Raw genomic sequence first — 43,025 nt, forward strand, 5'->3', positions numbered from 1 at the left:
ACAAGGTCGCCTTCACCGGGTCGACCGCCGTCGGCCGGCGGATCCAGCGCGAGCTGGCGGGGACCGGCCGCCGGATCACCCTCGAGCTCGGCGGCAAGGGCGCGAACATCGTGTTCGAGGACGCGGCCCAGGACCAGGCGATCGAGGGCATCGTCAACGGGATCTTCTTCAACCAGGGCCAGGTCTGCTGCGCCGGTTCCCGGCTGCTGGTCCAGGAGGCGATCGCCGACGAGTTCGTGGCCCGGCTGACCGACCGGGTGGAGACGCTGCGGGTCGGCGACCCGCTGGACAAGAACACCGACATCGGCGCGATCAACTCCGCCGAGCAGCTCGCCCGCATCACCGAACTCGCCGACAGCGGCGAGGCCGAGGGCGCCACGCGCTGGGCGCCCGCGTGCGAACTGCCCGAGCGGGGCTGGTGGTTCGCGCCCACCGTCTTCACGAACGTCACCCAGGCCCACCGGATCGCCCGCGAGGAGATCTTCGGCCCCGTGCTGTCGGTGCTGACCTTCCGCACCCCCGACGAGGCCGTGGCCAAGGCCAACAACACGCCGTACGGCCTGTCGGCGGGCGTGTGGACGGAGAAGGGGTCGCGCATCCTGGCGATGGCCGACCGGCTCCGGGCCGGCGTGGTGTGGGCCAACACGTTCAACAAGTTCGACCCGACCTCGCCCTTCGGCGGCTACAAGGAGTCGGGCTTCGGCCGCGAGGGCGGCCGTCACGGTCTGGAGGCGTACCTCGATGTCTGAGATGTCCGGCAGGTCCGGCGCGGGCGCCGCGCATGCGCGGCTGAGCGTCCTCAAGACCTACAAGCTGTTCGTCGGGGGGAAGTTCCCCCGGTCCGAGAGCGGGCGGGTGTACGAGGTGACCGACTCAGAGGGCAACTGGCTGGCGAACGCACCGCTCGCCTCCCGCAAGGACGCCCGGGACGCGGTGGTCGCGGCCCGCAAGGCGTTCGGCGGCTGGTCCGGGGCGACCGCGTACAACCGCGGCCAGATCCTCTACCGGATCGCCGAGATGCTGGAGGGCCGCCGCGACCAGTTCGCCGCCGAGGTCGCCGCCGCCGAGGGGCTGCCCGGGCCCGAGGCCGCCGCCCAGGTGGACGCCGCCGTGGACCGCTGGGTGTGGTACGCGGGCTGGTCGGACAAGGTGGCCCAGGTCGCGGGCGGCGCCAACCCCGTCGCGGGCCCGTACTTCAACCTCTCCACCCCCGAACCCACCGGTGTGGTCGCCGTCCTGGCCCCGCGGGAGTCGTCCTTCCTCGGCCTGGTCTCGGTGCTCGCCCCGGTGATCGTCACCGGCAACACGGCCGTGGTCGTGGCGAGCGAGCGGGCGCCCCTGCCCGCCCTCTCCCTGGCCGAGGTGCTGGCCACCTCCGACCTGCCGGGCGGCGTGGTCAACATCCTCTCCGGCCGCACCGCCGAGATCGCCGCCCCGCTCGCCGCCCACCAGGACGTCAACGCGATCGACCTGACGGGCGCGGACGCGGAGCTGGCGAAGGAGCTGGAGGCGTCCGCCGCGGAGAACCTCAAGCGGGTGCTGCGGCCGGCGGCCGGCGGCTCCGGGGCCGCCGACTGGACCGCCGACCCCGGCACGAGGCGGCTGCTGGCGTTCCTGGAGACCAAGACCGTCTGGCACCCCATCGGCGTCTGACGCCCGCCGACACGAGCGCCGTCACGGGCCCTGGCGTACGGCCGCGCACCAACCGCCTCAGCCGGGCAGCAGCCCCGCCACCGGGGCCGTGGCGGGCAGGGTGCGCACCGTGCCGCCCTTGGAGAGCGGCGCCGTGACCGGCTCGGTGGACACCGGCCGGAAGTCGGCGACCTGGGTGCCCACCGAGTTGTTCAGCGGGTCCACGCTCGTGTTGGCCAGCGGGTTGAGCGGCTGGTCCTTGGCCGGGCCCAGCGCGCCGGCCGTCCCCCGCTCCGCCGCCCCCACCGCGCCCACCGTGCCCTGCACGGCCTCCACCGGTCCCGGCGGCGCGGTGGACGCCGCGACGTCCGGCGACGGGACGGGCGCCTCGATCCCCGTCGGCAGCGCGGCCGCCGCGCCCGCCGCCGTCGCCCCCGAGACCATCGCGGCCCCGGCCGCGGAGACGGCCAGCCCGGCCCGCAGCAGGATGCCCGCGGCACCGTTCCTTCCCGTGCGCGCTTGCCTCGTCCGTACGTGACGGCGGCGCTGAGGGGTCATGGGACACCTACCAGGGAGACTCGTTGTGCGTAACGGTACGGTGACGCAGCGTATACGACCTCGCCGGTCCGTGCACACCCGTACCGGCCTCTCCGGGGATGTCCGACAATGGTGTTCCGTGACCTCACCCGACACCGCCCGCGTGATCCTGCTGACCGGGCCCTCCGGCTCCGGCAAGTCCTCGCTCGCCGCCCGCACCGGGCTGCCCGTGCTGCGCCTGGACGACTTCTACAAGGAGGCCGGCGACCCGTCCCTGCCCCGCCTCCCCGGCAGCGGCCTGGTGGACTGGGACGACCCGGCCTCCTGGGACGCGCGGGCCGCGGTGGCGGCGATCACCGCCCTGTGCGAGCACGGCCGCGCCACCGTGCCGGTGTACGACATCTCCGCGAGCGCCCGGGCCGGCGAGGAGACGCTCGACCTGCGCGGCGCGCGCCTGTTCGTCGCCGAGGGGATATTCGCCGCCGAGCTCGCCGGGCGGTGCCGCGAACTGGGGCTGCTGGCCGACACCTTGTGCCTGCGCGGGCGTCCCGTCACCACCTTCCGGCGGCGGCTGCTGCGCGACGTGCGCGAGGGCCGCAAGTCGCTGCCCGTGCTGGTGCGCCGCGGCTGGACCCTGATGCGCAACGAGGGCGCGATCGTCGCGCACCACGTCTCCCTGGGCGCGCACGCCTGCGACCGCGACGAGGCGCTGGCCAGGATCGCGGCGCTCGGCGCGGCCGCCCCGGCCGTGCGCACGCCGGCCGTGCGCGCATGACGGAGCGGGTCCGGTCGGACCCCCCGGCCGACCGGACCCGCTCGCATTCCCCCGTGTTCCCCCGTTGCCCCCCGCTTCTCCCCCGTCTCCCCCGTCCCCGGGCCGGTCCGTCAGGCGACCAGCTCGCCGAAGCTCTCCTCCAGGTCCCGGCCGAGGCTGAGCGCCTCGTCGTCGCGCAGGCGGCGCAGGGAGCGCCAGATGCTGCTCTTGACCGTGCCGACGCTGATGTTCAGGATGTCGGCGATCTCCGGATCGGTGCGGCCCTCGTAGTAGCGCAGCACCAGCATGGTGCGCTGGAGTTCGGGGAGCCGCGCCAGCGCCTGCCACAGCACCGCGCGCAGCTCCGTGCCGCGCATCGCGTCGCTCTCCCCCGCGGCCTCGGGCAGCTCCTCGGTCGGGTACTCGTTGAGCCGGCGGCGGCGCCAGGCGCTGATGTGGAGGTTGGTCATGGTGCGGCGGAGGTATCCGCCGACCGCCGCCTTGTCGCTGATCCGGTCCCAGGCGCGGTACGTGGAGAACAGCGCGCTCTGCAGCAGGTCCTCGGCCTCGTGGCGGTCCCCCGTCAGGTGGTACGCGGTGGCGTACAGGGAGGCGCGGCGCTCGCGGACGTAGGCGGTGAACTCCGCCTCCGACACGCCTCGGCGCCGCTCCCCCGGAGCCTCCCCGTACGCGTCCTCCCCCCGGTGGCCGTCCCCCACGGCCGCCTCCTCCACCGCCGCGATGTGCGCCGGCCGCTGCCGCCCGGTGCCGCGGGCGCATCCGCCCCCCCGCTTCGCCGGGGAGACCCCCGGCCCGCCCGTGGCACCGGACCTCTCCGCGCCCCGGTCGGGAACCACGGGGGTGTGCAGACGCGTGTGGACGACCGCGCTGGTGATGGTGCGGTGCAGTGTGTTCATCTCGCGCCCCCCTCATGGAGCCAACCGTGCGCTTGCTCGTGGCGAATACACTGCCGCGGCAGTTTCATGGCGGAGTCCTCCCTCTGTCACAGGGGTGTCACAGGGGACGGCGCGGCCGTGACCCGACACGGAACCGACTTCCGTGTACATGCCCGTCGAAGTCGGGGCACGCGATGCGCCAGAATGACGCCGTGCCTTTCCTGTTGCTGATCGAGGACGACGAGGCCGTCCGCACGGCCCTGGAGATGGGCCTGACCCGGCAGGGCCACCGCGTGGTGACCGCTGCCTCGGGTGAGGACGGTCTGAAGCTGCTGCGCGAGCAACGGCCCGATCTGATCGTGCTGGACGTGATGCTGCCCGGCATCGACGGCTTCGAGGTGTGCCGCCGCATCCGGCGCACGGACCAACTGCCGATCATCCTGCTGACCGCGCGCAGCGACGACATCGACGTCGTGGTCGGTCTGGAGTCGGGCGCGGACGACTACGTCGTCAAGCCGGTGCAGGGACGGGTGCTGGACGCCCGCATCCGCGCGGTGATGCGGCGCGGCGAGCGCGAGGCGAACGACTCGGCGACCTTCGGGGCGCTGGTCATCGACCGCTCGGCGATGACCGTGACCAAGAACGGGAAGGACCTGCAGCTCACCCCGACCGAACTGCGGCTGCTGCTGGAGCTGAGCCGCCGCCCCGGGCAGGCGCTGTCGCGGCAGCAACTGCTGCGGCTGGTGTGGGAGCACGACTACCTCGGCGACTCCCGCCTGGTCGACGCGTGCGTCCAGCGGCTGCGCGCGAAGGTCGAGGACGTCCCTTCCTCACCCACGCTGATCCGTACGGTGCGGGGGGTCGGGTACCGGCTGGATCCTCCCGCGTGAGGGGGGCGCACGAGGCCCTGATATCCGCGGTGTCCGCGGTGTCAGCGCTGTCCGGGACATCCGCGGCACCGCCCGCGCACGCGCCGGGCGGACGGGAAGGCACACGGGGAGGGGCACGGTGAGCGGGACCCCCGGCAGGATCGCGGGGGCGCTGCGGCTGACGAGCCTGCGGATGCGGCTGGTGGTGGTCTTCGCCCTGGTCGCGCTGATCGCCGCGGCGGCCGCCTCCGGCATCGCGTACTGGATCAACCGGGACGCCGTCCTCACCCGGGCGCAGAACGCCGCGCTCAACGACTTCCGCGAGTCGCTGGGCGACAACGCCGGCTCCCTGCCCCGCCGGCCGCGGTGCGACGCGGTGCGGGACGCGGCCGAGGCCATGGCCAACAGCACCCAGCGCTACGAGGTGGTGCTGACCGGCCGCCAGGGCGGCGGCTCGCGGTGCACGGTGGCGTCCGACGCGGACTTCACCCTGGACGACGTGCCCGGCGCGCTGCGCACCGCGGTGCACAAGGAGCGTCCGGTCGACGCCTCCAACTCCGCCCCGTACCACCTGTACTGGCAGCGGATCACCCTGGGGGGCGAGCCCTACCTGGTGGGCGGCGCGACCGTGATCGGCGGCGGGACGACGGGCTACATGTTCAAGTCGCTCGCGCCCGAGCGGGACGACCTCAACTCCCTGGCCTGGTCGCTGGGGATCGCCACCGCGCTGGCCCTGGTCGGCTCCGCCCTGCTGGCGCAGGCCGCCGCCACGACGGTGCTGCGGCCCGTGCAGCGGCTGGGCGACGCGGCGCGCCGGCTGGGCGAGGGCAAGCTGGACACCCGGCTCCAGGTGTCGGGGACGGACGAACTGGCCGAGCTGTCCCGGACGTTCAACAGCACCGCCGAGGCGCTGGAGAAGCGGGTGGCGGAGCTGAGCGCCCGCGAGGAGTCCAGCCGCCGCTTCGTGGCGGACATGTCGCACGAGCTGCGGACGCCGCTGACCGCGATCACCGCGGTGACGGAGGTGCTGGAGGAGGAGGTCGACTCGCTCGACCCGATGATCGCGCCCGCGGTCACGCTGGTGGTCAGCGAGACCCGGCGGCTGAACGACCTGGTGGAGAACCTGATGGAGGTCACCCGCTTCGACGCGGGTACGGCCAAGCTGGTGCTGGACGACGTGGACGTCGCGGACCAGGTGACGGCCTGCATCGACGCCCGCGCCTGGCTGGACGCGGTCGAGCTCGACGCCGACCGCGGCATCATGGCGCGGCTCGATCCGCGGCGCCTGGACGTGATCCTGGCCAACCTGATCGGCAACGCGCTCAAGCACGGCGGCTCCCCGGTCCGGGTGTCGGTGCGCACCGGGACGTCGGCCACCGGCGAGGACGAGCTGACGATCCGGGTCGCCGACAACGGCCCGGGCATCCCCGAGGACGTGCTGCCCCACGTCTTCGACCGCTTCTACAAGGCGAGCGCGTCCCGGCCCCGCTCCGAGGGCAGCGGGCTGGGGCTGTCGATCGCCCGGGAGAACGCGCACATCCACGGCGGCGAGATCACCGCCGAGAACGCGCCCGGGGGCGGCGCGGTCTTCACCCTGCGGCTGCCGCGCGACGCGAGCCGGCTCGCCCCGGAGCAGAGCCGGGACGGGGACGGCGGCGGTGTCCACGGCGGTGCGGGTACGGGCACCGGCACCGGTGAGGGGAGCGGACGGTGACCGCCGCGACCACCGCACGCCGTACGGCCCGTACCGTCGCCGCCGCCCTGGCCGCGCTCGCGCTCGCCGGGTGCGGCATCCGGTCCACGCCCGTGCCGGTGGACGCCGGCCCCGCGCCGTCCCGGGCCTCGTGCGCGGCGCCCGGGGACGGGGAGGAGGGGCGGCCCGGGGACGGGGCCGTCCCGGCGGACGTCTTCCTGGTCTGCGGCGGCGGTGTCACCGCGGTGGAGCGCGCCGTGTCCCCGGAGAACGGGAAGCCCGGCCGGGCCACCCGGTTGGGGACGGCCCGCGCGCTGCTGGACGAGTTGCAGGAGAGCCCGTCCCGGGCCGAGGACGAGGCGGGCTTCAGCAGCGCCGTCCCGGAGTCCCTGGAGGTGTCCGGGCCGCAGCGGGGCGACCCCGGGGAGACCCTGCGGCTGAGCGAGGAGCCGGGCGGGCTGCCGCCCTTCGCGCTGGCCCAGATCGTGTGCACGTTCGCGGGCACGGCCGCCGCCGGCCGGGACGACTCGGTGGTGCTCGGCGGCCCGGCCGAGGGCGGGAAGGGCGGACCGCCGCGGGCCTACGCGTGCACCGGCGCGCTGCGCGGCGACCCGGAGGCGGGGAGGACGGCGGGCACCCCGCTCTCCGGGTGACCCGCCTACCGACCGGTACGGAGGCGGAACCGCGGCCCGCGCCGCGTGCGTCTTCGCCGCCGTGCAGCGCCAACACCGCGGCGGCTCCGCCGTCCACCGCATCCGTACAGCGGGCCTCCTGCTCCTGTGCTGCCACCTGCTGTTCGTCGGCTGGCTGACGCTGCGGCCCCTGTCCGTGCCCTGGGTCGCCCCCGCGAACCTGCGGCCCTTCGCCTCGATCCACGCCGATCTGGTCAGCGGCCCCCAGGCGGCCCTGGAGGGGATAGGGGGCGGTCTGGCGCTGCTCGCCCCGCTGGGGGTGCTGCTGCCGATGGCGGGGGGCCGGCCGGCGTCGCGGGTGGGCTCGTGGGCCCGTACGGTCTTCGCCGCGGCGATGATCTCGCTCGGCATCGAGCTGGTGCAGCCCGTCGTGCCCGGGCAGGTCGCGAACGTGGACGCGCTGCTGCTCAACACCGCCGGAGCGGCCCTGGTCCACCTGCTGTGCTACCCGGCGCTGCGCGCCCGGCTGCGCTCGGCGGTCCGTGCCGGGGACGCGGAGGCCGCGGTGGGCGGGGAGGGCGGGGCAAGTGGGAGGGCCCCCGGGCCGGCCGCCCGGACGACGGGGATCAGGGTGTGACCCCGAGGGGTCCCGGGGTCGGAATCGCCCCGTGGACCGACGTTCTGTCCGGATCGGTCCCCTACGGTGGAATCACAGCCATCGAACAGCAGTGTTCCGGGCAGAACGAAGGAGTCTCCCATGGCCGCACTTGTCCGCCCCAGCGACAACCGGATGATCGGTGGTGTGTGCGCCGGGCTGGCCCGTCGCTTCGGCACCTCCGCCACCACGATGCGGGTGATCTTCCTGGTCTCCTGCGTGCTGCCGGGGCCGCAGTTCCTGCTCTACATAGCGCTGTGGGTCCTGCTGCCGGACGAGCGGAAGGCGCACGCCGGCTGGTGACCCACCGCCGCCCCGCGGACGGGACGACACACGGACCGGCCCACGGACGACGACGGGCCGCGCACCGGACGAATCCGGTGCGCGGCCCGTCGCGCCTCCCCGGCGCGCAGGAGCCGGGGAGGGCGGGAGGAAGAGGGAGGGGAGGATCAGCTCGGGAGTCCTCCGGTCGGCAGGCCGCCCGTGACCTTGCCGGTCGGGAGGTTGAGCAGGGTCTCGCCGGCGCCGCCGGCCGGCAGGCCGCCCAGCAGGCCCCGCACCGGGTCCTTCTTCTTGGCGGGCTTGGCGGCGGACTTGGCCGGCTTGGCCTTGGTGCCGGCCTCGGCGGGCAGCGTCTTCGCCGGGACTCCCGCGGGGGCGGGCAGCGTCTTGGCGGCCTCCTGCACGGGCAGGGTCTTCAGCGCGCTGCCGGCGGCCTGCTCCAGGCCCAGCGGGGCCGCCGCGGCGGCTCCGGCCCCGGCGGCGGCGAAGGCGGCACCGAGCACGGCGACGCCGAGCGTCTTCATCGTTCGCTGCTTCATCAGCTACTACGTCCTCATGTGGATGGGTTGCGCGGCTTCGCGAACGTAGCCAGGGCGTCGCACGGCCCGCAAACATCCGGAAACGGCCGGGCACCCGCACGCCCGGCCGCTCCGGCGCTCCCCGCCCCCGGCACCGGCGGGCGCGGAACCGCTGGTCACAGTCCCCTGGCGGCGCTCCCCCGGAACAGCCACTCGGACTTCAGTTCGGCGTACCCGGGCTTGATCACGTCATTGATCATGGCCAGACGTTCATCGAAAGGGATGAACGCCGACTTCATCGCATTGACGGTGAACCACTGCAGGTCGTCGAGGGTGTAGCCGAACGTCTCCACCAGGTGCTCGAACTCCCGGCTCATGCTGGTGCCGCTCATCAGGCGGTTGTCGGTGTTGACCGTGGCACGGAAGTGCAGCTTCCGCAGCAGCCCGATGGGGTGCTCGGCGTACGAGGCCGCCGCCCCGGTCTGGAGGTTGGAGGTGGGGCACAGCTCCAGCGGGATGCGCTTGTCCCGCACGTACGCCGCGAGCCGGCCGAGCTTCACGGTGCCGTCCCCGGCGACGTGGATGTCGTCGATGATGCGCACCCCGTGGCCGAGCCGGTCGGCGCCGCACCACTGGAGGGCCTGCCAGATGGAGGGCAGGCCGAACGCCTCGCCGGCGTGGATGGTGAAGTGGTTGTTCTCGCGCTTGAGGTACTCGAAGGCGTCCAGGTGGCGGGTGGGCGGATGGCCCGCCTCGGCGCCCGCGATGTCGAAGCCGACGACGCCCGCGTCGCGGTAGCGGTTGGCGAGTTCGGCGATCTCCAGGGAGCGGGCGGCGTGCCGCATGGCGGTGAGCAGCGCGCCGACGCGGATGCGCCGGCCCTGCTCGCGGGCCCGGCGCTCGCCCTCGCGGAAGCCCTCGTTGACGGCCTCGACGACCTCTTCGAGACTCAGTCCCCCCTCCAGGTGCTGCTCGGGGGCGTACCGCACCTCGGCGTAGACCACGCCGTCGGCCGCCAGGTCCTCGGCGCACTCGGCGGCGACCCGCACCAGGGCGTCGCGGGTCTGCATCACCGCGCAGGTGTGGGCGAAGGTCTCCAGGTAGCGCTCCAGCGAGCCGGAGTCGGCGGCCGCGCGGAACCAGGTGCCCAGCGCCTCGGGGTCGGTCTCGGGCAGGCCGTCGTACCCGGTCTCACGGGCGAGGTCGACGACGGTGGCCGGGCGGAGGCCGCCGTCGAGGTGGTCGTGCAGCAGCACCTTGGGGGCGCGGCGGATCTGGTCCGCGGTGGGGACGGTGGTGACAGTCTCGCTCGTCATTGCGGCACTCTAGCTCCTACGCGCGTAGACAGCATCCCGGGGCCGGATGCGCGCCCTGCCGGTCACCCCGTCGGCGACCTTCGATATCCAATGGTGACCGCACGACACCGCCGGTACACCCCGGCTTCTGCCATCGTTCTGCCATGGCTCAACAGGCGTTGCCGCGACGGGATGCGCGGTTGGGGCGGGCGTTGGGTACCGACCGGTCGGTGCAGGGAGTGGTCCTGCTGCTGCCCGGAGGACAGGCGGCGAGCACGCGCCGCCGCTCCTCCAGGGCCGCGGCGGCGGTGCTGCCGCTGGCGCGGCGGCTGGTACGGGCCGGGGCCGAGGACGCCCTGGTGGCGCACGTCGTCCACTACCGCTACCGCGGCTGGAACGGTGCCGAGGCCCACCCGGTGCGGGACGCGGAGTGGGCACTGGAGCAGGTCGTGCACCGCTACGGCGACGTGCCGGTGTGCCTGGCGGGCTGGGACATGGGCGCGCGGGCGGCGCTGCGGGCCGCGGGCCACCCGGCCGTGGTCTCCGTACTGGCGCTGTCCCCCTGGCTGCCGGACGCCGGCGGGGAGGACGGGCCGGAACCGGTGCGGCAGCTCACCGGACGGCGGGTGCTGCTGGTGCACGGCACCGACGACGAGCACACCGCCCCCGAGCTGTCGTACCGCCTGGCGGTGCGCGCCAAGAAGATCAACCCGGACGTCTGCCGCTTCGAGGTCCACACCGACGGCCACGCGCTGCGGCAGCACCGCACCGAAGTCCTCGCCCTGGCCCAGGACTTCGTCCTGGGAACGCTGTGCGACCGGGACTTCGCCCGCCCGATCACCGACGCGCTGGCGGCCCCGCCCCCGCTGGGCCTGCGGATGCCGCTGGCGGCGGGCTTCGGCCGCTCCCTGCGCCACTGAGGCACGCCGCCGCGTCACCGGGCGCGCCGTACGGCCGCCCCCTCGGTGCCGTACGGCCGCCCCCTCACGCCAGCAGCCGGCCGCGGCGGCTGAGCAGGAACTTGCGGAAGGCCGCCACCGGCGGGGTCTCCGGGCGGCCGTCCACCCAGGCCACCCCGATCTCCCGCACCGCGCGCGGCTCGGTGACCGTCAGCTCCCGCACCCCCGGCCGGGGCACGGCCGGGGGCGGCAGCAGCGCCACGCCCAGCCCCGCGGCGACCAGGCCGCGCAGCGTTTCGGCCTCCTCCCCCTCGAAGGCGATCCGGGGCCGGAACCCCGCCTCGGCACAGAGCGCGTCGAAGATGCGGCGCATCCCGTAGCCCGGCTCCAGGGTGATGAACGGCTCCTCGGCCGCCTCCACCAGCCGCACCCGCCGGCGCCGGGCGAGGGGGTGCTCCTCGGGGACGACCAGGCGCAGCCGCTGCTCGTCCAGGCGGCGGGCGGCCAGGTCCGGGGCGTCGGGGACCGGGGAGGTCAGGCACAGGTCCAGGTCCCCGGCGCGCAGCCGCTCGATCATCGCCTCGCCGTACGTCTGGATCAGGGAGAAGCGCACCCGCGGGTGGTCGGCGCGGAAGGAGCGGATGAGGCCGGGGACGGTCTCGGAGCCGAGGGTGTGGAGGAAGCCGAACGCCACCTTCCCGGCGGCCGGGTCGGCGTCGGCGCGCACCGCCTCCGCGGCCTGCTCCACCGAGGCCAGGGCGCGTTCGACCGAGGCCAGGAACGTACGGCCCGCGGGGGTGAGGGAGACGGTCCGGCCGCGCCGGGCGAACAGGTCCACCCCCAGGTCGTCCTCCAGCCGGGCCATCGCACGGCTGAGCGTGGACTGCGGCACGGCCAGCTCGCCGGCGGCGCGGGTGACGTGCTCGTGGCGGGCGACGGCCACGAACTGCGCCAGCCGCGGGGTGAGCGTGGCCGCCCAGGAGTCGGGGGCGACATCGGGGACGGACTCGGCGCCCCGGGTGGCGCGGCGGGATGTGTCGGACGTAACCGAGATGTCTTTTCTGTTGCCAGCCGGTGACACGATGCCCTCTCACCTCGGCTTATGCGCTGGTGGATCGTTTTCCACAAGTCTGTGCATTGGACGCATCAGGTTGATGATCGTACGTTCGAGACATGCCTTCCGTCGATACCGGGGCACCTGCCCGCGCAGGTGCCTTCCCCGACCGTTCCCTCCCCTCCAACCGCCGCGTCAGCCTGGCCCTCTTCGCCGTGGGCCTGGCGACCTTCACCCTGCTGTACGCCACCCAGCCCCTGCTGCCCGCCCTCTCCGCCGACTTCGGCGTGACGCCGGGGCGGGCGAGCTGGACCGTCTCCGCCGCCACCATCGCGCTCGCGGTGGCCGTGCTGCCGCTGTCCGTCCTCTCCGAGCGCTTCGGACGGCGCACGGTGATGACGGGCTCGCTGGCCCTCGCGGTCGCCGTCGCGCTGGTGCTGCCCTTCGCGCCGAGCCTGGAGGCCCTGGTCGCGCTGCGCGTGGTGCAGGGCGCGGCGATCGCCGGCATCCCGGCCTCGGCGATGGCGTACCTGGCGGAGGAGGTGCACCCCCGCGCGCTGGTGGGTGCCATCGGCCTGTTCGTGGCGGGCAACAGCGTCGGCGGCATGACCGGCCGCGTCCTCACCGGCTGGGTGGCCGAGGGCTGGGGCTGGCGCGCCGGCCTGGTGTCGGTGGGCGTGCTCTCCCTGCTCTGCGCGGTCCTCTACCGGCTGCTGATCCCCCGGGCCCGCAACTTCACCCCGGCCTCGCTGCGGCCCGCCGAGGTGCTGCGGGTCGTCCGCGGCCACCTGTCCGACGGGCTGCTGGTGCGGCTGTACTCGCTCGGCCTGCTCTTCATGACGGTCTTCGGCGCGGTCTACACGGTGATCGGCTACCGGCTGGTGGCCGAGCCCTTCGGGCTCTCCCAGGGTCTGGTCGGCTCCCTCTTCGCGATCTACCTGGTCGGCACGGTCTCCTCGGCCGCCGCCGGGCGCCTGGTCGGACGGCTGGGCCGGCGCGGCGCGCTCTACCTGGCGATCGGCACGACCGCCGCGGGCCTGCTGGTGAGCCTGGGCGAGAGCCTCGCGGCCGTACTGGCCGGCCTGGTGCTGATCACGGCGGGCTTCTTCGCCGGGCACGCGGTGGCCTCCGGCGCGGTGAGCCGTACCGCCGAGGAGGGCAGGGCGCAGGCGTCCGGGCTGTACCAGATGGCGTACTACCTGGGCAGTTCGCTGGGCGCCTCGCTGGGGGCGATCGCCTACCACGCGGCGGGCTGGAGCGCGACGGTCGCCCTCACGCTGGGTGCGCTGGTGCTGGCGGCCGGGATCACGCTCTACGCCACGCGCCGTGCGGTGGTCCAGCGGCGGCTGGAGGTCGCGCGGGGCTGCTGAGCCGCGCGCCGCGGCGGCGGTGCGTCCGGGCGCGGCGCCGGGCGGGGGCGGGAAACCGGACAACTCCTGGAAGCCCGCGTTCCGGGTGTTGTCGGCCCGTACGGCCGCTCTTATCGTGGGACCGCTCCCATAGCCGGTTCCCTGCCCCCGGTGCCCGGTCCGCCTCCACCATCGGGGTCAGCATGCCCTCCTCCCGTCCGCGCGCTCGCGGTGGCCGCCCGCCGGCAGGGTCCGCCCGGCGGCGCCTCCGTGCCCCGCCCGCCGCCGACGCCGTAGAACCGCCCGGTCCGCCCGTCCGGGCCGCGGAACGGCACCCGGACCACCGCTCCCGCCGGCGAGCCCCTGCCGGGCAGGCCGGTGCCGCGGGCCCGGACGCCACACCCCGGACGACGCATCCCGGACAACGCATCCCGGAACGTCACCCGTCCGAACAGCCCCGCCGCGATCCCTCCGGAGCATCCCCGGCGGCGACGCGCGAGCCGCACGTCCCGGCCCGGCCGGGAGGAGAGGAACACCCCGTGACGAGAACGAGACGCCTGCTCACCGGCCTGATCACCCTCGTGGCGCTCATCGCGGCCACGGCCACCACCACCGGCACCGCCCGCGCCGAACCCGGCGACACGGTGCGGATCATGCCGCTCGGCGACTCGATCACCGACGGCCTGAACGTGCCGGGCGGGTACCGCATCGACCTGTGGCAGAAGTTCGTGGCCGGGGGTCACCGGGTCGACTTCGTCGGCTCCCTGTCCAACGGTCCCAGCAGCCTCGGCGACCGCGACCACGAGGGCCACTCGGGCTGGACGATCTCCCAGATCGACAGCAACGTCGTCAACTGGCTGCGCACCCACGACCCCGACACCATCCTGCTGCACATCGGCACCAACGACATGTACCGCGAGAACCCCGGCGGGGCACCGTCGCGGCTCTCCGCCCTGATCGACCGCATCACCGCCCAGTCCCCGGACGCGGAACTCTTCGTGGCGACGATCGTCCCCCTGAGCTTCGCCGACTCGGCCGTACGGGCCTACAACGCGGCGATCCCCGGGATCGTGCGGAGCAAGGCCGACGCCGGCAAGCGCGTGCACCTGGTCGACATGTACAGCGCGCTGACGACCGCCGACCTGGCCGACGGCGTGCACCCCAACGCCCGCGGCTACGGCAAGATGGCCACCGCCTGGTACGACGCCCTCCTGTCGGTGCCGGGCAGCACCGGCAGGGGGCCGGACCCGCTGCCCGGACGGACCGGGACGTCACCGGGCGTCCTGGAGCGGTCGGCGTAGCACCGCGCACGGCGGCGCGGCCGGCGCCTGTCGGCACCTGTCGGCGCCCGGCCGCGCCTCGCCCGCCGAACCGCCTCAGCCGGGCGCGCGGTCGTAGGCGCGCAGGGTGAGGAGCGCGGCGAGGGTCACCGAGGGCCGGGCCTCCACCTCGGTGGTGGGCGACCACTTCGCCCAGCGGACGGGCCAGCCGCCGTCCTCCTGCTGCCCGGCGGCCAGGTGCCGCAGGCCGCGGTTCAGCTCGGTGTCGGTGAACCAGGCGCGGGCGAGGCTGTCCGGGTGCGGGGCGAAGTCGTGCGGCAGGTGGTGCTCGCCCGGCGCGTAGCCGGGGGCGAGGCGCGCCTCCTGCGGACGGGCGGGGTCGAGGAGGACGATGCGCTGCTCCCGCACCGTCTCGCCCAGCCGTACGGCCTGCCGGATCGCCCACGTCCGGTCCGGGGCCGCGTCGAGGAAGGCGACGGCGGCCTCGGCCTCGTAGGGGTGGGTCCGCCGCAGGCCCTCGACGGCGTGCCGGCAGAAGTCCACCGCCCGCTCCAGCCAGGGGTGTTCCACCCCGGCGCGGAGCAGGGGAGCGACGATCGCGCCGGTGGGGAGCAGCTCCCCCACCGGCTCGTCCGGGATGGGAACCCAGGACGGGTGCGGGTAGGGGCGCAGGCTGGGCAGCACGGCGGGCACTCCGCCGTCCGCCGCCGTGTGCTCCGCCAGCCAGTCGCAGATCGGCCCGGCCCGGCCGGGCAGCGCGCCCGTCTCCTCCAGGACCCGGAGGGCGGCGATCATCGAGACCGGCTGGCTCGCGGGGCCCCGTACGTCCGGTTCCAGGCCGTAGGCGTACCCCCCGTCCGGGGCGCGGTAGGCGTCCAGGGCGGTGAGGACGCCCGCCGGCGCGGTCTCGTCGCCGAAGAGGAACGCGAAGCGGCGCTGCTCCAGTACGCGCCCGGACGCCCACAGGAAGCGCCCGGCCTTCTCGATCGTGCTGTCGTCGGCCCACACCATGCCCCGACCGTAGGCCCCTTCCCGCCACCGGCCCCGGACGAACCGGACGTCCCGCGGCACACGTACCCCGGACGGAGGTACGGGCACCCGGCCCGTCGCGCCCGTCGCGGAAGCCGCCGGACCGGCCGAGCGCCTTTCCACCGGCCCCGGCGGTCACCGAAGCGCTCGCCGTGCCACCCCGGTTCGCGGCGGACCGGCGTCCGGGGCCTTCCCGCGCTCGCCACCGCACCCTCCTCCGCTGGAGGCCGGGCGGGGGAGCCTGCCGGGGCCCGACGCCTTCACGGCAAGGCGCTCGGGAAATTCCCCGGGCATGGGCGATGCGCGGGAGCGCCATGCGGTAATTCCGGAGAAGGAGTCCGGAGGTACGGCGGCCGGGAGCCGGACGCGACCGGAGCGGCACCAGGTGACGGCGGGATCGACTCCGCTTGGAACCGCGGCCGGGCGGGTCCAAAGTGACCACGGCGGAAACGGGGAATTCAATCAAACTTAACGGGAGACAGCGGAGCCGGTCATACCGCGCCGCTTCCCGGGAAATCCACACCACCGCCGGGAATCGCCTGCCGTAGGGAACCTTCCTCCGTTACGCTGTGGCCGCTTCGGCAGGGTGGTCCGGGCAGCCGCGGCAGGTATCCGGACCGCGCCGTACGGAGCACCGCGGCATCCGCGGACGCGCCGGAGGGGAAGGCGTCGACCGCGGTTTTCACAGGGGGGCACGGGGAGATACATGAAACGATTCCGGAGCGTGGTGCGCGGACATCGTCACCGCGGCACGGAATTCCCGGAAAGGCGGCCGGAATTCCCCTGCCGCCGCCCCCGCCATCCATTCGACGAAGGCGAGGACGACCCGTGCGACGCATGACTTCCCTCCTCCTGACCCTGAGCGCCCTGGTGACGGCTTCCGCGCTGGCCGCACCGGCGGCCGGAGCCGCCCCGCAGACCGGCCGCCAGGCCGCCGTGCCGGCCGGGTGGGAGGCGGTGGACGGCGACGAACTGGCGGCGATGGGCGGCGAGCGCTCCTCCGCCGCGGCGAACGGCGCGCCGTCAGCCGCGGACGAGCCGTCCCTCATCGCGATGCAGTCCGTCCGCAACGGCAACTACGTCGCCGCCGAGGTGAGTTACGCGGCTCCCCACACCGGTGTGCTCCGCGCCCGCTCCGCCGACGTCGGCGGCTGGGAGAGCTTCGCCTTCGAGTGGGACGAGACCACCCAGACCTACGCCCTGAGGTCCGCGGCCAACGGCCGGTACGTGGCGGTGGAGAAGAACTTCACCGGCAGCGCCCGGAACGTGCTGCGCGCCCGCTCCACCGGCGTCGGCGGCTGGGAGCGGTTCGTCCTGTACCACCACGAGGGGCTCGACCGCTGGGCCCTCCAGTCCACGCTGAACGGCCTCTTCGTCACGATGGAGAACGACTACACCGGCACCCTCCGGTACGTGCTGCGCGCCCGTTCCGCCGACATCACCGGCTCCTGGGAGGAGTTCAACCTCTACGGCCTCGACGCCTAGGGCCGCCGGAGGAACCCGGTGACGGCCGGAGAGACGGAGGAGACCGTCACTTCCAGGTCACCCCGGGCGGCGGGGTGCCCCGGGCGATGAGGTGGCGGACGATCCGGAACGCCTCCGCGAGGGGCACCGTGTCCTCGTCGGGGTAGGAGTCGACCTGCCCGTTCGCCAGGACGAAGCCGTCGCTCACGCCCCCGGCCCCGGGGTCCGCCGCGCACACACCCGGATCGCCGTCACCGTCGAGCAGCATCACCATCGCCCGCTCGGTGTTGGTCACCACGGCGAGCAGCCGGCCGGACGAACTGGTCAGCCACGATTCGAGTTCGCCGCCGGCGATCCTCCCGCGGAGTTCCGCGATCGCCTCGTCGGCCGTCACCGGCGCGGTGCGGCCGTCGAACGCCCAGGTCTCGACCATGATCCGACTTTCCCACACGGGCGCCGGCGTCCGCCGTCCGGCAGGCCCCGCTCGTACGCCGCTGTCGGCCACACCAAGCGCCCCGGGAGACGCACCCCGCGCATCCGGCACGGCGGGATTCCGTTCCCCGGGGCGCCGTCGGCCGTCCGCACCCGGAGGCGTCGCCGCGCACATTCCCGCGGCATATGGAGGCACGGCCCTGACGAGGGAGTTCCGGAATTCCGTGCGGAATGGGCATGCACGAGCGGGTCACCGCGGTCCCTCCACCCCGCTGCGAAACGCGACACAGCCCGCACGGGAATCCTTGTCCGATATGACACCCGTCCGGACCCTGTCCGCCGTTCGACCTCGCTGCTACGCTGAAATCCAGGACTTCCGTCCACAGTGACGGTCTGCGGCACGCGGACCGGAAAAGAGATCAGATGAAGCTGACCAGATTATTCAAGGACCAGGGTTCCGGTGGCACCGGCTGCCCCACCGTGTACCTGGCCGAGAACGGCGACTTCGTGATCCAGGGGAATATCCTCGACAGCGACACAACGGCCGAGCTGGAGAACGTTCTTCCAGGCGAGAGCGCCGTACGGATCTCCGTGGACGTCGTGCTCGGCGCGGTCGAACGCTATACGGCCGCACGGGAGGGATGACATCCGGGTGGGCGGGACGTACTTCTCCCTGAGCGATCCCGAATTCATGCGCCACTTCTCCGATTTCCGGCGCACGGCATACCGTCTTGAGACGCTGCAGTTCTACGACGTCTCCTACGAGAGGGCCGAGTTCGACCGTTTCCTCTCCGGCGAGCCGCGTGGCGTGTTCCCAGGGATCGACGAGTGGGGCGCCCTGGTCCGGAGCGGAGTACGGGAGGGGAAGGAATTCCAGCGGGTCCACCTCGTGACCGAGCCCCTTTCCGACTATGTGCGCTTCGAATGCGCCTGGGCCTATCGGCACAACGTCGCCGCCGGTGAGGACGTACGCATCGTCCCGCTTCGGCAGGGCGAGTGGCCCGAGGACCTGCCGCGGCAGGACTACTGGCTGTTCGACTCCGCCCTGCTGCTGCTGATGAACTACGACCCGGACGGCTCCTTCGTGTCGGCGGAAGCCGTGGACGACGAACTCCGGGTCGCCGACGCCGACCGCCTGCGCGCCAGGGCCGTCGAGCGTTCGATCGCCTTCCCCGACTACGCGCGGGAGTTTGACGACCTCATGCGCAGGCGCCGCGATTGAACCGAATCCGGCGAGAGCCCCCGGTGCCGTCGGACTCCGCTGCCGGCGGCACCGCCGTATCCGCTTTCCCCTCGGGAGATCACAGTGCTCGACGGGTCTGAGGCCGAGAGCGTCCGCAATGAACTGAGCGGGGAGTCGGGGAACGCCGTGCAGGCCGGCGTGGTGTACGGAGGCATCCGCTTCGGCGGTGCGGACGGACGGCCCGCCCCCGTCCCCCGCCAGCTCCCCATGGACGTCCCGGCCTTCGTCGACAGAGCGCCGTACCTGAACATGCTGGATTCCCTGCTCGACCGCGGCACGGGCGGCGGAGGCGATCACGGAGTGGTGATATCGGCCATCGCCGGGCCCCCGGGAGTCGGCAAGACCGCGCTCGCCCTGCACTGGGCCCACCGGGTCAGGCACCGGTACGCGGACGGCGACCTGTACGTCGACATGCGCGGACACGGATCGGGCAACCGGCTCGACGCGGGTCAGGTGCTGGACGGGTTCCTCCGGGCGCTCGACGTGCCCCCGCAGCGGATTCCCGCCGACACGGAGGGCCGCTCGGCGCTGTTCCGCTCCCTGCTCAGCGGGAGGCGCATGCTCATCGTGATAGACGACGCGGCCGGGTCCGGCCAGGTGAGGCCGTTGCTTCCGTCCTCGCCCCGCTGTCTGGTGATCGTCACGAGCCGGAACGTCCTCTCCGGTCTCATCGCACGGGACGGAGCAACTCGCATGGTGCTGGACATCCTTCCGCCGGAGGAGTCGGTCGAACTGCTGAAGCGGATCGTCGGGGCCGAGCGCATCGCGGCCGAACCGGAGAGCGCGGGACGTCTGGCGGAGATGTGCGCGCACTTGCCGCTGGCCCTGCGCATCATGGCGGAGAGGATCAACAGCCGGCCCTTCGCGACTCTCGCGGAACTGGTGGAGCAGCTCGAAGACGAAAGGGCGCGCCTCGATGCGCTGGGTTTCGAGGACGACGAATTGAGCGACGTGAGGGCCGTGTTCTCCTCCTCCTACCGGGCCCTTCCGGAGCCCGCCGCCCGGCTGTTCCGCCTCCTGGGCCTGCATCCGGGCGCGGAGGTGAGCACGGCGGCAGCGGCGGCGCTCGCGGGCACGGAGACGAGCACGGTCCGGCGCCTCCTCGACACGCTCACCGGCGCGAGCCTGTTGCAACCCGTCGCCGCGGGACGGTTCCGGCTGCACGACCTCCTGCGCCTGTACGCCGCGGAGTGCGCGGAGCGCGACGAACCGCGGGAGGACCGCGCGCGGGCGGTCCACCGGGTCCTGTCCTGGTACCTGCGGACCGTCGCGACGGCACACCGCGTGATCCTGCCCGCCTTCCACGACGTGCCCATGGACGGCTACGGCCACGACGTCCGGCCGCTGGCGTTCGAGACGGTCGACGAGGCCATGGCGTGGTTCGAACAGGAGCGCCTGAACCTCATCGACGCCCTCCGCTTCGCGCTCCGGACCGGGCACTACGGCATCGCCTGGCGGCTCCCGGCCGTGATGTACGGGTTCTTCGAGCTGCGCTCCCACTGGTCGGAGTGGCCCGGCATCCACCGGCTGGGCCTCGAAGCGGCGAAGAAGGCCGGCGACCCCTACGGCGAGGCCTGCAACCACCTCGGACTCGGTGACGCCCACTGGCTGCTCGGCCGGCTGCCGGAGGCGCGGGAGTGCTACGAGAGGGCCGCCCGGCTGGGCGGGAAGGTGCGGGACGGCTGGATCGAGGGCTTCGCGCTGCGGCAGATCGGCACCGTCCTGTGCCAGCAGGAGCAGGTCGACCAGGCGGTGGCCGTCACCCGTCGCGCCATCGAGGTGTTCCGTGCCTACGGGGAGAAGCGCGGCGAGGGGATGGCGCTGCTCAGCCTCGCCAACTGCCACCGCGCACTGGAACGGTACGACGAGGAGCTGCGCGACTGTCTCGCGGCGCTCGCCATCTTCGCCGAGCTGGGGGACGAGTGGAGCGTGGCCTGGGGCCGCCACATGGCGGGCCGGGCGTACGGCGACACGGGGGACCACCGGCAGGCCGTGGACGCCCACCGCAGGGCGCGCGAGGCGTTCCGGCGCTTCGGCGACCGGCGCAACGAACTGCTCTGCCTCGTGGGGGTCGCCGAGGCGCTGGACGCGGTCGGCGACGACGGGGCACGCGCCCACTGGGAGCAGGCGGCCCACCTGGCCGGTGCCCTCGACGAGTCGGCGACCGCCGATGTGCTCGGCCGGATCACCGCCGCGCTGCGGGCGCACACCGACGGGCGGGAGGAGCGTTCCGGATGACGGCGGGGATCACGGTGGAACTGGGCGACGCGGCACTGGCCGCCGCGCACCGGGCGGCCGTCTGCCGGATGCGGCACCGGGTCTTCTCGGCTCCCCCCTTCGTCGCCTCGTCGGCGAGCATGCGGGAGTACGAGGCCCTCTTCGACGGCTATCTGCGGGAACCCGGCTTCGGCGTCGCCCTGGCGCTCCACTCGGACCGCGTCGTCGGCTTCGCCTACTGCCACCGCCTGTCGGCGGACCACCGGTGGTGGGAGGGATTCCCCGGCGGTGTCCCGGAGGATCTCTCCGCCGAGTGGGAGGGCCGCACCTGCACGCTGGTCGACCTCGCCGTGGAGGAGTCCCGGCGCCGCACGGGGGTGGGCAGGATGCTGGTCGACTCGCTGCTGTCGACGCGGCGCGAGGAACGCGCGCTGCTCTCGGCCCAGCCGACGGCGGCCGCGGCCCACGCCTTCTACCGGGCGACGGGCTGGGAGCTCGTCGGGCGCAAGGGACCGATCCCCGGTGTCGTCCCGCCGTACTGGGACATCTACCTGCGCCGGATTCCGCGGGAGGAGGGCTCCGCGCATCCGGTGGCCCGCCCGCCGGCCCCCGGGCGGCGTGGGGCGGGCGGCGCCGGGCCGCGGGGATGACCCGGCCCGCACCCGGGCCCCGGCGCGCGCTCCGGGGGGCCGGGAAGGGCGCGCCGGGGTGCGGCGGGACGTCAGGCGATGCGGTCCAGGATCAGGGGGGTCGGCTCGTACGAGGCGCCCTCGGTGATCTCGATCGCGTCGCCGGTGAGCGCTTCGAGGGCGTAGTCGAAGCGCTCGGGGGTGTCGGTGTGGAGGGTCAGCAGCGGGGCGCCGGCGGTGACGCGGTCGCCGGGCTTGGCGTGCAGCTCCACCCCGGCGCCGGCCTGCACCGGGTCCTCCTTGCGGGCGCGGCCCGCGCCCAGCCGCCAGGCGGCCAGGCCCACCGCGTACGCGTCCAGCCTGGTGAGGACGCCGGAGGTCTCGGCGCGCACCGTGTGCCGCTCGCGGGCGACGGGCAGCGGGGCGTCCGGGTCGCCGCCCTGGGCGGCGATCATGCGGCGCCAGTGGTCCATCGCCGAGCCGTCGGCGAGCGCCTTGGCCGGGTCGGCGTCCGGCAGGCCGGCCGCGTCGAGCATCTCGCGGGCCAGCGCCAGGGTCAGCTCCACGACGTCGGCCGGGCCGCCGCCGGCCAGGACCTCCAGCGACTCGCGGACCTCCAGGGCGTTGCCCGCGGTCAGCCCGAGCGGGGTGGACATGTCGGTGAGCAGGGCGACGGTCCGCACCCCGTGGTCGGTGCCGAGCCCGACCATGGTGCGGGCCAGTTCACGGGCGTCGTCGAGGTTCTTCATGAACGCGCCGGAGCCGACCTTGACGTCCAGGACGAGGGAGCCCGTCCCCTCCGCGATCTTCTTGGACATGATCGAGGAGGCGATCAGCGGGATCGCCTCGACGGTGCCGGTGACGTCGCGCAGGGCGTAGAGCTTCTTGTCGGCCGGCGCCAGCCCGTCACCCGCCGCGCAGATCACGCAGCCGGCCTCGCGCAGGACGCCGAGCATCTCCTCGTTCGACAGGCGGGCCCGCCAGCCGGGGATGGACTCCAGCTTGTCGAGCGTGCCGCCGGTGTGGCCGAGTCCCCGGCCCGAGAGCTGGGGGACGGCCGCGCCGCAGGCGGCGACCAGCGGGGCCAGCGGCAGGGTGATCTTGTCGCCGACGCCGCCCGTGGAGTGCTTGTCGGCGGTGGGGCGGGACAGGGAGGAGAAGTCCATCCGCTCCCCGCTGGCGATCATCGCCGCGGTCCAGCGGGCGATCTCCTCGCGCTCCATGCCGTTGAGCAGGATCGCCATGGCCAGGGCCGACATCTGCTCGTCGGCCACCTCGCCGCGGGTGTAGGCGTCGATGACCCAGTCGATCTGGGCGTCGCTCAGACGGCCCCGGTCGCGCTTGGTACGGATGACGGAGATGGCGTCCATCGGGGGTGCGGCTCCTTGGGGTGGGCGGGGGTGGGTCAGCGGTCCGCGAGGTTCTCGGGGCCGAAGGCGTCCGGGAGGAGGTCGGCCAGGGGCCGGACGCCGGAGGCGGTGTCGACCGCCAGGTCCGGGCCGCCGTGCTCCCACAGCAACTGGCGGCAGCGGCCGCACGGCATCAGCACCTCGCCCCTGCCGTCGCAGCAGGTGAAGGCCGTCAGCCGGCCGCCGCCGGTGGCGACCAGCTCCGAGACCAGGCCGCACTCGGCGCACAGCGCGACGCCGTAGGCGGCGTTCTCCACGTTGCAGCCGCCGACCACCCGGCCGTCGTCCACCAGTGCGGCGGCGCCGACCGGGTACTTCGAGTACGGGGCGTAGGCCCGGGACATCATCTCCCGGGCCCGCTCCCGCAGCGCCGGCCAGTCCACACCGCCGGCGCCCGTCGTACGGGATTCGCTCACTTACTTGCCTTCGCCCTTCCGGTAGGGCTGTCCGTTGGCCTTGGGCATCCGCAGCCGCTGCGCGGACATCGCGAGCACCAGCAGCGTGGCGACGTACGGGGCCGCGGTCACGAACTGGCTGGGCACCTCGTCCACCGACAGGTACCACACGAACAGCACCAGACCGGTGACCGCCGCGACCAGGCCCGTCGCGTACTTCTTCCGGTACAGCGCCCAGGCGGTCGCCAGGACGAGCACCACCGCCAGCAGCAGGAGCAGCGCGTGGACGTTCTGGCCGCCGCCGCGCAGGTTGAGGCTGTCGGTGTAGCCGAACAGTCCGGCGCCCAGCGCCAGGCCGCCGGGCATCCAGTTGCCGAAGATCATCGCGGCGAGGCCGATGTAGCCGCGGCCGCCGGTCTGGCCCTCCTGGTAGATGTTGGAGGCGACCTCGGCGAGGAAGACGCCGCCCAGGCCGGCGAAGCCGCCCGAGATCATCACCGCGATGTACTTGTACTTGTAGACGTTGACGCCGAGGGTCTCCGCGGCGGTCGGGTTCTCGCCGCAGGAGCGCAGCCGCAGGCCGAAGGCGGTGTTCCACAGCACCCACCGGCTGAGCGGGACCAGGGCGATCGCCACGACCGTCAGCAGGGAGAGGTTGGTGACCAGGCCGCCGACGAACCCGGCGAGGTCCGAGACGAGGAACCAGTGCTTGTCGTTGAGCTTGTCCATGGCGTCGGACAGCCCGGGGACGGTGATCCTGGTGATCGGCTCGATCGGCGGGGACTGCTTGCTGGTGCCGCCGTCCATCTCGGCGAAGGTGAAGCTGGACAGGTAGCGGGTGGCGCCGACGGCGAGGATGTTGATGGCCACGCCGGAGACGATGTGGTTGACGCCGAAGGTGACGGTGGCGACGGCGTGCAGCAGGCCGCCCAGCGCGCCGCCGAGGATGCCCATGACCACGCCCGCCCAGGGGCCCCACTGGACGCCGGCCCAGGCGCCGAACCAGGTGCCCAGGATCAGCATGCCCTCCAGGCCGATGTTGATCACACCGGCCCGCTCGGCCCACAGGCCGCCCAGGCCCGCGAGTCCGATCGGCACGGCCAGCCGCAGGGCGGTGGAGGTCTGCCCGACGGAGGTGATGCCGTGGGCTCCGGTGACCAGCCGTACGGCCGAGACCAGCACCAGGACGCCCGCGATGACGAGCATCCACTCGGCGAGGGTGAGGCGGCGGCGGGCGGTCTTCCGTGGCTGCTGCGCGGCCGGCTTGGTGAGGACGGTGCTCACGCCGACACCTCCTTGCGGTTCTTCGGGCCTTCACCGGTGTCGGCGCCGGTGCCGGCGGCACTCGCCGACGCCGCGGCGGCGGCGAGTTCCTCGCCGACCTTCTGCTGCTGGCGGCGCAGGCCGTAGCGGCGCACGGACTCGTAGCTGATGACGACCGCCATCACGATCAGTCCCTGCATGATCGTGGCGATCTCCTTCTCGTAGCCGTTGTAGTCGAGCGTCGCCGACGCCTTGTCGAGGAAGGCGATGAGCAGGGCTCCGAGGGCGATGCCGGCCGGGTGGTTGCGGCCGAGCAGGGCGATGGTGATGCCCGTGAAGCCGATGCCGGCCGGGAAGTCGAGGCTGTAGGTGTGGGCGTCGCCGAGCAGGACGGGCATGCCGGCCAGGCCCGCGACGGCGCCGGAGATCAGCATGCTGGTGAGCACCATCCGCCTGGCGTCGACGCCGCTGGCGATCGCGGCGCTCTCGCTGGCGCCGGTGGCGCGCAGGTCGAAGCCGAACCGGGTCCGGTTCAGGACCAGCCAGTACAGGACGCCGCACAGCACGGCGACGACGACGAAGCCGTAGATCTCCCCGGCCGCGCCGAGGTCGATGCCGGGGAACCAGCCGGATTCGGGGATCTCTCCGGTGGTGAGGTTGTTGCCGCGCTGCTCGCCGAACTGGGCGGGCAGGACGAGGTAGGCGATCACGCTGGTGGCGATGGAGTTCAGCATGATCGTCGAGACGACCTCGCTGACTCCGCGGGTGGTCTTCAGCAGACCCGCGATGCCGGCCCAGAAGGCGCCCACCAGCATCGCGACGAGCAGGATGAGCAGGATGTGCAGCGGCCCGGGGAGGCTGACGGAGGCGCCGACCAGCGCGGCGACCATCGCGGCGAGCCGGTACTGGCCGTCCACCCCGATGTTGAACAGGTTCATCCGGAAGCCGACGGCCACCGCCAGCGCGGCCAGGTAGTAGGTGGCCGCCTGGTTGACGATGAGCACCTGGATGTCGGAGTGCATCGCGTACTCGAACATCAGGGTGTACGGCTGGACGGGGTTCCGGCCGGAGGCGATCAGCACCACCGACGTCAGCACCATGGCGACCGCGATGGCGAGCACCGGCCCGCCGGCCGCCAGGATCAGCCGGTCCTTGTCGAACTTCTTCATCGGTCCTCTCCCCCGTCCTGCGCCTGGCCGGACTCCTCGTCCTGGAGGTGGCCGGAGGCCGCGCCGGTCATGGCGGAGCCCAGGGCTTCCGGGGTGATCGTGGCGGGGTCGGCGTCGGCGACCAGTCGGCCGCGGTACATCACGCGCAGGGTGTCGGACAGGCCGATCAGCTCGTCCAGGTCGGCGGAGATCAGCAGGACGGCCAGGCCCTTGCGGCGCGCCTCGCGGATCTGGTCCCAGATCTGCGCCTGGGCGCCGACGTCCACGCCGCGCGTGGGGTGGGCGGCGATCAGGAGCCGGGGGTTGTGGCTCATCTCGCGGCCCACGATCAGCTTCTGCTGGTTGCCGCCGGACAGGGACGCCGCGGTGACGTCGATGCCGGGGGTGCGGACGTCGTACTCGGTGACGATCCGTTCGGTGTCCTGGCGCGCGGCCTTGATGTCCAGCCAGGGGCCCCTGCTGTTGGGGGCCTCGGTGACGTGGCCGAGGATGCGGTTCTCCCACAGGGGGGCCTCCAGCAGCAGCCCGTGCCGGTGGCGGTCCTCGGGGATGTAGCCGACGCCGCCCTCGCGGCGCCTGCGGGTGGGCCAGGCGGTGATGTCCTCGCCGCCGAGGGTGATGGTGCCGCTGTCGGGGGTGCGGGTGCCGATCAGGGCGTCGATCAGCTCGGTCTGCCCGTTGCCCTCGACGCCGGCCAGGCCCAGCACCTCGCCCTTGCGGATGGTGAAGGTGATCCCGTCCAGGACGGTGCGGGCGCCGTCCACGGCGTCGTTCTCGGTGAGGGTGAGCCCCTCCACCTGGAGCATCGGGGTGTCGGTGACGGTGGACTCGCGGGTCTCCGGCGAGGGCAGTTCGGCGCCGACCATCAGCTCGGCGAGCTGCTTGGCGGTGACGTCGGCCGGTTTCACGGAGGCGACGGTGGTGCCGCGGCGTATGACGGTGATGTCGTCGGCGACCGAGAGCACCTCGCCCAGCTTGTGGGAGATGAAGATGACGGTCAGGCCCTCGGCCTTCAGTTCGCGGAGGTTGGCGAAGAGCGCGTCCACCTCCTGCGGCACGAGCACGGCGGTCGGCTCGTCGAGGATGAGGGTGCGGGCGCCGCGGTAGAGGACCTTGAGGATCTCCACGCGCTGGCGGTCGGCGACGCCGAGGTCCTCCACGTAGGCGTCGGGGCGGATGCCCAGGCCGTAGGTGTCGGAGATCTCCTTGATCCTGGCGCGGGCCCGCGCACCGATCCCGTACAGCTTCTCGCTGCCGAGCACGGTGTTCTCCAGGACGGTGAGGTTGTCCGCCAGCATGAAGTGCTGGTGGACCATGCCGATGCCCCGCTCGATGGCGTCGCCGGGGTCGGAGAGGCTGACGTCCTCGCCGTCGATCGTGATGGTGCCCTCGTCCGGCTTCTGCATGCCGTAGAGGATCTTCATCAGGGTCGACTTGCCCGCACCGTTCTCGCCGACGACGGCGTGCACGGTGCCCTTGCGGACGGACAGGTGGATGTCGTGGTTGGCGACGACACCGGGGAAGCGTTTGGTGATCCCGGTCAGTTCGACGGCGGGAGGGCTGCTGGACGCGTTGATGGTGCACTCTCCTCGGGGCTAAGGAGCGGCTCGTAGGGGGGCTCCGGCGGGCGGGGGCCGGGTGGGGACCGGGGACTCGCCGGGCCGCGGTGGGCGAAGGCGACGCTACCGTGTCACCGGGTGACTACGCGCGTAGAGTCCGTTCTGCAAGGCGGGCCCGGCCGGCGGACCCGCCTGGGGTCTCCGCCGCCGGGCCCGGGGCCCGGACCGGGCGGCCGGCGCGACGGGCGTCCGGGAGGAGGGACGCCGTCCGTCGCGCCGGGCCGCGCCGGCCGCGCCGGGATCGGCTCACGGCTCGGCTCAGGGAGCGGTCTTGACCTTGATGTCGCCGTTCGCGATGCCCTCCCGGGCCTTCTTCACGGCGTCCTGGACCGCGGTCATCTTGGTGAAGGCCGGGTTGGAGTCGGACAGGCCCACCCCGTCGGACTTCAGGTCGAAGCGGACCTCGCCCGACAGCGGCTTGCCGTCCTGGACGGACTTGACCAGGTTGTAGACCGCGCCGGAGACGTCCTTGGTCATGGAGGTCAGGATGCGGTCCTTGTACTTCGCCAGCGTCTTCTGCCGGTACTGGTCGGAGTCGACGCCGATGACCCACTTCTTCTGGCCGGCGACCGCCTCGATGACGCCCTGGCCGGCGAGGCCGGCGGCGTGGTAGATCACGTCGGCGTCGGCGTCGAGCTGGCCGCGCGCGGCCTCCTTGCCCAGGTCGGGCTTGGAGAAGCCGTTCATGTCCGGCGGCTGGGTGAGGTACTGCCTCTTGATCTTGACGGACGGGTCGGTGTCCTTGACGCCCTGGACGAAGCCCGCCTCGAACTTCTTGATCAGCGGGACCTCGACACCGCCGACGAAGCCGACGACCTTGCTCTTGGTGGCCTTGGCGGCCGCCACGCCCGCCAGGTAGGAACCCTGCTCCTCGCTGAAGACGAGGTTGGCGACGTTCTCGGCCTTGACGGTGTCGTCGTCGATCAGGCCGAAGGTGGTCTTGGGGAACTTCTCGGCGACCTCCTCGACGGCGGGCGCGTAGGCGAAGCCCACCCCGATCACCGGGTTGTAGCCCTGCCGGGCCAGTTCGGTGAGGCGCTGGACCTTGTCGGCGTCCGACTCGCCGTCGGACGGCTCGACGTCCTGGCCGCCGATGCCGAAGTCCTTCCTGGCCTTCTCGAAACCGGCGTAGGCGGCGTCGTTGAACGACTGGTCACCGCGGCCGCCGACGTCGTAGGCGAGGGCTATCCCCTTGCCCTTCTTCGAGGACTCCGAGGAGGAAGAGGAGGATTCGGTGGACGTGCTGCCACATGCGGTGGCGCTGAGGGCGAGGGCCGCGGCGGTTCCGGCCGCGGCGAGGATCTTGCTTACCCGGCGCAAGAGGACTTCCCTTCGCTCGAAGCGCCTCCGTTGGCGCTGGCTTCCGCCGCATCGTAACGCGCGTAGATATCAGGAAAAGCCCTCCAGGGGAGCCGTTATCACTTCGGTGTGAACGCCTCGTGTCCGCTCGCTTGTGGAGGGTGACGCTCAAGTGTCGACTGCGCCTCCGGACCGTGTTCTCCGCCTCTTCACCGCCCGGCCGGGCGCGCGGGGGGTGAGGAAAGACACAAAAGGTGGCACGGCGCCCGGGCGGGGTTCCCGCGCCGCGGCGGCACGTACCGCGCCGCGGGCCGCCGGGCGGGGGGTGCCCGCCCGGCGGCCGGCCGCGCCTCCACGCGACGCCCCGTCACCAGGAGGACTTGGTGACCCCGGGCAGGAGGCCGGCGTGCGCGTACGCCCGCATCCGCACCCGGGACAGCCCGAACTTCCTCAGGTGTCCGCGCGGCCGGCCGTCCACGCCGTCGCGGTTGCGCACCCGGGTCGGACTGGCGTCACGCGGCTGGCGCCGCAGTTCCGCCAGGGCGGCGGCGCGCTCGGCCTCCGTCGAGGACGGGCGGCGGATGATCTCCTTCAGCTCCGCGCGCCGGGCCGCGTACCGGGCGACGACCTCCCGGCGCTTCTCGTTCTTCGCGATCTTGCTCTTCTTCGCCATCAGACCCTCCCGCCCCGCGCGCGGATGCGGGCCACGGCGGCCTCGATGCCGATGGCGTCGACGGTCTTGACGCCCTTCGCGCTCAGGGTGAGCCGGACGTACCGGCCCTCGCTCGGCAGCCAGTACCGCTTGCGCTGGATGTTGGGGTCGAACCGGCGGGAGGTGCGCCGGTGGGAGTGGGAGATCTTCTTGCCGAAGCCCGGCTTCGCGCCGGTCAGTTGGCAGTGGGCGGACACGGGGGTTCCTGCCTCTCTTCGCACGAATCCTTTTTGAAAACGGTAACCATTGTCATACACTGACCGCATGGCACGCAACGAACTGCGCCCGGTGATCAAGCTCCGCTCCACCGCGGGAACCGGCTACACCTACGTGACCCGCAAGAACCGCCGCAACGACCCCGACCGCCTGGTGCTGCGCAAGTACGACCCGGTCGCCCGCCGGCACGTCGACTTCCGCGAGGAGCGCTGACCCCCTCCCGGAAAAAGGGAGATAGGGGAAGTATCGGAAGTACAGCCGGCATCAGGAAGGACACCGCCATGAAACCCGGAATCCACCCGCCGTACCGCCCCGTCGTCTTCCGCGACCGGGCCGCCGACTTCGCCTTCCTCACCCGGTCCACCATGACCAGCGACCAGACCATCGTCTGGGAGGACGGCAACACCTACCCCGTCGTCGACGTCGAGATCTCCTCCGCCAGCCACCCCTTCTACACGGGCAAGACCCGTGTGCTGGACACCGCGGGCCGCGTCGAGCGGTTCGAGCGGCGCTACGGCTCGCGCGGGGCCCGTTGATGGGGGCGGCGGAGAACCGCGGGCTGCCCGTCGTGCTCGTCGGCGGGCTGCACGCCGACGCCCGCAGGGAGGTCGTGGAGCACCTGCTGCGTGCCGTGCCGGGCAGCGTGGCGCTCCACCACGACCTCTCCGCGGCGGCCGGGGGCACCGTGCGGCGGACCGTGCGCGACGCCTCGGGCGAACTGCACTCCGGCGAGGCCCCGTTGGTCAACGACTGCGCGTGCTGCGCGCTGCGCGAGGACCTGGTGCCGGAGCTGGAACGGCTGGCCGCCGGCGGCCTGACCCGGCTGGCGGTCGTCGAACTCTGGGACTCCGTCGAACCCAGGGGGATGGCCGAGGTGATCGCCGCGCACGGCGGGGACGCACTGACCCTCACCCAGGTGATCACCGCCGTCGACCCCGCGCTCGTCCTGCCCTGCCTCGGCAACGGGGACGACCTGGCGGACGCCGGTCTCGCGGCGGCCGCCACCGACCACCGGACGGTCGCCGACACCTGGGCGCGGCAACTGGAGTACGCGCCGGTGCTCGCCCTCGCCGGCGGGGAGACCGGTGGGGAGGACAGCGACGAGGACAGGGACGAGGACAGCGCCACCGGGTACGCGCTCCTCGCCCAGCTCCACCCGACCGCGCACCGGGTGCCCCTGCCCGCCGGCACGGAGGAGCTGGCGCGGCTGGCCTTCGCCGGCTTCGACGTCGAGATGGCCGCCGCCGCGCAGCACCCGGCCTGCGCACTGCTGCCGCAGGAGGCGGAGGAGGCCGGGGTGGCCACCCTCGTCTGGCGCCGCCGGCGCCCCTTCCACCCCGAACGGCTCCACCGGGCCCTGGAGGACCTGACCTGCGCCGCGGCCCGCAGCCGCGGCCGCTTCTGGCTCGCCGACCGCCCCGACACCCTGCTGGCCTGGGACGCCGCCGGCGGCGCGCTCTGCATCGACAACGTCGGCCCCTGGCTGGCCGCGCTGCCGGAGGCGGCCTGGGAGATGACTCCCCCCACCCGGCGGGCGGCGGCCGCACTGGACTGGCACCCCGAGCACGGCGACCGCTGCCAGCACCTCGTCTTCACCTCCCCCGGCCTGGACCGCGAGGGACTGGTGCGCCTCCTGGACTCCTGCCTGCTGACCGACGCCGAGTACGCCGCCGGCCGCGAGGAGTGGAAGCGCCTCCCGGCCGCCTTCGACTCCCTCCTGGACCCGGCCCCGTAGACCGCCCGTCCCGGGCCGCGCCCCGACCCCTGACCACCGATCACCGACCGAACCGTGGAGGAGACCCGTGCCCCGTCGCCCCGACTCCGGCAAGCGCGCCAAGCCCCGCCCCAACCCCCTGGACGCCGCCGGCATCACCTACGTCGACTACAAGGACACCGATCTGCTGCGGAAGTTCATCTCCGACCGGGGCAAGATCCGCAGCCGCCGCGTGACCCGGGTCACGGCCCAGCAGCAGCGGCAGATCGCCCGGGCCGTGAAGAACGCGCGGGAGATGGCGCTGCTGCCGTACGCCTCCCGGTGACGGCCGACCGCCCGCGGGGAGCGGCACCGCCCGGTCCGCCGGGCGGTGCCGTTACTCGCGGGCGGTGCCGTCACTCGCGGGCGGCGTCCAGCAGGGCCGCGGCGGTGAACAGCTCGACGCCCGCGGTGATCGCGTTCTCGTCGACGTCGAAGTCGCCCTGGTGCAGGTCGCGCGGCGTGCGGTCGCCCGGCGGACGCACCCCGAGGCGGGCCATCGCGCCGGGGACGTGCTCCAGGTACCAGGAGAAGTCCTCGCCGCCGAGGCTCTGCTCGGTGTCCTCGACCGACCCCGTGCCGCGCCGGGCGACCATGGCGTCGCGCAGCAGCTCGGCGGTGGTCTGCTCGTTGACCACCGGGGGGACGCCGCGGATGTAGTTGATCTCGAACTTGGCGCGGTGCAGCGAGGCGACCTCGTCGATCGCGGCGTGCACCAGGTCGGGTGCGATCCGCCAGGCGTGCAGGTCCAGGCAGCGGATGGTGCCGGACAGCTCGGCGTGCTGCGGGATGACGTTGGGGGCGTGGCCCGCCTCCAGCCGTCCCCAGGTCAGGGCGAGCCCGGCACGGGTGTCGACGCGGCGGGAGAGCAGGGCCGGGACCTCGGTGACGAGCTTGGCCGCCGCGGTGACCAGGTCGGTGGTCAGGTGGGGGCGGGCGGTGTGGCCGCCGGGGCCGTCGAGGGAGACCTCCAGCCGGTCGCAGGCGGAGGTGATGGGTCCGGCGCGCAGGCCGATCCGCCCGGCCTCGACCTTGGGGTCGCAGTGCACCGCGATGATCCGCCCCACCCCGTCCAGCACCCCGGCCTCGATGGCGTCGGTCGCGCCGCCGGGCAGCACCTCCTCGGCGGGCTGGAACAGCAGCCGCACCGAGTGCGGCAGCAGCCCCCGGCGGGCCAGGTCCGCCAGGACGAGGCCGGCGCCGAGCACGGTGGTGGTGTGGACGTCGTGCCCGCAGGCGTGGGCCCGGTCCGGGACGGTCGAGCGGTACGGCACCGTCTTGGTGTCCGGGATGGGGAGCGCGTCGATGTCGGCGCGCAGTGCCAGCATCGGGCGCACGCCGTCCCCGGCGGGCGCGCCGTCGGGGTGGATGTCGCAGATCAGCCCCGTGCCGCCCGGGAGTACGCGCGGGCGCAGCCCGGCCTTCTCCAGCCGCGCCTTGAGGGCGGCCGTGGTCCGGAACTCCTGGTGCCCCAGCTCGGGGTGCATGTGCAGGTCCCGGCGGAAGGCGATGAGTTCGGTACGGAGGGCCTCCGGCAGGGCGCCGGGCAAAGGCGTCTCACCGGTGGTCCGGATGCTGGACTCTGGCGACAACAACTGGCTCACCTTGTCGAGGGTAAGCCCAGGTGACAGCCCTCTGCAGAGGGAACGGCCAAAGTTCAGTCTCCAAGGCGAAGAAAAAACGGGGTGGCCGCCGCATAAGCGCTGGTGTGGATGGGTATGGCTTCCGTTTTTCCTCGTTCCACCATGTGGGCACGGCAGGGGTCACGACGTGGACGGTCCCGGCGACACCGGCGGCGGGGAGGGGGCCGGGGCCAGCCGGCGGACGTCCCGCGCGGTGCCGGTGACCCCGGACAGGAAGCCCTGGGCACGCGGCGAGGCGTTCTCCGTCAGCCAGGCCGGGTCCACGTCGCAGACCACCACCGTCACCCCGGTGCCGGCGAGCGCCAGCGGCAGGGTGTGCACGACGGTGGAGGGGAAGCTCAGGACCGTGCGCCCGATGGGGCCGCGGCGGGCGACCAGTTCCAGCGGGAGGTCCGGCCGGACGATCTCCAGCCCCGTCTCGGCGGTGATCCGGTGCAGCTTGTCGGCGCTCTCCCGGCGGTGGGCGAAGTAGCGGGTGGCGCCGTGGGCGCGGGCCAGGGAGGCGACGGCTCCCAGGTAGCGCTCCGGGTCCACCACACCGGTCTCGACCAGCGAGGTGCCGACCAGGTCGGTGCCGCCGGTGAGGATGGGCGGGCCGAAGCGGGCCCGGGTCCAGGCGAAGTCGTTGCGGACGACGGTCACGTGCTCGGGCGGCTCGACCGGCATCGAGCTGAACACCTCGACCCGCTGGTCCGCCGACGGGGTCATCCGGCGGCGCGCCGACGCCGAGATGGGCGCGAAGAGCGCGGCACGCGCTCCCCCGGCGCCCTTGCGGTGCCACCGCACCAGACGCTCGCCGCGGGCGAGCTGGGTGACGAACTCCATGGTGGCCGTGCCGTCGTCGACCACCACGATCCCCCTGCCGCCCCACCCGTCACCGCCGCTCCCGTCGCCGCCGTCCCGCTCGGAGCGGGCGAGGGAGAGCAGTAGCTGCACGTACCGCGAGAACGGGTCGCCCACCACGATCCGCGACGCGCGGCGCAGCGGCCCGACCAGCGAGGCGACCGTCTTCAGCGGTGCGCCCGCCCCGCCGCGGGCCTCCTCCCAGCGGACCGCGACCCCCTCGTCCCGCGCCAGTTCGGCCATCCGCCGGAGCTGCCCGCGCGTCATGGGGTCCCGCGGCGGCAGGACGACCACGGTGAGCTCGCCGGACCGCTCCCCCGCCCCGCCCGGGCGGGTGGCGTGGGCCCACTCCAGGACGTTGAGGAGCTGCACCGGGCTCTCGACGAAGGCGAGGGTGCCCGTGCCGCGGGCGGCGCGGGTGCGGCGCGCCGCCCGGCGTGCCGCACCCGCGCCCGGCCCGGAGTCCGGGTGCGGGAAGACCCCTCCCGTGCTCACCGCGGCCGGCCCGTCAGACCGTCGCGGGTTCGCGGTCGGCGGTGGCCTCCTCGGCCTCGGCCACCACGCCCTTGACGCGGCGCAGCTTCCTCATCGGGGCCAGCTCGCTCTCGTAGACCCTCTTCACGCCGTCGCCGAGCGACTCCTCGATGATGCGGATGTCGCGCACCAGGCGCTGGAGGCCCTGCGGCTCGACGGAGGCGGCCTGGTCCGAGCCCCACATCGCGCGGTCCAGGGTGATGTGCCGCTCGACGAAGCAGGCGCCGAGGGCGACGGCCGCGAGAGTGGTCTGCAGGCCGGTCTCGTGGCCGGAGTAGCCGATCGGCACGTTCGGGTACTCGGCCTGCAGGGTGTGGATCATCCGCAGGTTCAGCTCCTCGGCCTTGGCCGGGTAGGTGCTGGTGGCGTGGCAGAGGACGATGTTCTCGCTGCCCAGCACCTCCACCGCGTGCCGGATCTGCTTCGGGGTGGACATCCCCGTGGAGAGGATGATCGTGCGGCCGGTGGCGCGCAGGGCGCGCAGCAGCTCGTCGTCCGTCAGGGAGGCGGAGGCCACCTTGTGGGCGGGCACGTCGAACTTCTCCAGGAAGGCGACGGACTCCACGTCCCACGGGGAGGCGAACCAGTCGATGCCCTTCTTCTTGCAGTAGGCGTCGATCGCCCGGTAGCCCTCCTCGTCGAACTCGACGCGGTGGCGGTACTCGATGTACGTCATCCGGCCCCAGGGGGTGTCGCGCTCGATGTCCCACTGGTCGCGCGGGGTGCAGACCTCCGGAGTGCGCTTCTGGAACTTCACGGCGTCGCAGCCGGCTTCGGCGGCGGCGTCGATCAGCGCGAAGGCGTTCTCCAGGTCGCCGTTGTGGTTGATGCCGATCTCGCCGGTGACGTAGACCGGGCGGCCCGGTCCCACGATCTTGCTGCCGAGGGTACGGAGGCGGGGGCTGGTCATGCTCAAGACAGTTCCTTTCCGAGGATCCACGAGGCGATCTCGCGGATCGCACCGGCCCCTCCGGGGACGGAGGTGACCGCGCGGGCTGCGCCGCGTACGACGTCGTGGGCGCTGGCGACCGCGACGGGCCAGCCGACCAGGCCGAAGCACGGCAGGTCGTTGACGTCGTTTCCGACGTAGAGCACGCGCTCCGGCGCGATGCCCTGCTCCTCGCACCACTGCTTCAGGGCGAGGTCCTTCCGGTCGACGCCGTGGAGCACGGGTATCCGCAGCTTGCGGGCCCGTGCGGCGACCACCGGGTTCTCCTCCGTGGACAGGATCAGCAGCGGCAGCCCCGCGCGGCGCAGGGCGGCGATGCCGAGCCCGTCGCCGCGGTGGACCGCGACCGTCTCCCGTCCGTCGGAGTCGACGTACACCCGGTCGTCGGTCTGGGTGCCGTCGAAGTCCAGTACGACCGCGTCGACGTCGTCGCGGGTCGGCAGCGCGCCGGGCCGCTCGCCGTCGAGCAGCGGCGCGAGCGCGCGGGCGCGGGCGAGGTCGTGCGGGTCGTCGACCTCCAGCACGCGCGCCGGGTCGGTGCGCACCAGTTCGGTGCGGCCGAAGAAGCGGTGTCCGGCCTTCCGGAAGCCGTCGGCGCGCATCGCGTACGCGGCGCCGGTCTCCAGCAGGTCCTGCGGCCGGTCCTGGCGGCGCGGGCGGTACGCCTTGTCGTGGTTGACGCCGTACCCGCCGTCCGCCGCGTCCCGGACGTCTCCGCCGTCGCGCCAGACGAAGCCGTGGAAGGGGGCGACGGTCAGCGCGCTGTCGGCGCCGCCCCCGGCCACCGCGGCGGCCACGCCCTCGACGTCCTCGCGGGTGAGGAAGGGGCTGGTGCACTGCACCAGCAGCACCACCTCGGCCTCCCGCCCGTGCCGCTCGGCGTGGACGTCCATGGCGTGCAGGACGGCGGCCTCGCTGGTGGCGGTGTCGCCCGCGATGTCGCCGGGCCGCTCGACGACCTCGGCGCCCGCGCCGCGGGCGGCCTCGGCGATGGCCCCGTCGTCGGTGGAGACCACCACGTGCGTCACGCCGCGCGCCGCCAGGCACTCCCGTACCGCGCGCACCACCAGCGGCACGCCCCCCACGGTGGCCAGGTTCTTCGCGGGCACGCCCTTGGAGCCGCCACGGGCGGGGATCACGGCGAGGACGGTCCGGGGGGTCGGGGCGTTCGGGGGCACTGCGGCTCCTTGCTGGACAGCGGTGTGGGCAGGGGCGCCCGGGGCGTTCTCCCGGCGTGCGGCGCTCGCGGCGTTCTTCTCGCTCGCTTCTCCGCCCGCTCGGCACACAGGTGCGGGTGTCGTGGTCGCCTGCGGCCCGGCGGCCTCGCGTGCGGCGCTCGCGGTGTTCACAGCTCCCCCATCCGGCGGATGACCGGCGCCACCCGCTGGACGCCGTGGCGGTACGCGCCGCGCGCCGCGTCCCGCACGGCCGCGCGGACGGCCCGGCGCAGCCCCGAGGCGGGTCTGTCGGCCGCGGTCCCCGGGCGGAGCGCGCCGGAGGGGTCGAGCCCGTGGCGGGCCAGGACGCCGGGGAGGTAGCCGGGAGCGGTGGTGAGCGTGTAGTAGGGGGTGATCGGCGGCAGGGTCTCGCGGGCGACCAGCGCGGCGACGCGCTCGCGGGCGGCGTCGAAGGCCGCCTCGTAGGGGCCGTCGGCCACGACTCCCTGCCGGGCCGTCCAGGCGGGGTCGGCCTCGGGCAGCAGCCCCTCGTCGAGCTGGTCCCAGGAGGCCAGGCAGCCCGAACCCAGGAAGTGGTGGTTGCCCAGCGCCTCGCGGATGCCGAGGTCGGTCAGGATCGCGGTGGGGATGCCCCGGTGGAGGGCCTCCAGGGCGGCGGTGGAGCTGACGGTGACCAGCAGGTCGGTGCGGTCCAGCACCTCGCCCATGTGGCCGTAGACCAGGCGGCAGTTGGGCGGCAGCCCGCCGGGGAGCCGCGCCGCGAGCTTCTGGTACGGCTGCTCCTCGATGTGCGTGGTGTGCTCGCCCGGCTTGCTGCGCAGCTTGACCAGCACCTCCCGGTCGGGGTGCCGGCGGGCGTGCCCGGCGGCGCGGCGCAGCAGGTACTCGCGGTCGGCGCGGTTCGCGGGAACGGACGGCTGGACGGCGAAGACGACGGTGTAGGGCCGGTCCGCCGACGTCTCGTACGGCGCCCCGCCGAGGAAGGGCAGCGCGCACTCCACGACGCTGCCGGCGTCGGCGCCCACTCCCTCGTAGACCGCGCGGAAGCGCTCCGCGTCGTGGGTGGAGTTGGCCAGGACGACGTCCGCGCCGTGCCGCAGCAGCAGCCCGTCGGCGAGCTTCTCGTAGACGACGCCGACGTAGCCGGTGACGGTGACCGGGCGGCGGCCCCGTGCGTTGAGGTTGTGCGCCAGCCCGTGCAGCATCGCCTGGACGGTGCCGCCGACGCAGGCGAGCACCACCACGTCGTACGCGTCGCGGTCGGTGGTGCTCAGGAACTCCGCGGCCGTCACCTCGCGCAGCGAGGCCGCGCGCACGCCGACCTCGTCGAGCTGGCGGGCGGTCGGGGTGGCCCGGCCGCGCAGCAGCAGCCCGTCGATGCGCGCGCCGGGAACGATGCGGTGCGCGGTGAGCGCGCCCCATTTCCAGCGCGTGTCGGAATCGGCGAGCACGGCGATGCGCGTCGGCGACTCCGGTGAGTCCGAAGTGGTGGGTGATGGCACGTCGCCGACGCTAGGAAGACATTCCGATTCTCGGCCCAACGCAAAGGCAACAGACGGTTAACAGCACCTCGACGGACGGCCAACCGGCAGGCCGCGAAAGGGCGTTCACCGTTCCGACGCGGTGCGTTCACCCGCACGTACGGCGCCGGACAGCGCCGGTGCCGATCGGGCGCCTAACCTCACCGGAGTGGTCAAGCTCTCCGTCATCGTGCCGTTCCACAACGTCCGGCCGTACGCCTCCGACGCCCTCCGCAGCCTGCGCGCCAACGCCGGTGATTCCGGGGGGAGCGGGACGACCGGACCACCGGAGATCGAATTCGTCCTGGTCGACGACTGCTCGACGGACGGCACCCAGGACCTCCTGGAGCGCGCCGAGAAGGAGATCCCCGGCGCGGTCCTGGTGCGGCACGGACGCCGGCGGGGCGTGGCCGCCGCCCGCAACACCGGACTGGACGCCGCCCGCGGGGAGTTCCTCGCCTTCCTCGACGGCGACGACTGGGTCGCCCCCGGCCACTACCGCGACCTGCTGGCCGCCGCCGAGGCGCTGGGCTGCGACTTCCTGCGCACCGACCACGTGCGGTGCACCGGCCGCAGGCGCACCGTGGTGCGCGTCCCGCACGGCCGCCGCGGCACCGTGCTGGACCCGCGCGACGCCATCCTGCCCGCGCACCGCACCACCTCCGTCGACTACGCCTACGCCTGGGCCGGCGTCTACCACCGGCGGCTGCTGGAGAGGGGCCTGCTCCGCTTCGACGAGGAGCTGCGCACCGCCGAGGACCGGCCGTGGATCTGGCGGCTGCACCGCGAGGCGGCGTCCTTCGCCGTCGTCGGGCTGACGGGCGTCTTCTACCGGCGCGGGGTCGCCACGTCCCTCACCCGGATCGGCGACGAGCGGCAGCTCGACTTCATCCGCGCCTACGACCGGCTGGTCGAGGAGACCTCCCGCGATCCGGACGCCGCGGCGCTGCTGCCCAAGGCCGTCCGCACCTACTGCGCGGTCATCCACCACCACCTGACGAGCGACCGCTTCGAGCCGCACGTGGCCAAGGCGGTGCGCGCCCGCTGCGCCGCCGCCCTGCGGCGGCTGCCCGGCGACCTGGTGCGGGAGGCGCTGGACTCCATGGACGCCGAACGCTCCGCGCGGCTGCGGCGGCTGCGCCGCCGTCCGGTCCTCTCCCCCGGCCTCCGCGCGAAGACCACCCCGGAGGCCGCCCGATGACCCCCACCGCCCAGAACCCGGCCGCCCCTGACTCCGCCGCCCGGGTGCAACTCCTGCTGGCCACCACGCCGCAGGGCGCCGCACTGCTGGCCGCCGCGCTGGACGCGGGCCTGCTGGGGACGGCCCGGGAACGGCTGCTGCTGGTCGCGAACACCGCCGCCGTCCCCGAGACCACCCCCGCCCCCGACGCCCTGCCCGGCTTCGCGCCGCTGCGGAGCCGCTTTACCCGGGTGCTGTCCTGGAACGCCGTCATCCGCCCCCTCCACCCCGGCGACTGGCGGCCCCGCGCCGACGACGCACCCCTGTGGGAGCGGCAGTTGCGCACGCTGTGGGGGCTGGAGGGCGCCGAGGTCGAACTGGTCGTGGAGGGGATCGGGGCCGCCCCGGCGCAGGCCCTGGCCCGGATCTTCCCCGACGCCCCGCTGGACGCCCTCGCCACCGGGCTGTCGGCCTACGGACCCACTCCCGGCAAGCTCGACCCGCTGCTGGGCACCCGGGTGCGGCGGCTGCTCCACCCCGGCCTGCTGCCCGGGCTGCGGCCGCTGCTGCTGACGGAGTTCGGGGTCGGGGCGCGGGCCGTGCCGGCCGGGGCGCTCCGGGCCGTCCTGGCCGAGTCGGCGCGGGAGCTGCCGCCGGTGGACGCGCCCGAGGGGTGCGCGCTGCTGCTGGGGCAGGACCCCTCGGCGCCGGGCGCGCTCCCGGCCGGGGAGGAGGAGCGGCTGTACGGACGGCTGCTGCGCGGCCTGCGGGAGCTGGGTCACCGCACGGTGGTCCTCGCGCCCGACCCGGCCGCCCCGGAGCACCGGGTGCGGGCCCTGCGGGAGCGGGCCGGCGAGCTGGGCGTGGAGCTGTCCGTGGCGTGGGGCGCGCCGCCGCCGGAGGTGCTCTGCGAGCGGCTGCGGCCGGCGCTGGTGACCGGCTGGTCCCCCGGGGCGCTGCTGACCGCGGGCGCCGTCTGCGGGCTGCCGGTCGCCCGCGGCGGCACGGACGTGGTGCTGACCCGGATGACCCCCTACGAGAACGACGACCGGGTACCGGCGGTGATCGCCGACACGCTGCTGCCGGACCTCGCCGACCCGGCGGCCGGCCAGTGGCGCGTGCCGGACGCCGGCGGGGAGGACGGGGAGGACGGCGGCGGCGCGGCCGGCGCGGACGACGGGGAGACCTGGGCGGAACTGGCCGGGCTGGTGCGGGCGGTGGCCTTCTGCATGTGGCCGCGGGTCCACCCGGAACTGCGCGGTGAGGCCGAGCGCTTCCTGGCCGCCCACTCCGACGACCGCACCCGGCGCCACTTCGCGCGCCGCCGCCTGGTCTCCCTGGCCCTGCCCGGCGCGGTCCCCGCCGGCCTGGCGCCCCTGGTCCGCAGCACGGCCGTACGGCGCACGGCCCGCCGCGCCCGCGCGCTGGGACGGCGGGTGCGGCGCTGAGGGGGCGCGCCCCGGGCGTACGGCCGCCGCCCACGCGTGTCGTTCGTCACAGCCCGGACGGTCCCGTGATCGGCCCGATGTCCCATCCGCCCTGCTTGGGCGGCATGTTGGGGTCGTCCGGCGGGTCCCCGTCCGGGCGGGGGGTGAGCTGCGTCTCTGTGTGAACGGCGCGGCTCCCCGCATTCTGGACTGGCCGCGGCATGCGTCCGCGGCGCCCCCAGACCATCGGCGCCCCGGCGCACGGGCGTGCCACCACGCGAGACGAGGACACCACCATGGGCCACACGATGGCGGCGAGGATCGCAGCACCCTGGGTCCGCACCGGCGGGCCGTCGGACGAGGAGTGGGAGAAGCTGGTCGAGCAGGCGCTCGGCTGGACGCTCACCGTGCTGGTCGCCGTGATCGTCACCAGCCTCGGGCTGCTCTGACCGTCCGCACGCGCCCGTGAACGCGGATGTCCCCCCGGCCTCACCGGGGGGACATCCGCGTTCGCGTGCCGGGCCGGGCCGTGTCGGTCCGGCCCGGGGTGTCAGAAGGCGTCGGCGGGGGTGTGGACGCCCCAGACCTCCCGCAGGGTGTTGCAGACCTCGCCGACGGTGGCCTTCGCGCGCAGGGCCTCCTTCATCGGGTACAGCACGTTGTCGCTGCCCTCGGCGGCCTTGCGCAGCTCGGCCAGGGCCCCGTCCACGGCGGCCCGGTCCCGCTCGGCGCGCAGCCGGGCCAGCCGCTCGGCCTGCTGGGCCTCGATGGCCGGGTCCACCTTCAGCGGCTCGTACGGCTCCTCCTCGTCGAGCTGGAACCGGTTGACGCCGACCACCACCCGCTCGCCGGAGTCGGTCTCCTGGGCGATGCGGTACGCGCTGCGCTCGATCTCGCCCTTCTGGTAGCCGCGTTCGATGGCGGCCACCGCGCCGCCCATCTCCTCGACCTTCTCCATCAGCTCCAGCGCCGCCGCCTCCACCTGGTCGGTCAGCGACTCCACCACGTAGGACCCGGCGAAGGGGTCGACGGTGGAGGTCACGTCGGTCTCGTAGGCCAGCACCTGCTGGGTGCGCAGCGCCAGCCGGGCCGACTTGTCGGTGGGCAGCGCGATGGCCTCGTCGTAGGAGTTGGTGTGCAGCGACTGGGTGCCGCCCAGCACCGCGCCCAGACCCTGTATGGCCACCCGCACCAGGTTGACCTCCGGCTGCTGGGCGGTGAGCTGCACACCGGCGGTCTGGGTGTGGAAGCGGAGCATCATCGACTTGGGGTTCTCCGCCCCGAACTCCTCCTTCATCACCCGCGCCCAGATCCGGCGGGCGGCGCGGAACTTGGCCACCTCCTCCAGGATCGTGGTGCGGGAGACGAAGAAGAACGACAGCCGGGGTGCGAAGTCGTCCACGTCCATCCCGGCCGCGACCGCCGTGCGCACGTACTCGATGCCGTTGGCGAGGGTGAAGGCGATCTCCTGGGCGGGCGTCGCCCCGGCCTCGGCCATGTGGTAGCCGGAGATCGAGATGGTGTTCCAGCGCGGCATCTCCGCCCTGCAGTACCGGAAGATGTCCGCGATCAGCCGCAGCGACGGCTTGGGCGGGAAGATGTAGGTGCCGCGGGCGATGTACTCCTTGAGCACGTCGTTCTGGATCGTGCCGGTCAGCCTGTCCGCCGGCACCCCCTGCTCCTCGGCCACGAGCTGGTAGAGCAGCAGCAGCACCGCGGCGGGCGCGTTGATCGTCATCGAGGTGGAGACCTCGCCCAGCGGGATGCCGTCGAACAGCACCCGCATGTCCTCGATCGAGTCGATCGCCACCCCCACCTTGCCGACCTCGCCGTGGGCGATCGGCGCGTCGGAGTCGTGGCCCATCTGGGTCGGCAGGTCGAAGGCGACGGACAGGCCCATGGTGCCGTTGGCGATGAGCTGCTGGTAGCGGGCGTTGGACTCCACGGCCGTGCCGAAGCCGGCGTACTGCCGCATCGTCCACGGACGTCCGGTGTACATCGTCGGGTAGACGCCCCGCGTGTACGGGTAGGAGCCCGGCTCGCCCAGCTTCTCGGCCGGATCCCAGTCCCGGAGCGCGTCGGGTCCGTAGACCGGCTCGATCGGCAGTCCGCTCTCGGTGAGCCGGCCCTTGCCCGTCTCGCGTGCCATGTTCGGTGCCTCCCCAATCGTCTCCCTGTCCGACACGGACTGTAGCCATCGCCGCGTGAACCGCGGGAGAGCCACGGCCTGGGAGCTTGCTCACAGCCGGCGCGGGTGCTCCCGGCAGGTCGCGGCGGCCCGCGGGGCCCCGCGGGGGCCTAGGGACAGGCTCCCACGGCGCCCGCGCGGCGGGGCGCCCGAGGGGCCCGCGAGTCGTCCGGGGTTCGGGCGAGGTGACGGACGGGAATCCCCCCGGTGGGGGATTCGCACGGGGCCGGTGGCCCCACACGTCCCGGGGGGAGTCCATGGCACGCAGAACCGACGGGTCCGCAGGCCGCGCGCTGTCCGCCGCGGCCGTCGCCGTGCTGCTGGGAGCGGGCTGCGCGGTGCAGCCGGCGGGTGAGGAGTCACGGCGGC

At 73.8% G+C, this 43,025-nt stretch carries 44 protein-coding genes; 23 read left to right on the forward strand and 21 right to left on the reverse strand.

Going from position 1 to position 43,025, the window contains the following annotated elements; translation table 11 throughout:
- Both VE546_RS02910 and VE546_RS02915 read left to right on the forward strand, forming a co-directional pair.
- Nucleotides 1–749: aldehyde dehydrogenase family protein (locus VE546_RS02910; RefSeq protein ID WP_324917780.1), on the forward strand; the 749-nt coding region annotated here is incomplete at its 5' end.
- The gene (locus VE546_RS02915) at nt 742–1,653 is read left to right on the forward strand and encodes an aldehyde dehydrogenase family protein (RefSeq protein ID WP_324917783.1); all 912 of its coding nucleotides are present in this window, start codon (nt 742–744) and stop codon (nt 1,651–1,653) included. The genes VE546_RS02910 and VE546_RS02915, both read left to right, overlap by 8 nt.
- 57 nt (nt 1,654–1,710) lie before the next feature.
- Here VE546_RS02915 and VE546_RS02920 read toward each other — a convergent pair whose 3' ends face one another.
- Nucleotides 1,711–2,190, reverse strand: coding sequence for a hypothetical protein (locus tag VE546_RS02920; protein WP_324917785.1), 480 nt, complete (start codon nt 2,188–2,190; stop codon nt 1,711–1,713).
- A gap of 118 nt (nt 2,191–2,308) precedes the next feature.
- Between VE546_RS02920 and VE546_RS02925 the strand changes: the two genes are divergently transcribed.
- Entirely contained in the window at nt 2,309–2,944 is a 636-nt protein-coding gene (locus VE546_RS02925; protein ID WP_324917788.1) for an ATP-binding protein, read from the forward strand.
- Nucleotides 2,945–3,054: 110 nt separating this feature from the next.
- Here VE546_RS02925 and VE546_RS02930 read toward each other — a convergent pair whose 3' ends face one another.
- A complete protein-coding gene (locus VE546_RS02930) occupies nt 3,055–3,840 on the reverse strand; it encodes a SigE family RNA polymerase sigma factor (protein ID WP_324917791.1) in 786 nt (261 codons plus the stop codon).
- Nucleotides 3,841–4,031: 191 nt separating this feature from the next.
- On the opposite strand from VE546_RS02930, the gene afsQ1 reads away from it, so the two are divergent.
- The 5 genes from afsQ1 to VE546_RS02955 all read left to right on the forward strand — a co-directional run bounded on the left by afsQ1 (nt 4,032) and on the right by VE546_RS02955 (nt 7,971).
- Nucleotides 4,032–4,709, forward strand: coding sequence for a two-component system response regulator AfsQ1 (gene afsQ1, locus VE546_RS02935; protein ID WP_324917792.1), 678 nt, complete (start codon nt 4,032–4,034; stop codon nt 4,707–4,709).
- Between the two features lie 172 nt (nt 4,710–4,881).
- The gene (locus VE546_RS02940) at nt 4,882–6,402 is read left to right on the forward strand and encodes a HAMP domain-containing sensor histidine kinase (RefSeq protein ID WP_324917891.1); all 1,521 of its coding nucleotides are present in this window, start codon (nt 4,882–4,884) and stop codon (nt 6,400–6,402) included.
- Nucleotides 6,399–7,034 carry a hypothetical protein gene (locus VE546_RS02945; protein ID WP_324917795.1) on the forward strand — a complete coding sequence of 212 codons (636 nt, stop codon included), beginning with the start codon at nt 6,399–6,401 and terminating at the stop codon, nt 7,032–7,034. The genes VE546_RS02940 and VE546_RS02945 overlap by 4 nt, the downstream gene beginning before the upstream one ends.
- A 61-nt stretch (nt 7,035–7,095) precedes the next feature.
- Nucleotides 7,096–7,650 (forward strand): VanZ family protein, encoded by a 555-nt coding sequence (locus tag VE546_RS02950; protein ID WP_324917799.1) that lies wholly within the window; start codon nt 7,096–7,098, stop codon nt 7,648–7,650.
- 120 nt (nt 7,651–7,770) lie between these two features.
- A complete protein-coding gene (locus tag VE546_RS02955; protein WP_324917802.1) occupies nt 7,771–7,971 on the forward strand; it encodes a PspC domain-containing protein in 201 nt (66 codons plus the stop codon).
- 146 nt (nt 7,972–8,117) lie between these two features.
- Here VE546_RS02955 and VE546_RS02960 read toward each other — a convergent pair whose 3' ends face one another.
- Nucleotides 8,118–8,489 carry an ATP-binding protein gene (locus VE546_RS02960; protein ID WP_324917805.1) on the reverse strand — a complete coding sequence of 124 codons (372 nt, stop codon included), beginning with the start codon at nt 8,487–8,489 and terminating at the stop codon, nt 8,118–8,120.
- 155 nt (nt 8,490–8,644) lie between these two features.
- Complete coding sequence (locus VE546_RS02965; protein WP_324917808.1) at nt 8,645–9,784, reverse strand: adenosine deaminase; 1,140 nt, start codon at nt 9,782–9,784, stop codon at nt 8,645–8,647.
- Nucleotides 9,785–9,927: 143 nt separating this feature from the next.
- Between VE546_RS02965 and VE546_RS02970 the strand changes: the two genes are divergently transcribed.
- Complete coding sequence (locus tag VE546_RS02970) at nt 9,928–10,683, forward strand: alpha/beta hydrolase (RefSeq protein ID WP_324917810.1); 756 nt, start codon at nt 9,928–9,930, stop codon at nt 10,681–10,683.
- Between the two features lie 64 nt (nt 10,684–10,747).
- Here VE546_RS02970 and VE546_RS02975 read toward each other — a convergent pair whose 3' ends face one another.
- Entirely contained in the window at nt 10,748–11,617 is an 870-nt protein-coding gene (locus VE546_RS02975) for a LysR family transcriptional regulator (protein WP_324917894.1), read from the reverse strand.
- Between the two features lie 218 nt (nt 11,618–11,835).
- Between VE546_RS02975 and VE546_RS02980 the strand changes: the two genes are divergently transcribed.
- Entirely contained in the window at nt 11,836–13,086 is a 1,251-nt protein-coding gene (locus VE546_RS02980) for an MFS transporter (RefSeq protein ID WP_324917813.1), read from the forward strand.
- 518 nt (nt 13,087–13,604) lie between these two features.
- Entirely contained in the window at nt 13,605–14,366 is a 762-nt protein-coding gene (locus VE546_RS02985) for an SGNH/GDSL hydrolase family protein (protein WP_324917816.1), read from the forward strand.
- A 75-nt stretch (nt 14,367–14,441) separates the two neighbouring features.
- Here VE546_RS02985 and VE546_RS02990 read toward each other — a convergent pair whose 3' ends face one another.
- Nucleotides 14,442–15,356: a hypothetical protein gene (locus VE546_RS02990; protein WP_324917819.1), complete on the reverse strand. Its 915-nt coding sequence runs from the start codon at nt 15,354–15,356 to the stop codon at nt 14,442–14,444.
- 855 nt (nt 15,357–16,211) lie between these two features.
- Between VE546_RS02990 and VE546_RS02995 the strand changes: the two genes are divergently transcribed.
- Nucleotides 16,212–16,859 carry a hypothetical protein gene (locus VE546_RS02995; RefSeq protein ID WP_324917822.1) on the forward strand — a complete coding sequence of 216 codons (648 nt, stop codon included), beginning with the start codon at nt 16,212–16,214 and terminating at the stop codon, nt 16,857–16,859.
- A 46-nt stretch (nt 16,860–16,905) separates the two neighbouring features.
- Here VE546_RS02995 and VE546_RS03000 read toward each other — a convergent pair whose 3' ends face one another.
- Entirely contained in the window at nt 16,906–17,271 is a 366-nt protein-coding gene (locus VE546_RS03000; protein WP_324917825.1) for a hypothetical protein, read from the reverse strand.
- A gap of 422 nt (nt 17,272–17,693) precedes the next feature.
- On the opposite strand from VE546_RS03000, the gene VE546_RS03005 reads away from it, so the two are divergent.
- From VE546_RS03005 to VE546_RS03020, 4 genes are all read left to right on the forward strand, one after another.
- Nucleotides 17,694–17,915 carry a hypothetical protein gene (locus VE546_RS03005; protein ID WP_324917826.1) on the forward strand — a complete coding sequence of 74 codons (222 nt, stop codon included), beginning with the start codon at nt 17,694–17,696 and terminating at the stop codon, nt 17,913–17,915.
- A 46-nt stretch (nt 17,916–17,961) separates the two neighbouring features.
- Nucleotides 17,962–18,492: a DUF6879 family protein gene (locus tag VE546_RS03010; protein ID WP_324917829.1), complete on the forward strand. Its 531-nt coding sequence runs from the start codon at nt 17,962–17,964 to the stop codon at nt 18,490–18,492.
- An 84-nt stretch (nt 18,493–18,576) separates the two neighbouring features.
- The gene (locus tag VE546_RS03015; protein WP_324917832.1) at nt 18,577–20,751 is read left to right on the forward strand and encodes an ATP-binding protein; all 2,175 of its coding nucleotides are present in this window, start codon (nt 18,577–18,579) and stop codon (nt 20,749–20,751) included.
- Nucleotides 20,748–21,380, forward strand: a complete 633-nt coding sequence (locus VE546_RS03020) for a GNAT family N-acetyltransferase (protein ID WP_324917835.1) — start codon at nt 20,748–20,750, stop codon at nt 21,378–21,380. The genes VE546_RS03015 and VE546_RS03020 overlap by 4 nt, the downstream gene beginning before the upstream one ends.
- A gap of 71 nt (nt 21,381–21,451) precedes the next feature.
- Here VE546_RS03020 and VE546_RS03025 read toward each other — a convergent pair whose 3' ends face one another.
- The 8 genes from VE546_RS03025 to rpmB form a co-directional block, all read right to left on the reverse strand.
- Nucleotides 21,452–22,729: a thymidine phosphorylase gene (locus tag VE546_RS03025; RefSeq protein WP_324917837.1), complete on the reverse strand. Its 1,278-nt coding sequence runs from the start codon at nt 22,727–22,729 to the stop codon at nt 21,452–21,454.
- A 35-nt stretch (nt 22,730–22,764) separates the two neighbouring features.
- Nucleotides 22,765–23,115, reverse strand: coding sequence for a cytidine deaminase (locus VE546_RS03030; RefSeq protein ID WP_422664565.1), 351 nt, complete (start codon nt 23,113–23,115; stop codon nt 22,765–22,767).
- 69 nt (nt 23,116–23,184) lie between these two features.
- The gene (locus VE546_RS03035; protein WP_324917843.1) at nt 23,185–24,447 is read right to left on the reverse strand and encodes an ABC transporter permease; all 1,263 of its coding nucleotides are present in this window, start codon (nt 24,445–24,447) and stop codon (nt 23,185–23,187) included.
- Entirely contained in the window at nt 24,444–25,595 is a 1,152-nt protein-coding gene (locus tag VE546_RS03040) for an ABC transporter permease (protein ID WP_324917846.1), read from the reverse strand. The genes VE546_RS03035 and VE546_RS03040 overlap by 4 nt, the downstream gene beginning before the upstream one ends.
- Nucleotides 25,592–27,172, reverse strand: a complete 1,581-nt coding sequence (locus VE546_RS03045; RefSeq protein WP_324917896.1) for an ABC transporter ATP-binding protein — start codon at nt 27,170–27,172, stop codon at nt 25,592–25,594. Before VE546_RS03045 ends, VE546_RS03040 begins: the two co-directional genes overlap by 4 nt.
- 300 nt (nt 27,173–27,472) lie before the next feature.
- Nucleotides 27,473–28,534: a BMP family ABC transporter substrate-binding protein gene (locus VE546_RS03050; protein WP_324917849.1), complete on the reverse strand. Its 1,062-nt coding sequence runs from the start codon at nt 28,532–28,534 to the stop codon at nt 27,473–27,475.
- Between the two features lie 346 nt (nt 28,535–28,880).
- A complete protein-coding gene (rpsN, locus tag VE546_RS03055) occupies nt 28,881–29,186 on the reverse strand; it encodes a 30S ribosomal protein S14 (protein ID WP_324917852.1) in 306 nt (101 codons plus the stop codon).
- A complete protein-coding gene (rpmB, locus tag VE546_RS03060; protein ID WP_324917855.1) occupies nt 29,186–29,422 on the reverse strand; it encodes a 50S ribosomal protein L28 in 237 nt (78 codons plus the stop codon). Before rpmB ends, rpsN begins: the two co-directional genes overlap by 1 nt.
- 67 nt (nt 29,423–29,489) lie before the next feature.
- Here rpmB and rpmG point away from each other — a divergent pair, with 67 nt between their 5' ends.
- The 4 genes from rpmG (at nt 29,490) to rpsR (ending at nt 31,480) form a co-directional block, all read left to right on the forward strand.
- On the forward strand, nt 29,490–29,654 hold the full coding sequence (gene rpmG / locus VE546_RS03065) for a 50S ribosomal protein L33 (RefSeq protein ID WP_150249057.1): 165 nt from the start codon (nt 29,490–29,492) through the stop codon (nt 29,652–29,654).
- A gap of 68 nt (nt 29,655–29,722) precedes the next feature.
- Complete coding sequence (locus VE546_RS03070; protein ID WP_324917861.1) at nt 29,723–29,977, forward strand: type B 50S ribosomal protein L31; 255 nt, start codon at nt 29,723–29,725, stop codon at nt 29,975–29,977.
- On the forward strand, nt 29,977–31,176 hold the full coding sequence (locus VE546_RS03075) for a CobW family GTP-binding protein (RefSeq protein WP_324917864.1): 1,200 nt from the start codon (nt 29,977–29,979) through the stop codon (nt 31,174–31,176). Before VE546_RS03070 ends, VE546_RS03075 begins: the two co-directional genes overlap by 1 nt.
- Nucleotides 31,177–31,243: 67 nt before the next feature.
- Entirely contained in the window at nt 31,244–31,480 is a 237-nt protein-coding gene (rpsR, locus tag VE546_RS03080; RefSeq protein WP_324917867.1) for a 30S ribosomal protein S18, read from the forward strand.
- Nucleotides 31,481–31,550: 70 nt separating this feature from the next.
- Here the strand turns inward: rpsR and VE546_RS03085 are convergent, their stop codons facing one another.
- The 5 genes from VE546_RS03085 to VE546_RS03105 all read right to left on the reverse strand — a co-directional run bounded on the left by VE546_RS03085 (nt 31,551) and on the right by VE546_RS03105 (nt 37,843).
- A complete protein-coding gene (locus tag VE546_RS03085; RefSeq protein ID WP_324917869.1) occupies nt 31,551–32,798 on the reverse strand; it encodes a M20 family metallopeptidase in 1,248 nt (415 codons plus the stop codon).
- Between the two features lie 159 nt (nt 32,799–32,957).
- On the reverse strand, nt 32,958–34,175 hold the full coding sequence (locus tag VE546_RS03090) for a hypothetical protein (RefSeq protein WP_414720383.1): 1,218 nt from the start codon (nt 34,173–34,175) through the stop codon (nt 32,958–32,960).
- Between the two features lie 13 nt (nt 34,176–34,188).
- Nucleotides 34,189–35,124 carry an N-acetylneuraminate synthase family protein gene (locus VE546_RS03095; protein WP_324917872.1) on the reverse strand — a complete coding sequence of 312 codons (936 nt, stop codon included), beginning with the start codon at nt 35,122–35,124 and terminating at the stop codon, nt 34,189–34,191.
- Between the two features lie 2 nt (nt 35,125–35,126).
- Nucleotides 35,127–36,341, reverse strand: a complete 1,215-nt coding sequence (locus tag VE546_RS03100) for an acylneuraminate cytidylyltransferase (RefSeq protein ID WP_324917874.1) — start codon at nt 36,339–36,341, stop codon at nt 35,127–35,129.
- A 167-nt stretch (nt 36,342–36,508) separates the two neighbouring features.
- Nucleotides 36,509–37,843 carry a DUF6716 putative glycosyltransferase gene (locus VE546_RS03105; protein WP_324917877.1) on the reverse strand — a complete coding sequence of 445 codons (1,335 nt, stop codon included), beginning with the start codon at nt 37,841–37,843 and terminating at the stop codon, nt 36,509–36,511.
- Nucleotides 37,844–38,030: 187 nt separating this feature from the next.
- Here VE546_RS03105 and VE546_RS03110 point away from each other — a divergent pair, with 187 nt between their 5' ends.
- From VE546_RS03110 to VE546_RS03120, 3 genes are all read left to right on the forward strand, one after another.
- Nucleotides 38,031–39,062, forward strand: a complete 1,032-nt coding sequence (locus tag VE546_RS03110; RefSeq protein ID WP_324917880.1) for a glycosyltransferase family 2 protein — start codon at nt 38,031–38,033, stop codon at nt 39,060–39,062.
- Entirely contained in the window at nt 39,059–40,489 is a 1,431-nt protein-coding gene (locus VE546_RS03115) for a hypothetical protein (RefSeq protein WP_324917883.1), read from the forward strand. Before VE546_RS03110 ends, VE546_RS03115 begins: the two co-directional genes overlap by 4 nt.
- 275 nt (nt 40,490–40,764) lie before the next feature.
- A complete protein-coding gene (locus tag VE546_RS03120; protein WP_324917885.1) occupies nt 40,765–40,917 on the forward strand; it encodes an SCO1431 family membrane protein in 153 nt (50 codons plus the stop codon).
- Nucleotides 40,918–41,018: 101 nt separating this feature from the next.
- Here VE546_RS03120 and VE546_RS03125 read toward each other — a convergent pair whose 3' ends face one another.
- Complete coding sequence (locus tag VE546_RS03125; RefSeq protein WP_324917888.1) at nt 41,019–42,617, reverse strand: acyl-CoA mutase large subunit family protein; 1,599 nt, start codon at nt 42,615–42,617, stop codon at nt 41,019–41,021.
- Between the last annotated feature and the right edge of the window lie 408 nt (nt 42,618–43,025).

The sequence above is a fragment of the Streptomyces sp. genome (assembly GCF_035644915.1).
GTDB lineage: Bacteria > Actinomycetota > Actinomycetes > Streptomycetales > Streptomycetaceae > Streptomyces.

Coding starts and splice junctions, on each gene's coding strand:
- VE546_RS02915 (WP_324917783.1), top strand. CDS start 742: ATGTCTGAGATGTCCGGCAGGTCCGGCGCGGGCGCCGCGCATGCGCGG.
- VE546_RS02920 (WP_324917785.1), bottom strand. CDS start 2,190: ATGACCCCTCAGCGCCGCCGTCACGTACGGACGAGGCAAGCGCGCACG.
- VE546_RS02930 (WP_324917791.1), bottom strand. CDS start 3,840: ATGAACACACTGCACCGCACCATCACCAGCGCGGTCGTCCACACGCGT.
- VE546_RS02940 (WP_324917891.1), top strand. CDS start 4,882: ATGCGGCTGGTGGTGGTCTTCGCCCTGGTCGCGCTGATCGCCGCGGCG.
- VE546_RS02955 (WP_324917802.1), top strand. CDS start 7,771: ATGGCCGCACTTGTCCGCCCCAGCGACAACCGGATGATCGGTGGTGTG.
- VE546_RS02960 (WP_324917805.1), bottom strand. CDS start 8,489: ATGAAGCAGCGAACGATGAAGACGCTCGGCGTCGCCGTGCTCGGTGCC.
- VE546_RS02965 (WP_324917808.1), bottom strand. CDS start 9,784: ATGACGAGCGAGACTGTCACCACCGTCCCCACCGCGGACCAGATCCGC.
- VE546_RS02970 (WP_324917810.1), top strand. CDS start 9,928: ATGGCTCAACAGGCGTTGCCGCGACGGGATGCGCGGTTGGGGCGGGCG.
- VE546_RS02980 (WP_324917813.1), top strand. CDS start 11,836: ATGCCTTCCGTCGATACCGGGGCACCTGCCCGCGCAGGTGCCTTCCCC.
- VE546_RS02990 (WP_324917819.1), bottom strand. CDS start 15,356: ATGGTGTGGGCCGACGACAGCACGATCGAGAAGGCCGGGCGCTTCCTG.
- VE546_RS02995 (WP_324917822.1), top strand. CDS start 16,212: ATGACTTCCCTCCTCCTGACCCTGAGCGCCCTGGTGACGGCTTCCGCG.
- VE546_RS03000 (WP_324917825.1), bottom strand. CDS start 17,271: ATGGTCGAGACCTGGGCGTTCGACGGCCGCACCGCGCCGGTGACGGCC.
- VE546_RS03005 (WP_324917826.1), top strand. CDS start 17,694: ATGAAGCTGACCAGATTATTCAAGGACCAGGGTTCCGGTGGCACCGGC.
- VE546_RS03010 (WP_324917829.1), top strand. CDS start 17,962: ATGCGCCACTTCTCCGATTTCCGGCGCACGGCATACCGTCTTGAGACG.
- VE546_RS03020 (WP_324917835.1), top strand. CDS start 20,748: ATGACGGCGGGGATCACGGTGGAACTGGGCGACGCGGCACTGGCCGCC.
- VE546_RS03025 (WP_324917837.1), bottom strand. CDS start 22,729: ATGGACGCCATCTCCGTCATCCGTACCAAGCGCGACCGGGGCCGTCTG.
- VE546_RS03030 (WP_422664565.1), bottom strand. CDS start 23,115: ATGATGTCCCGGGCCTACGCCCCGTACTCGAAGTACCCGGTCGGCGCC.
- VE546_RS03040 (WP_324917846.1), bottom strand. CDS start 25,595: ATGAAGAAGTTCGACAAGGACCGGCTGATCCTGGCGGCCGGCGGGCCG.
- rpsN (WP_324917852.1), bottom strand. CDS start 29,186: ATGGCGAAGAAGAGCAAGATCGCGAAGAACGAGAAGCGCCGGGAGGTC.
- rpmG (WP_150249057.1), top strand. CDS start 29,490: ATGGCACGCAACGAACTGCGCCCGGTGATCAAGCTCCGCTCCACCGCG.
- VE546_RS03070 (WP_324917861.1), top strand. CDS start 29,723: ATGAAACCCGGAATCCACCCGCCGTACCGCCCCGTCGTCTTCCGCGAC.
- VE546_RS03075 (WP_324917864.1), top strand. CDS start 29,977: ATGGGGGCGGCGGAGAACCGCGGGCTGCCCGTCGTGCTCGTCGGCGGG.
- VE546_RS03095 (WP_324917872.1), bottom strand. CDS start 35,124: ATGACCAGCCCCCGCCTCCGTACCCTCGGCAGCAAGATCGTGGGACCG.
- VE546_RS03115 (WP_324917883.1), top strand. CDS start 39,059: ATGACCCCCACCGCCCAGAACCCGGCCGCCCCTGACTCCGCCGCCCGG.
- VE546_RS03120 (WP_324917885.1), top strand. CDS start 40,765: ATGGGCCACACGATGGCGGCGAGGATCGCAGCACCCTGGGTCCGCACC.
- VE546_RS03125 (WP_324917888.1), bottom strand. CDS start 42,617: ATGGCACGCGAGACGGGCAAGGGCCGGCTCACCGAGAGCGGACTGCCG.